The sequence below is a fragment of the Rathayibacter sp. VKM Ac-2801 genome (assembly GCF_009834245.1).
GTDB lineage: Bacteria > Actinomycetota > Actinomycetes > Actinomycetales > Microbacteriaceae > Rathayibacter.
Genome location: NZ_CP047183.1, coordinates 2,376,364 through 2,432,979 on the forward strand (window position 1 = coordinate 2,376,364; position 56,616 = coordinate 2,432,979).

Sequence of the window (56,616 nt, forward strand, 5' to 3'; positions counted from 1 at the left end):
CGAGGGCCGCTCCGGTCCGAGGTAGCGGACCATGCCGACTCCCGTCCGCACCGCCGCCTCGACGCCGAGCACCGCCGCTCCGGGGTACCGCTCCGACCCGGTCGCGATCCCCAGCACCCCGCGCGTGTACTTGTCGTCGTCCTCCCGCGGCACCCTGATGCTCCGCGCCGCCTCCGCCGTCCCGACCCGCTCACCCATCCCGCCACCCTACGTCGCCCTGCGACCCGGCCGCCCCGAGTCCGGCCCCGTGCCGACGCAGCCGCACTCCCCCTCCGCACCGTGCCGGCGCAGCCGCACCCCCCCTCCCGATGCGTGCCGGCGCAGCCGCACCCCTCTCCCGCACCGTGCCGGCGCAGCCGCACCCCCTCCCGATGCGTGCCGGCGCAGCCGCACCCCTCCCCCCCCTTGCTCCAGAGGGGGCGCGGGTGCTGGAGGGGGCAGTCGCAAGGCGGAGGAGGAAGCGATACCGGCGGTATCGCGCCCGACGACAACGCCGCGAATGCCCCCTCCAGCGCCCGCGCCTAGCGGCGGGTGGCGTCGTCGACTTCGCCGACGAGCTCCTCGATGATGTCCTCGAGGAACAGCACTCCCGTGGCGCGGCCCTGCTCGTCGAACGCCCGGGCGAGGTGGGCGCCGGTGCGCCGCATGATCGCGAGGGCGTCCTCGAGGTCGGTGGCCTCGAAGATCGAGGCGAGCTGGCGGATGCGCTTGGCCGGGACGGGGAGCCGGAACTTGGCGCCTTCCGTGTCGCCGTCGAGGTCGAGGACGTCCTTGAGGTGGATGTAGCCCTCGGGGGTGCCGTCCTCGCCGAGGATCACGTAGCGCGAGAAGCCGTGCTTGGCGACGGCGCGCTCGACGTCGGCGGGGGTCGCTCCGCTGGGGAGGCTGACGATGCCGTCGAGGGGCAGGGCGACGTCGTGGACCTTCTTCTCGGTGAACTCGAACGCGGCGAGGAGGGTCCCGGTCGAGTCGCGGAGCGTGCCCTCGCGGGTGGACTGGTCGACGATCGTCTGCACCTCCTCGAGCGTGAAGGTGCTGTTCGCCTCGTCCTTGGGCTCCACCTTGAAGAGGCGGAGCACTCCGTTCGAGACCGCGTTGAGCGCGACGATGATCGGTCGGAGGACCCGGGCGATGGCGACGAGCGGCGGCGCAAGGAGGAGCACGGCGCGGTCGGGCATCGAGAACGAGATGTTCTTGGGGACCATCTCGCCGAGCACCACGTGCAGGAACGACACGATCAGCAGCGTGATGACGAAGGCGACGGTGCCGGAGAGCTCGTCGGGGATGCCGACGGCGTGCAGCGGCACCTCGAGCAGGTGGTGGATCGCCGGCTCGCTCACGTTGAGGATCAGCAGCGAGCAGACGGTGATGCCCAGCTGCGTGGTGGCGAGCATCAGGGTGGCGTGCTCCATCGCGGCCAGCGCGGTGATCGCGCTGCGGCGTCCGCTCTCCGCGAGGGGCTCGATCTGGGAGCGGCGCGCGGAGATGACCGCGAATTCCGCTCCGACGAAGAAGGCGTTCGCGGCGAGGAGCACCACGAGCCAGGCGATTCCGGCCCAGTCACTCATCGTCGGCCTCCTTCCGGCCGCGGTGTCCGCGGGCGACGTCGGCGAGCGGGTCGGGGATCCCGTCGGGATCCGCGTCGGGGTCGGGGGTGAAGCGGAGGCGGTCGATGCGGCGGCCGTCCAGGCGCTCGACGCGCAGCGAGCCGCCCTCGACGTCGACCCGGTCGCCGACGGCGGGGAGGCGGCCGAGCTCGCTCATCACGAATCCGGCGACCGTCTCGTAGGGGCCCTCCTCGGGGATGTGCACGCCGGCGCGGTCGAGGACCTCGTCGGGGCGGAGCATGCCCGGGAAGGTGGTGGAGCCGGGGAGCTTCACGACGTCGGCGCGGGAGCGGTCGTGCTCGTCGGCGACCTCGCCGACCAGCTCCTCGACCAGGTCCTCGAGCGTGGCGACGCCCGCCGTCCCGCCGTACTCGTCGACGACGACCGCGAGCTGGAAGCCGCGTCCGCGCAGCTCCGTGAGCAGCACGTCGAGCTTCATGGTCTCGGGGACGCGGAGCGGCTCGGAGCGCAGCGCCGTGACGGGCACGTCGGACCTCTTGCCGCGGGGCACGGCGACGGCCTGCTTGACGTGCACGACACCGACGATGTCGTCGATGTCGTCGTCCGTGATCGGGAAGCGCGAGAACCCGGTGGTGCGGGCGAGATCGAGCACGTCCTGCGCGGTGCTCGCGCGCTCGACCGTCGACAAGCGCAGGCGCGGCGTCATCACGTCGCCGGCGGTCAGGGCGGAGAAGCGGAGGGTGCGCCCGAGCAGGTCGGCCGTGTCCTCCTCGAGCAGTCCGGCGCTGGCGGAGTGGCGCACGAGGCTCGAGAGCTCCTCGGCGCTGCGGGCGCCCGAGAGCTCCTCCTTCGGCTCGATGCCGACCAGGCGCAGCAGGGCGTTCGCGCTGCCGTTCAGCAGGGCGACGGCCGGGCGGAACACCGTCGTGAACGCGGTCTGCAGCGGCACGACGAGCTTCGCGGTCGCCCGCGGCAGGGCGAGGGCGAAGTTCTTGGGGACCAGCTCGCCGAGGATCATCGAGAGCAGGGTCGCGATGACGATGGCGACCACCGTCATCACCGGCGCGAGCGCCTCCTCCGGGATGCCGAGTCCGCTGAACGGCTCCTGGAGCAGCGTCGAGAGGGCGGGCTCCATCGTGTAGCCGGTGAGCAGCGTCGTGAGGGTGATGCCCAGCTGCGCGCTCGAGAGGTGCGTGGAGGTGACGCGCAGAGCCGCGATCGTCATGCCCAGGCGCGTCTCGCCGCGGTCGCGACGGGCCTCGAGGTCGGCCCGGTCGAGGTTGACCAGCGCGAACTCGCTGGCGACGAAGACGCCGGTTCCGAGGGTCAGCAGCAGGCCGACCCCGAGGAGGAGCCACTCAGTTCCCACGGTGGTCGCCCCCGGTCACGAGAGGGAGGTGCGAGGAGGGCCGGCCGGTGCGGGTCCGCTGAGCGGCGGCACCGGAGCGGGGAGCGGGAGTCCGAGGAGCACGGCGGCGAGCGGAACGGGCCGGATGCGCAGAGGGAGGGTCGTCCATTGTGGCGCCGAGTCTACCCGCCGCGGAGCACCGCCGGGCGTGCTCCGACGCGGCGGCTCAGAGCCACTTCTTCCGCTTGAACACCGCGTAGAGTGCGAAGCCGAACAGCACCATCAGGCCCAGCGCCCAGGGGTAGCCGAGCCGCCAGTGCAACTCCGGCATGTCGTCGAAGTTCATCCCGTAGATGCCCGCCACCAGCGTCGGGGCGAAGAGGATCGCCGCCCACGAGGAGATCTTGCGGACCACGTCGTTCTGGGCGAGCCCGGTCTCGGTCTGCCGGCGCGAGACGAGCGTCGAGTGCACCGTGAGCGCCTTGTCGAGGATCGCGCGCAGGGAGTCGACCGCCTCCGTCACGCGGATGGTGTGGTCGAGCACGTCGCGGAGGGAGCGGCGCAGCTCGATCCGCTCCGGTGAGGGCGAGGGCTCCCCCTCCACCGGCGTCGACTCCTGCAGCAGCTCGTGCAGCAGGGCGGTCAGCGGCTGCACCGAGCGCTGGAAGTGGATGACCTCGCGCGAGAGCCGGTAGATGCGCTCCGAGAGCCCGTCGTCCGAGTCGTCGCCGAAGAGCTGGTCCTCGATCTCGTCCACGTCGCCCTGGACGCCGAACACCACGGGCGCGTACTCGTCGACGACCTGGTCGAGGATCGCGTAGAGCACCGCTTCGGGCCCGCGGGCGAGGAGGGCCGGATCCTCCTCCAGGCGGCGGCGCACGCGGGCGAGGTCCGGGGAGTCGGCGTGCCGGATGGTGACCACGAAGTCGGGGCCGACGAAGACGTGCAGCTCGCCGAAGACGACGGTCTCGGCCGCGTCCGCGTAGCGCGCCGGCCGCAGCACCACGAAGAGCCCGTCGTCGTAGCGCTCGAGCTTGGCCCGCTGGTGCCCGCTCAGCGCGTCCTCGACCGCGAGCGGGTGCAGTCCGAACTCCTCGGCGACCGCCTCGACCTCCTCGCGCGTCGGCCGGTAGAGGCCGATCCAGGCCATGCCGTGCTCGTCGCGCATCAGCTCGAAGGTGTCCTCGAGCGAGTCGGGGTTCCGGATGCGGCGGCCGTCGACGTACACGGCGTTGTCCACGATGGTCATGGGCTCGGTTCTAGCACGCGGCGCCCGCTCACCAGCTGACCGGCAGCGCCTTGCCCTCCTCGTAGCCCGCCGCCGACTGCAGTCCCACGTGCGCCCGCTCGTGGAAGTCGGCCACGCTCCGGGCGCCGGCGTAGGTGAAGGACGAGCGGACCCCCGAGGTGATCATGTCGAGCAGGTCCTCGACCGAGGGCCGCAGCGGGTCGAGGTAGATGGTGGAGGAGGAGATGCCCTCGGCGAAGAGCCGCTTGCGGGCCAGCTCGTAGGCGTCGAGGCGGTCGAACCGCTCCTGCACCGCCTTGGCCGAGGCCATGCCCCAGCTCTCCTTGTAGACCCGGCCGGCCGCGTCGCTGCGCAGCTCCCCCGGCGCCTCGATCGTGCCGGCGAACCAGGAGCCGATCATCACGGAGGCGGCGCCCGCGGCCAGCGCGAGGGCGACGTCGCGCGGGTAGCGCACGCCTCCGTCCGCCCAGACGTGGGCGCCCAGCTCGTGCGCGCGCTCCGCCGTCTCGAGGACGGCCGAGAACTGCGGGCGGCCGACCGCGGTCATCATCCGGGTGGTGCACATCGCGCCGGGGCCGACGCCGACCTTGAGGATGTCCGCTCCCGCGTCGACGAGGTCGTGCACCGCGTCGGCCGTGACGACGTTGCCCGCCGCGATCGGCACTCCGAGATCGAGCGCGGAGACCGTCCGCAGCGCCCGGAGCATCCCCTCCTGGTGGCCGTGCGCGGTGTCGAGGACGAGGACGTCGACGCCCGCGGAGACGAGCGCTCGCGCCTTCGCCTCGACGTCGCCGTTGATGCCGACCGCCGCCGCGACGCGCAGCCGCCCGTCCGCGTCGAGGGCCGGGTCGTAGATCGTGGAGCGGAGGGCGCCGGTGCGCGACAGCGTGCCGACCAGGGCGCCGTGGTGCAGCACCGGGGCGAAGTCGAGGTCGGCGGCCACCATGAGGTCGAAGGCGGCCCGCGCGGTGGGCACGTCGTCGGCGTCGATCGAGGGGGTGGCGGAGTGCACCAGGTCGCCCAGCCGCGCGTCCGGCAGCGCGGTCGCCAGGCGCGAGGCCGGGACGCAGCCGAGGATCGCGCCGCCCTCCTCCTGCACCACGAAGCCGTGGCCGGCGACGGCGGGCAGGATGCGCAGCGCCTCCTCCACGGTCGTCGCCGGCGACGCGGTGAGGGCGCCGGAGAAGGCCACCGGCTGGCGCTTCACCCAGCGGATCGCGGCGTCCAGCGCCTGCAGGGGCATGTCCTGGGGGAGGACGCCGAGGCCGCCCCGGCGCGCGAGCGTCGCCGCGAGGCGCTGACCGGTGACCGAGTTCATGTTCGAGGAGACGATGGGGATCGTCGCCCCCGTGCCGTCGCCCGGGGCGAGCGAGACGTCGAGGCGGCTCGTCACCGACGAGCGGCCGGGGACGAGGAAGACGTCCGAGTAGGTGAGGTCGCCTGAGGGTGTTCCGCCGGAGAAACGCATGGGGGAAACGCTACTCCGGCGCGGCCCCGGGTCGGCCGTGCAGGGAACGGGGCTAGGCTTGGCGACCGGGACGGGACCAGGCGACGGCACCGGTTCCCGCTGGTGCGAGGACGACCTCCTCCGCCGCGGTGGCAGGCGCCGAGGGATGCGACGGGCCCGTCCGGATGATCGAGGACGAATCAACGGAGAGAGTGGGCGATCGGCTGTGTCGAGCCAGTTGACCGGAGCAGGAACAGAGCAGGGCGCGGAGGACTTCGGAGCCAACGAGTGGCTCGTGGAGGAGCTGTACGAGCAGTACAGCGCCGACCGCGCCTCGGTGGACGAGTCCTGGTGGCCCATCCTGGAGCGCTACGGCGCCCAGCTCGCGAACTCCGGCAAGGACGCTCCGGCTCCGGCTCCCGCCGCGGCCCCCGCGCCCGCCGCCTCGAAGCCCGCCGCTGCCGCCGAGCGCGTCTCCTCGAGCGGCGGAGGCGCCGTGACCCATCCCGCCGCGGTCTCCTCCTCCGAGTCGGCCCCCGCCTCCCGCACCACGTCGAAGCAGCCGAAGGCGCAGCCGATCCCGGCCGACGCCCCGGTGAGCAGGCCCTCCGCCGAGGACTCGACGCCGGACGAGGACGTCGTCACCCCGCTCCGCGGCATGGCGAAGAGCCTCGCGACCAACATGGACGCCAGCCTCAGCATCCCCACTGCGACGAGCGTGCGCACGATCCCGGCGAAGCTGATGATCGACAACCGCATCGTCATCAACAACCACCTGCGCCGCACCCGCGGCGGCAAGGTCTCGTTCACGCACCTGATCGGCTGGGCGCTCATCCGCGCGCTCAAGGACTTCCCGAGCCAGAACGTGTTCTACGACGAGGTCGACGGCAAGCCCGCGGTGGTCGCTCCGGCGCACGTCAACCTCGGCATCGCGATCGACATGCCCAAGCCCGACGGCACCCGCGCCCTGCTCGTGCCGAGCATCAAGCGCGCCGACACGCTGAGCTTCACCGCCTACCTCTCGGCCTACGAGGACCTGGTCAAGCGCGCTCGCGGCAACAAGCTCGTCGCCGGCGACTTCGCGGGCACCACGCTCTCGCTGACGAACCCCGGCGGCATCGGCACCGTCCACTCCGTCCCCCGCCTGATGAAGGGCCAGGGCTGCATCATCGGCGCCGGCGCCCTCGAGTACCCGGCGGAGTTCCAGGGCGCGTCCGAGAAGACGCTGGTCGAGCTGGGCATCGGCAAGACCATCACCCTGACCTCGACCTACGACCACCGCGTCATCCAGGGCGCCGGCTCGGGCGAGTTCCTCAAGATCGTGCACGAGCTCCTGCTCGGCGGCCGCGGCTTCTACGAGGACATCTTCGCCGCGCTGCGCATCCCCTACGACCCGATCCACTGGTCCACGGACATCGCCGTCGACCTCGCCGAGCGCGTCTCCAAGACCGCCCGGGTGCAGGAGCTCATCAACTCGTTCCGCGTCCGCGGGCACCTGATGGCCGACGTCGACCCGCTGGAGTACGTGCAGCGCTCGCACCCCGACCTCGCCATCGAGAGCCACGGCCTCACCTTCTGGGACCTCGACCGCGAGTTCGTCACGGACGGCTTCGGCGGCAAGCGCCAGCTCAAGCTCCGCGACATCCTCGGGATCCTCCGCGACTCGTACTGCCGCACCGTCGGCGTCGAGTACATGCACATCCAGGACCCGGAGCAGCGCGCCTGGATGCAGCAGAAGCTCGAGCGCGGCTACGAGAAGCCGGGCCACGACGAGCAGCTGCGCATCCTCGGCAAGCTCAACGAGGCCGAGGCCTTCGAGACCTTCCTGCAGACCAAGTACGTGGGCCAGAAGCGCTTCTCGCTCGAGGGCGGGGAGTCGCTCATCGCGCTGCTCGACGCCGTCCTGCAGGGCGCGGCCGACGAGCAGCTCGACGAGGTCGCGATCGGCATGGCCCACCGCGGCCGCCTGAACGTGCTGACCAACATCGCCGGCAAGACCTACGGCCAGATCTTCCGCGAGTTCGAGGGCACCCAGGACCCGCGCACGGTCCAGGGCTCCGGAGACGTGAAGTACCACCTCGGCACCGAGGGCACCTTCCGGGGCGCCGCGGGCGAGGAGATCCCCGTCTACCTGGCGGCGAACCCCTCGCACCTCGAGGCCGTGAACGGCGTGCTCGAGGGCATCGTCCGCGCCAAGCAGGACCGCAAGCCCATCGGCACCTTCACCACGCTGCCGATCCTCGTCCACGGCGACGCCGCGATGGCGGGCCAGGGCGTGGTGGTCGAGACCCTGCAGATGTCGCAGCTGCGCGCGTACCGCACCGGCGGCACGATCCACATCAACATCAACAACCAGGTCGGGTTCACGACTCCCCCTCACGAGGCCCGCACCTCGATCTACTCGACCGACGGCGCGAAGACGATCCAGGCGCCGATCTTCCACGTCAACGGCGACGACCCCGAGGCCGTCGTCCACGTCGGGCAGCTCGCGTTCGAGTACCGCCAGCGGTTCCACCGCGACGTGGTCATCGATCTGATCTGCTACCGCCGCCGCGGGCACAACGAGGGCGACGACCCCTCGATGACCCAGCCGCTGATGTACAGCCTGATCGAGGCCAAGCGCTCGGTCCGCAAGCTGTACACCGAGGCGCTCGTCGGCCGCGGGGACATCACCGAGGAGGAGTACGACCGCGCCCACCAGGACTTCCAGGACCGCCTGGAGCGCGCGTTCGCCGAGACCCACGCCGCGCAGACCGGCGCGATCCCCGTGATCACCGCCGACGGCGACTCCGTGGCCGACCTCGAGCTGCCCGACGCGCAGCAGGGCGAGGACTACCCGGGCGAGCCCGAGGTGACCGGCGTGAAGAACGAGGTCGTCACCCGCATCGGCGACGCGTTCACGACGCCGCCCGAGGGCTTCACCGTGCACCCCAAGCTCCAGCAGCTGCTGGCGAAGCGCCAGGAGATGAGCCGCTCCGGCTCCATCGACTGGGCCTTCGGCGAGCTGCTCGCGCTCGGCTCCCTCCTGCTCGAGGACACTCCGGTGCGCCTCGTCGGCCAGGACACGCGCCGCGGGACCTTCGTCCAGCGCCACGCGGTCCTCCACGACCGCGAGAACGGCCAGGAGTGGCTGCCGCTGATGAACCTGTCCGACCAGCAGGCCCGGCTCTGGATCTACGACTCGCTGCTCTCGGAGTACGCGGCGATGGCGTTCGAGTACGGCTACTCGGTGGAGCGGCCCGACTCGCTCGTGCTGTGGGAGGCGCAGTTCGGCGACTTCGCGAACGGCGCCCAGATCGTGATCGACGAGTTCATCTCCTCCGCCGAGCAGAAGTGGGGCCAGCGCTCGTCGCTCGTGCTCCTGCTCCCGCACGGCTACGAGGGTCAGGGCCCCGACCACTCGTCGGCGCGGATCGAGCGCTACCTGCAGATGTGCGCGGAGCGGAACATGACCGTCGCGCGCCCGTCGACGCCGGCGTCCTACTTCCACCTGCTGCGCCGCCAGGCGTACTCCCGGCCGCGCCGCCCGCTGATCGTCTTCACTCCGAAGGCGATGCTGCGCCTGCGCGGAGCCTCGAGCCCGGTCGAGGACTTCACCTCGGGCCGCTTCGAGCCGGTGATCGACGACGTACGGATCCAGGACGCCTCCGCCGTGAAGCGGGTTCTGCTCCACGCCGGCAAGGTCCACTACGACCTCAAGGCCGAGCTCGAGAAGAAGCCCGACGACGGCATCGCGCTGGTCCGAGTCGAGCAGTACTACCCGGCGCCGATCGAGGAGCTGCGCGGCATCGCCGAGCGCTACCCGGACGCGGAGCTCGTCTGGGTGCAGGACGAGCCCGAGAACCAGGGCGCCTGGCCGTTCATGGCCCTCGAGGTCGCTCCGAAGCTGGGCCGGTCCATGCGCGTGGTCTCGCGTCCGTCCGCGGCCTCCCCCGCGGCCGGCTCGGCGAAGCGGCACGCCTCCGAGCAGGCCGACCTGCTGTCGCGGGCGCTCACCCGCTGACCCGCGGTCCGCACGACGCGTCGGGCCCGCCGGAACCTCGTGTTCCGGCGGGCCCCACGCGTCTCCGGAAGGAAGGCGCCGAGCCGCACACGTGGAGTCACCGGCAGCAGCGCTCCCGTCGTGCCGGGCACCGGGGCGACCGGGAGGCCGCCGGACACGACGGAGCCCCGGCCCCTCGAAAGGTCCCACGGTGCTCGGGACGTCTCGTCGGGCCGGGGCTCCCCGGGTCGTGCTTCGCCTAGAGGCGGGCGGGCGTCTGGGAGTGCGCGGCGTGCTCGTCGCGGAGCATGCCGAGCACCTGGGCGCGGAGGTCCTCCGGCGCGGTCTCCTTGCACGCACGCTGCACGGCGACCGTCAGCACCACGCCGACCTTCGCCTCGTCGGCGCAGTCGATGCATCCCGCCATGTGCTCGCGGATGTCGGCGGCGTCCTCCTTGCACAGCTCGTTGTGGAGGTACTCCTCGAGCTCGGCCTTCGCCTTCGTGCAGCCGCTGTCGGTCATTTCGTGCTCCCGGAAGTGAATGCGGCGCGGAATCCGCGCTCGCGTGCGTAGTCGGTGAGTCGTTCGCGCAGCATGCGCCGGCCGCGGTGCAGCCGGCTCATGACGGTCCCGACGGGGGTCTTCATGATGTCCGCGATCTCCTGGTAGGAGAAGCCTTCGACATCGGCGAAGTAGACGGCGAGCCGGAAGTCCTCCGGGATCGCCTGGAGCGCCTCCTTCACCGCGGTGTCGGGGAGGTGGTCGATCGCCTCCGCCTCGGCCGAGCGGCTGGAGGTGGCCGTGGTCGACTCGGCGCCGCCCAGCTGCCAGTCCTCGAGCTCGTCGATCGCGCTCTGGTAGGGCTCGCGCTGCTTCTTGCGGTACGAGTTGATGAACGTGTTCGTGAGGATGCGGTAGAGCCAGGCCTTCAGGTTCGTGCCCTGCTCGAACTGGCGGAAGGCCCCGAAGGCCTTCGCGAACGTCTCCTGCACGAGGTCCTGCGCGTCGGAGGGATTCTTCGTCATACGCAGACCGGCCGCGTAGAGCTGGTCGATGAAGGGCAGCGCCTGCTGCTCGAAGAGGGAGCGGAGATCGACGGGAGCCTCGACCGGAGCGTCGTCCAGCGACTCCTCGACGGTCTCCACGATCGTCTGCTCCGCGTCGGCGGGCTCGGGAGCCTCGTCGGCGGAGGTGGTGCGGGGTTCGTCGTCGCGAGTCATCACGAGCGATTCTAGAGCGGCGGCGCGGCGGACGACCGGGGTTGCGGCCCGAGGGCGCCTCCGGGCGACGGGTCTGCTGCTCCGGAGGACCGGGGGTGCTGCCGTCATGCTCCGCCTCCGTCACGCTCCTGACGACGCCCTGCGCGCCGACTATCCTGACAACCGATGGTCTTCTCGCGTTATTCCGCCCCCGAGTTCGATCCGTACGGCGACGCCCGTGCGCTCCCCGGCGACGACGCCTGGCCCGCACCGCTCGCGGCCGGCGCTCTCGACGCCGAGGTCGGCCTGCCCGGCTCCAAGTCGCTGACCAACCGGGAGCTCGTGCTCGCGGCTCTGGCCGACGGGCCCTCCACGCTGCGCGCGCCGCTGCACTCCCGCGACAGCGCCCTGATGATCGAGGCGCTGCGCTCCCTCGGCACCACGATCCGGGAGTCCGGCTCGACCGGCGGCTTCGGCGCCGACCTGGTCGTGGAGCCCGCGGAGGAGCTGCTCGGCTCGACCACGATCGACTGCGGGCTCGCAGGCACCGTCATGCGCTTCGTCCCGCCCCTGGCCGGCCTCGCGCTCGGCCCCACCACCTTCGACGGCGACGCGTACGCGGCGAAGCGGCCGATGGGGGCGACGATCGCCTCCCTCCGCGCGCTCGGCGTCGACGTCGCCGACGACGGCCGCGGCGCGCTCCCCTTCACCGTGCACGGCTCCGGCTCCGTCCGGGGCGGCGACGTCGTCGTCGACGCCTCGCGGTCGAGCCAGTTCGTCTCGGCGCTCCTGCTGGCCGGCGCCCGCTTCGACGAGGGACTGCACCTGCGCCACGAGGGCAGCGCCGTTCCCTCCCGGCCCCACATCGACATGACCGTCGCCGCGCTGGCGGCCCGAGGAGTCGAGGTCGGCACGCCCGCCGACGGTGAGTGGACCGTCGCGCGGCAGCCCATCGCCGGCGCCGACGTCCTCATCGAGCCCGACCTCTCGAACGCCGCGCCGTTCCTCGCCGCGGCACTGGTGACGGGCGGCCGGGTCCGGCTGCGCCACTGGCCGGCCGTCACCACACAGGTCGGGGCGCACCTCGAGCGGATCCTGCCGCTGTTCGGCGCCCGCGTCGAGCGCGACGGCGAGGACCTCGTGGTGACCGGCGGCGACGAGATCCTCGGCGTGGACCTCGACCTGTCGGAGGGCGGCGAGCTCGCCCCCGCCCTCGCCGCCCTCGCCGCGTTGGCCTCCACTCCCAGCACCCTGACCGGGATCGGCCACATCCGCCACCACGAGACGGACCGCCTCGCCGCCCTCGCCGCGGAGATCACCGGCCTCGGCGGCCGGGTCACGGAGCTCGAGGACGGTCTGCGCATCGAGCCCGCCGAGCTCCACGGCGGCCGCTGGCGCACCTACTCGGACCACCGCATGGCCCACGCCGGTGCTCTGATCGGCCTCGTGGTCCCCGGCGTGGTGATCGAGGACGTCGCGACGACCGCGAAGACCCTCCCGCAGTTCCCGGAGCTGTGGACGACTCTCGCCGGATCGGTCTGACCCGTGTCGTGGTGGACGGACAGCGGCCTCGACGCCGACGGTGCTCTCGACGACTTCGACGGCTACGACGAGTCGGACGCGCGGGTGCGCCCGAACCCGAAGGGCACGAAGCCGCGGACGAAGAACCGGCCCGCCTACGAGGACGCCGAGATCGCGATGGTCCTCGGCGTCGACCGGGGGCGCTACACCGTGATGATCGGCGACGGGACGCCCGAGGAGCACGAGTTCACGGCCGCCCGCGCCCGCGAGCTGCGCCGCCAGGCGATCGTGGCCGGCGACCGCGTCGACGTGGTCGGCGACTCCAGCGGCGACGAGGGGACGCTCGCCCGCATCGTCCGCATCCGCGAGCGGTCGACCCTCCTGCGCCGCAGCGCCGACGACACCGACGCGATCGAGCGCGTGATCGTCGCGAACGCCGACCAGATGCTCTGCGTGGTGGCCGCCGCGGATCCCGAGCCCCGGACCCGGCTGGTCGACCGCTACCTCGTCGCCGCCTTCGACGCGGGGATCACGCCGATGCTCTGCATCACCAAGACCGACCTCGCCGACCCGGCCCCGTTCCTCCGCAACTTCGAGGGGCTCGACCTGCGCGTGTTCCTCTCGAGCCAGGACGAGCCGCCGGTCGACGAGATCGCCGACGCCCTCCTCGGACACGAGACCGTGGTCGTCGGGCACTCCGGAGTCGGCAAGTCCACCCTCGTGAACAAGCTCGTCCCGGACGCGCACCGGGCCATCGGGCGCGTGAACACCGTGACGGGCCGCGGCCGGCACACCTCCTCCTCCACCGTCTCGCTGCGCGTCGAGCGCGGCGACCGGCACGGCTGGGTGATCGACACCCCCGGCGTCCGCTCGTTCGGACTCGGCCACGTGAACACCGACAACATCCTGGGGGCGTTCACGACCCTCGCCGTGATCGCCCGGGACTGCCCGCGCGGCTGCACGCACCTGCCCGACTCCCCCGACTGCGCCATCATCGAGGCGGTCGAGGGCGGCCTTCTGGGCGCCAGCGGACCGGAGCGCCTCGACTCTCTCCAGCGCCTCCTGACCACCTTCGCCACGACCGATGGAAGCAGACGATGACCGACCTCTCCCCTCTCCCCGCCGAGGCGCGCCTCGCCGCCGGCGACACCGCTCCGGAGTTCACGCTGCCGAACCAGGACGGCGACCCCGTCTCGCTCGCCGACTACCGCGGACGGCGCGTCATCCTGTTCTTCTACCCCGAGGCCGACACCCCCGGCTGCACCACGGAGGCCTGCGACTTCCGCGACAACGCGGCGTCCCTCCGCGACTCCGGCTACGAGGTGCTCGGGATCTCGCGGGACGCTCCGGAGGCGCTGCGCCGCTGGGCCGATGCCCAGGGCATCGCCTACCCGCTGCTGAGCGACCCCGACATGGCCGTGCACCGCGCCTACGCGGTCTGGGGCGAGAAGAGCCTCTACGGCAAGACCGTCGTCGGCGTGCTGCGCTCGACGTTCGTCGTCGGAGCCGAGGGCGCGCTCGAGTTCGCGCAGTACGGCGTCCGGGCGACCGGGCACGTGCAGGCGCTCCGCAAGAAGCTGAAGCTCGTCTGACCCGGGGCGCGTGGTGCGGGTCATCGCGCGCCTCGGCCCTGCCCGATCCGACTGGGCCGCGGAGACCTCTTCCCGTCCGTCGCGAGCGGACGGAAGCGTGAGCAGTCGGTCGCGGGCCCCGTGCGTCGTGCCGTCCGTCGATCCGGGCCTCCGGCCTCGTCGTCGGGAGGCGCGGCGGAGCCGTCCCGGGATCAGCGGTGGCGCATCGGTCCGATCAGAACCCCTCGTTGGCGCGCGGTGCGTAGTCGGCGCCCAGCGCCTCGAGCTCGTCCGCGGTCAGCTCCACGTCCAGCGACGCGACGGCGTCGTCGAGGTGGTGGAGCTTCGTGGCTCCGACGATCGGGGCGGTGACCGCCTCCTGCTGCCGGACCCAGGCGAGCGCCACCTGCGCACGGGGGACGCCGCGCTGCTCGGCGATGCGCGCGACAGTCGCGACGGTCCGCCGGTCGGCCTCCTCCTGCTGGCGGTAGAGGGTGCCGCCGAAGACGTCGGTCTCGGTGCGCGCCGTGGTCTCGTCCCAGTCGCGGGTCAGCCGGCCCCGGGCGAGCGGCGACCACGGGATCACGCCGACCCCCTGGTCGAGGCAGAAGGGATGCAGCTCGCGCTCGTCCTCGCGCTGGATCAGGTTGTACTGGTCCTGCATCGAGACGAACCGCGTCCAGCCGCCCCGATCCGCGGTGTACTGCGCCTTCGCGAACTGCCACGCCCACATGCTCGAGGCTCCGATGTAGCGCGCCCTGCCCGAGCGGACGACGTCGTGGAGCGTCTCCATCGTCTCCTCGATCGGCGTCTCGGGGTCCCAGCGGTGGATCTGGTAGAGGTCGACGTAGTCCGTGCCCAGGCGCCGGAGGCTGTCGTCGATCGCGGTGAGGATGTGCCGCCGCGAGAGACCGCCGCCGTTGGGGCCGGGGCGCATCCGCCCGTGGATCTTCGTGGCGATCACGACCTCCTCGCGGACCGCGAAGTCCGCGAGCGCCCTGCCGACGAACTCCTCGCTCGTGCCATCGGAGTAGACGTCCGCCGTGTCGAACGTGGTGATGCCGAGCTCCAGCGCCCGCCGGAGGAAGGTCCGCGACTCCTCTTCGCCCATGCTCCAGCCGTGCGCGCCGCGGTCGGGCGCGCCGAAGCTCATGCAGCCGAGGACGATCGAGGAGATCTGCAGGCCGCTGGAGCCGAGTCGGGTGGAGTCCATGCGCGTCGCTTCCGTGTCGAGGTGGGTCCCCCAGCGTCGCACCCGCGGGCGGCGGCGCGCCAGCCGTTCGGCTACACGCCCGGATCGCGACGAGTGGCAGCGACCACGCTCGGGAGGAAGAGCGCGACGACGGCCACCACGGCCGGCGCCAGCAGCGCCCAGCCGATGTCGGGCACGGCGTACTGGCCCTGGAAGGCGCCGAGCGCCACGGCCATCATCACCAGCTGGATCGTCAGCGCCGAGGCGCGCATCCACCCGCGCCGTCGCACGGCGCCGAGCGTCGTCGCGGCGGCCCAGCACACGGCGATCAGCGCGAGGACGACGATGGCGATCCCGCCGCCGACCGTGTCGGCCCGGGTCGTCAGCAGCTCGAGCACGAGCCATGCCGCGACCCCGGCGACGGCGAGCGTCTCGAGGGCCAGGACCGCGATCAGCACGACCAGGCCGAGCGGGCGGGAGGCGGTCGGGCGGGTTCCGCGGGACCCGTTCGCGTCAGCGGTCACAGGCACATCCCATCCAGGACTCTTGATTCGGGCTCATCCCCGTGACAGGCTAGTCCAGTTCGTTTCACCGCTCACAGGGTCGTGGGTTTCCGCCGATGTGAACATCCGATCCCGCCGTGCCGTCAGGCGCGGGGGCGAGTCGGATGGCCAGCACTGGAGCCGGGTGGCCGACGCAGTGCTCGCGCATCGCGTCGAGTGCACCGGCAAGAACCGAGCATCCTCCCGTCCACCACCCCGATCCACCCCGCGCTCCAGCACGGGGCCTCGTGGCGTGCGCCGGTGAGGGTGCGGAGGTCGAGTACTGGTCGGGATCGTCGGCGTGGATCGATCATCCCACCCGAACACTGCGTGGTTCCTCCACGCACGCCTTCACACCAAGGAGCACCCGCATGGACTGGCGCGACAAGGCCGCTTGCCTCACCGCAGACCCCGAGCTTTTCTTCCCGGTCGGCAACACCGGCCCGGCCGTGGACCAGATCGAGAAGGCGAAGTCGGTGTGCGCACGCTGCACCGTCACCGAGGTCTGCCTCCAGTACGCCCTCGAGACCGGCCAGGACTCGGGCGTGTGGGGCGGCCTCAGCGAGGACGAGCGCCGCGCCCTGAAGCGCCGCGCCGCCCGCGCACGCCGCGCCTCCTAGACGCACGAGCCGCTCAGCGGCACGAACGACCACGACCCCCGTCGCCTCTCGGCTGCGGGGGTCGCGTCGTCTCGGGGCTCAGGAGCGGGCGCGCTCCAGCCACCGCAGCGGCACCTCGATGGTGACCTCGGTGCCGCGCCCGACCAGTGTGTGCCAGTCGATGGTGCCGCCGAGCTCGCCCTGGATGAGCGTGCGCACGATCTGCGTGCCCAGGCCCGATCCGACCTTGCCCTCCGGCAGCCCGACGCCCGTGTCGCGCACCTTCACCGTGAGCTCGTCGTCGCTGCGCGAGGCGACGATCTCCACGTCGCCCTCGCGTCCGGCCAGGCCGTGCTCGACGGCGTTGGTGACCAGCTCGGTCAGGGCGAGCGCGAGCGGAGTCGCGTACTCGCTGGGCAGGTTGCCGAAGCTCCCCGTCAGCTTCGGGTGCACCGTGGTGTTGTGGGTCGAGGCGACCTCGGCGATCAGCAGCAGCACGCGGTCGAAGACCGCGTCGAAGTCGACGTTCTGGTTCAGCCCCTCCGAGAGGGTGTCGTGCACGACTGCGATGGCGGCAACGCGGCGCATCGCCTGCGTGAGCGCCTCCCGGGCGAGGTCGGAGTGGGTGCGCCTGGCCTGGATCCGCAGCAGCGAGGCTACGGTCTGCAGGTTGTTCTTGACGCGGTGGTGGATCTCGCGGATCGTCGCGTCCTTGGTGATGAGCTCCCGCTCCTGGTGGCGCAGCTCCGTCACGTCGCGGCACAGGACGACCGCGCCGACCCGCTCGCCGCGGTCGCGGATCGGGATCGCACGCAGCGACACGGTCACTCCGCGGGCCTCGATGTCGGTGCGCCACGGCGCCCGGCCGGTCACGACCAGCGGGAGCGACTCGTCGATGACGACCTTCCCCGCGATCAGCTTCGTGGTGACCTCGGCGAGCGACTCCCCCTCGAGCTCGTCGGCGAAGCCGATGCGGTTGAACGCCGAGAGGGCGTTGGGGCTCGCGAAGGTGGTGACGCCGTCGACGTCCAGGCGGATCAGGCCGTCGGACGCGCGCGGCGCCCCCCGGCGAGGACCGGTCGGCGCGCCCAGATCGGGGAAGTCGCCCGAGGCGATCATCGAGAAGAGGTCGTTCGCGCAGTCGTTGAACGTCAGCTCCTGGCGGCTCGGAGTGCGCGTCTCGCTGAGGTTGGTGTGGCGCGTGACGACCGCGATGGGGCGGTCCGTCGTCCCGCCGTCAGAGGCGCCCAGGCGGCGCAGCACGGGCACCGCGCGCACGCGGGTGGGCGTCTCCTCGAACCAGTCCGGGGCGGAGGTGTCGACGATCCGTGCGGTCTCGAACGCTTCGACGACCTGGGCGCGCCACTCCGACTTGATCCTCTGCCCGACGAAGTCTCGGTAGAAGAGCGTCGCCGCGCTGGAGGGGCGCGCGTGGGCGACGGCGACGAAGCTGTCGTCGGCCGTGGGCACCCAGAGCACGATGTCGGCGAAGGCCAGGTCGGCGAGCAGCTGCAGGTCGCCGACCAGCAGGTGCAGCCATTCGACGTCCGCTTCGTCGGATCGGCCGTGGGAGAGGACGAGGTCACTGAGGGTCGACACCCGACAAGCCTAGGGCGCGTCCGGGCGGCGCAGGCCGTGCTCGGAGTCCACAGTCCGCCTCGGCCGATGGTTATCCACAATCTGCGCGTGTGCACTCCGTGAGCATCCCTCGACTGATTCGATGAGGTCGTCCTCGCGCGCAGACACAGCGCGCCCCGCCCGTCGAGCAGAGAGGTGACCCGGACCCGTGAACAGCTCGTCCTGCCCCAGGAGATCGCCGCATGAGCCATCCCCTCCACGCCTTCGACTACCGCACCCTCCCCCTCGACCCCGAGGCGGCCGCAGAGCCGCTCACCATCGCGGAGTTCTTCGCTCCGCAGCCGGCGACCCGCGCGGAACTGCCCGATCCGGAGCCCCTGCTCGCCCGGCTGACGCACCTCGTGATCGAGATCCTCGAGGGCTCGCGAGAGATCGACCAGATCGCGCGGTGGCTGAGCGACGAGGTCTACCACCACCTGCAGAAGCGGATCGTGCTCGCAGCCCGCGCCCGCAGCCTGCGGAAGCGGACGGCGCAGCGCGTCCCGTTCACGGTCGGACGGGTGATCGTCACGGAGCCGCGGGACGGCGTCGTCGAGGGAGTGGTCCTGGTGCACCACCGCGCACGGAGCCGGGCCGTCGCGATCCGGCTCGAGGGCGCGGACGCGCGCTGGCGGGCCACCGCGATCAATGTGCTGTGAGGAGCGGGTCAGCGCTCCCGGGTGGCCGCACCGGCCTGGAGCACGATCTCCACGCCCCTGTCGCGCAGGGCCTCCTCGAGCTCCGGCGGCGGCGGTGCGTCGGTGACGAGGTAGTCGGCGCGACCGAGCTCCGCTACCTCCTCGGCGACGGCTTCACCGCGGCGGACTACGACGGCGTCGCTGCCCTCCCTCCCCAGCCGGGCTCGGAGGCGGTCTGTGGAGCGGTGGAGTCGGCGCTCGAGGCCTGCTGCGTCCCCGGGCTCGTCCTCGAGACGGACCGGCCGACGACGATCGGCCTCGGCGACACCTTCGCCGGCGGCTTCGTCTCGGCCCTCGCGCGCGGCGAGCACTGACGGCAGGCCTGGCGGAGACGCCGGAGCCTCCGAGGAACGCCGACGGCCCCGGACCCCGCTGCTGCGGGACCGGGGCCGTCGGCGTCGTCCGGGAAGGACTCAGCGGCGCTTGGACTGCGCGCGGCGCTCCTCGCGGTTGGCGGGAGGGGCGTCCGAGCCGCCCGGCTTCTGGCCGAAGGCGCCGGTCGTCGGAGTCTCCTCCGCCTCGCCCTCGGGGAGCGCCTTGCGGGCCTCCTCGGCGCGGGCCTTCGCGGTGGCGGCCTGCTGCACCTGTCCGCGCTGGTTGCGGACCTCGACGCCGCCGGTGTCGCTCGGGGCCGAGTAGCTGAGCTTCTCGGCAGGAGCGACCGGCTGTGCGAGGCCCTTCGCCGCGACTCCGGCGACCTCGCCCTGCTTCTGGGTCACCTCGACCTCGAGATTGAAGAGGAAGCCGACGGTCTCCTCGCGGATCTGCCCCATCATCTGCTGGAACAGGGCGAAGCCCTCGCGCTGGTACTCGACCAGCGGGTCGCGCTGGGCCATCGCGCGCAGGCCGATGCCGTCCTTGAGGTAGTCCATCTCGTAGAGGTGGTCGCGCCAGCGGCGGTCGATCACCGAGAGCACGACGCGGCGCTCGAGCTCGCGCATGGCGGGAGACCCCAGCTGCTCCTCGCGGCGCTGGTAGGCGAGCTGCGCGTCCGAGAGGATCTCGCGGCGCATGAACTCCTTGTTGATGCGGCCGCGGCTGCCCGCCTCCTGCACCACCTCGTCGATGGTGAGGCTGATCGGGTACAGCGTCTTCAGCTCGGTCCAGAGGGCGTCGAAGTCCCAGTCGTCGCCGTTGCCGTCGCCGGTGTGCACCTCGAGGATCTCGTCGATCACCTCGACGAGGAACTTCTGCGTGCGCTCGTGCAGGTCGTCGCCCTCGAGGATGTGGCGGCGGTCGGAGTAGATCGCCTCGCGCTGGCGGTTGAGGACGTCGTCGTACTTGAGGACGTTCTTGCGGATCTCGGCGTTGCGCGCCTCGACCTGCGACTGGGCGCTGCGGATGGCGCGCGAGACCACCTTCGACTCGATGGCGATGTCGTCCGGGACGTTGCCCCGGCCCATGAGCGCCTCGGCGGCACCGGAGTTGAACAGGCGCATGAGGTCGTCGGTGAGCGAGAGGTAGAAGCGGCTCTCCCCCGGGTCGCCCTGACGGCCCGAGCGTCCGCGGAGCTGGTTGTCGATGCGGCGCGACTCGTGGCGCTCGGTGCCGAGCACGTAGAGGCCGCCGGCGGCCTGGACCTTCTCGGCCTCCTCGCCCACCTTCTCCTTGACGGCGGCGAAGACCTCGTCCCAGGCGGCCTCGTACTCCTCCGGGGTCTCGGAGGGGTTCAGGCCCTTGGCCGTCATCTCGGAGACCGCGAGGAACTCGGCGTTGCCGCCGAGCATGATGTCGGTGCCTCGACCGGCCATGTTGGTCGCGACGGTGACGGCGCCGAGGCGGCCGGCCTGGGCGACGATGGCCGCCTCCCGCGCGTGGTTCTTGGCGTTCAGGACCTCGTGGCGCACGCCCTTCTTGGCGAGCAGGCGCGAGAGGTACTCGCTCTTCTCGACGCTGGTCGTGCCGACGAGGACCGGCTGCCCGGCCGCGTGGCGCTCCGCGATGTCCTCGACGACCTGGGCGAACTTGACCTGCTCGTTCTTGTAGACGAGGTCGGCGTTGTCGATCCGCTGCATCTTGCGGTTCGTCGGGATCGGGACGACGCCGAGCTTGTAGGTCGACATGAACTCGGCGGCCTCGGTCTCGGCCGTTCCGGTCATGCCGGAGAGCTTCGCGTAGAGGCGGAAGTAGTTCTGGAGCGTGACGGTCGCCAGGGTCTGGTTCTCGGCCTTGACCTGCACGCCCTCCTTCGCCTCGATGGCCTGGTGGATGCCCTCGTTGTAGCGGCGTCCGGCCAGGATTCGACCGGTGTGCTCGTCGACGATCAGGACCTCGCCGTTCAGAACGACGTAGTCCTTGTCCTTCTTGAACAGCGCGCGCGCCTTGATGGCGTTGTTGAGGAAGGAGATCAGCGGGGTGTTCGCCGACTCGTAGAGGTTGTCGATGCCGAGGTAGTCCTCGACCTTCTCGATGCCGGGCTCGAGGACGCCGACAGTGCGCTTCTTCTCGTCGACCTCGAAGTCCTCGCCCTCGTCGAGGCGCTTGGCGAGGTTGGCGAACTCCGCGAACCAGCGGTTCGCCTCGCCCGAGGCCGGTCCGGAGATGATCAGCGGCGTGCGGGCCTCGTCGATGAGGATCGAGTCGACCTCGTCGACGATGGCGTAGAAGTGGCCGCGCTGGACCATGTCCTGCGCCTGCCACGCCATGTTGTCGCGGAGGTAGTCGAAGCCGAACTCGTTGTTCGTGCCGTAGGTGATGTCGGCCGCGTACTGCTCGCGGCGCTGCTCCGGGGTCTGGCCGGAGAGGATCACGCCGGTCGTCATGCCGAGGGCGCGGAACACGCGCCCCATCAGCTCCGACTGGTACGACGCGAGGAAGTCGTTCACCGTGACGATGTGCACGCCGCGGCTGGCGATCGCGTTGAGGTAGGCCGGGAGGGTCGCGACGAGCGTCTTGCCCTCTCCGGTCTTCATCTCGGCGATGTTGCCCAGGTGCAGGGCGGCGCCTCCCATGAGCTGCACGTCGAAGTGGCGGAGGCCGAGCGTCCGGCGCGAGGCCTCGCGGACGGCGGCGAACGCCTCCGGCAGCAGGTCGTCGAGGGACTCGCCGTTCGAGTAGCGCTCGCGCAGCTCGACGGTCTCGTTCTTCAGCTCCTCGTCGCTGAGGTGCGCGAAGTCCTCTTCGAGGGCGTTGACGGCCTTCGCGTAGTTCTCGAGGCGGCGGATGACCCGCCCCTCCCCGACGCGAAGGACCTTTTCGAGGACAGAGGCCACGGGGTACTCCAAAAAAGTAGAAGACAGGAGTCGCGCGCCGGAGCGCGGACCGCGACCAGCCTAGCCGGGGCGGGCGGCGAGCGGTCGGGGCGACGCGTCCGCCCTGGGCGGACTCCCTGCCTGGGCACGGGGAGGGCCCCGGAGCGGATGCTCCGGGGCCCGGGGTCGGATCTCAGCCGGCGGCCTGCTCGGCGAGCGCGGCGGCCTCGTCGCCGAGGCCGATGACGCCGTAGTCCCAGCCCTTGCGGCGGTAGACCACGCTCGGGCGGTCCGTGTCGGAGTCGATGAAGAGGTAGAAGTCGTGTCCGACCAGCTCCATGTAGTCGACCGCGTCGTCGACGGTCATCGAGACGGAGGGGAAGAGCTTCTTGCGGATGACGACGGGGCAGTACGGCTCCTCGACCTCGTCCTCCGCCGGCTCCGGCGCCTCCTGCACGGGGATCACGCCCGTGCTCAGCTGCTCCAGCACCGCCGCGTCGGCCGGCTGGATGGCGACGACGCTGAAGTCGTCGGCGGCCGCGTCGCGGAGCGAGGTCGGCCGATGCTGGCCCCGATGGACCTTCTTCCGGTCCTTCGCTCGTCTCACCCGTTCGAGCAGCCGGCCGATCGCGACGTCGAACGCCGCGTACTTGTCGGCTCCGCTGGCCTCGGCCCGGACCACGGGCCCCTTGCCGATCAGCGTCAGCTCCACGCGGTCTCCGCCGGCCGAGCCCTTGCCCTCGGCGTGCCTGCTCGCCTTGATCTCGAGTGCGAGAGCACGATCGGCGAGGTGCGCCACCTTGTCCGACTTCTCCGTCGCGTACGCGCGGAAGCGATCGGTGATGTCGATGTTGCGTCCTGTGATGTCGATGTCCATGACAACCTCCCAGTCGAGTACGGCGTGCCGCCTTTCTCCGGGGCGGACCGTTCACGCCGTGCCCCCACCGTAGACCCCGGCCACCGGATCGTCACCGGGAGTTCATCCGGATTCTGCTGATACGGTCCCTCCTCGCTCCGGAGTCCCGGCCAGCGCCGCCGCCGCCCGGACGGTCCCGCCCGCCGCGCGCACCGCGCGCCGCAGCTCGAGCAGGGTCGCGCCGGAGGTGACCACGTCGTCGACGAGGACCACCGGCGGCCACGACGAGAGCGGCCGACGGGCGCGGAACGCCCCGTCCAGGTTGCCGCGCCGCTCGACGCGGCCGAGCCCGACCTGGTCGCGGACCATCCGCGACCGCCGGAGAGGACGAGCCGCCCGCCCTCCCGCCGCGGCGACCAGCTGCGCGACGGGATCGGCGCCCCGCCGCACGCGGCCGAGCCAGGAGCCGGGCGGGACGACCAGGGCCGCAGGGCTGCCGGCGAGCGCCGCGCCGAGGGCCGGACGCAGCAGCGCGCCGAGCGGGGCGAGGCAGGCTGTCCGCCCCTCCTCCTTCAGCGCGACGACGAGGCGGCGCACCGTGCCCTCGTACGGGGCCCCGATGACGACGAGGAGCGGATCGTCCGGCGGCCCGACGACACGGGTCAGCAGGGACGCCGAGGCGGCCGCGTCGGCCGAGCAGTCCGGGCAGGGCGCCCGGGTCGTCGCCTCTCCGCAGGCGGGGCACTCCAGCGGGAGGAGGACGGCGAGGGCGTCGAGCAGGTGGTCGGAGAGCATGCCTCCACGCTCGCCGTCCGGGCCGTGGCGCGGGGAGCGGATCCGTCGGATCGCGACGATCCGGGCGGTGCCGGCGCCTGGGGAGGGGCATCCGGAGCTCGTCCCCGTCCGACGCGCTCGTGACCGGGGACAGGTCCCGTCAGGACCCCATCCCGGTCTGCGCCGCGAGCAGCCGGATGTCCGTCGCGATCGTCTGCCAGGCCGACCCGCGCTGCTGCCGCAGCTCGCCGCCCTCGGCGAGGATGCGGACCTGGGTCGAGGTGTTGCCCGCGGCGATCTGGACCGTGCCCGTCGTCGTGCCGAGCGCCGTGGCGCCTCCGCCGAGGAGGTTCATCGTGACCGCGTCCTCCCCCGTCGAGCCGCGGACGACCGAGACCACGTCGAGCTCGTCCGTCCAGGCCGCGGCGACCGCGGTCCCCAGGGTCGAGCGGAGGACGACCGGCTCGCCGACCGCCACCGGGTCGCCGTCGCGCGAGCGGGTGATGCCGGCCACCAGCACCGTCGCCTGCTGTCCGTCCTGGGCGAGCGCCAGCATCCGGGTGCCGTCGCGCGAGACGGCGATCGAGGCGAGCGATTCGACCTCGCTCCAGGCCGTCGCGACCTGCATCGAGCGCGAGCCGTCCGCGGAGTACGCCACCAGCTGCCCGGGCGAGGCCGACGGCACGGACCAGACGTACCCGAACGGATCGATGGTCGGCGCGACGAGGCCCGAGCGCGCGTCGAGCAGGACGTCGCCGCTGTCGGGCTCCACGAGGCTCACGCCCGCGGAGGTGAGCACGGCGGCGGAGGCGTCGGAGTCGGCTCCGCGCTGCTCGCCGAGGACCGCGGCCCGCGGCTGGAGCGCCTCGATCCGATCCGAGATCCCGAGCCCGGCCAGCCCGGAGGAGCCGAGGAAGCCGAAGGCGTCGTCGGTCAGCACCAGCGGCCGGGTGTCGACGCGGGGCGAGGTCGGCAGCCCGGTGACCTCGGAGGGGACGTCGATCGGGTTCTGCTCGACCGAGAGCGCGACTCCGGTGACGTTGGAGACGTTCGCGAGGCTCCGGTTCAGCTGCAGCGCCATCAGCCGCCACTGCGCCGGATCGGCCTCGAGTGCGGCCGGGTTCAGGTCGACCACGGCGCGCTGCGACTCGACCGGCACGGTCTCGGCCGCCAGCGTCGTCCCGGTCGGGAACGCCGAGACGACGGCGGCGGAGTCCCGCAGCCACGGCGTGGGGCCGCGCAGCAGCTCGGTCACGATCGTGGTGCTGGTGGAGCTGTCGGCGCGCGAGGCGAACCAGCGCAGGTCCGGCACGAGGTACTGGTATCCGGGGTCGAAGAAGTAGAGGGCGTGCGTCGAGAAGACCTGTTCGAAGGTGGTGCGGTCGATCACGACACCGCTCGGCGGCGCGCTGATGCGCCACTCCCCGTTCTCCTGGACGAAGCCGTAGTCGAGGGTCAGGCCGGCCGTGGTGGCGACGTCGGTGTAGACGCCGGTCGCGTCGACCTCGGCGACGGGCGTGATCGTCAGCGAGAGCGTGGACCCCGACTGCGGCGAGGCCGAGCGCTGGCCCTCGTCGACCGTCACGTGCTCGCCCGGGGTCCAGTCGGCTCCGGTGGAGAGGAACTCCCGGGCGATCTTGTAGTTGTTCTGCGGGCTCGACGCGGCGTCGATGAAGCCGGTGAGGATGTCGCGCTGCGACGCACCGACGGCGGGTCCCGACGGGAGGAAGTCGTACTGGAGGTCCTGAGGCGCGGTGTCGGGCCGTCCGACTCCGACGTCGCCGTCCCGCGGGATGCCGGCGCACCCGGCCAGCCCGAGCGCGAGCAGCGCGGCGGCCGCGGCGGCGCGGAGGACGCCGCGCCTCACGGGAGCACCCCCGCCGCTCCGACCGGAGGAGCCTGCAGCGGCGGGAGGACGATCGGGCCGCTGTAGGCCTGCTCGCCCGCGTCGACCGGGGGCAGCGGGAGCGGTGATGCCTCGATCCGCTCGCCGCGGTGCCGGGGCACGGTGAGGCGGAAGCAGGCGCCGCGGTCGGGCACCGACCAGACCTGCAGCCAGCCGTGGTGAAGGGCGGTGTCCTCCTGCGCGATGGAGAGGCCGAGGCCGGTGCCGCCGAGCGTGCGGCGGCGGGACGGATCGGCGCGCCAGAAGCGGTCGAAGACGCGCACCACCTCCTCGCTGCTCATGCCGTGGCCGTAGTCGCGGACCGCGAGGGCGACCGCGCCGGCGTTGCTGTCCACAGTGACGACGACCTCGCGGCCGTCGCCGTGCTCGATCGCATTGCCCAGCAGGTTGCGGACGATCCGGCGGATGCGGCGCGGATCGAGGTCGGCGTCGAAGTAGCCGCCCGGGGCGGAGAGCGTGAGCCGGGAGCCGTTCGCCTCCGCGATCCCGCGCATCGCCTCGATCTCGTCGCCGGCCAGCTTCACCAGGTTGACCGGCTCGAGCTCGAGCTCGGCCGACCCCGCGTCGTGGCGGGAGATCTCGAGCAGGTCGGCGAGGAGGCTCTCGAAGCGGTCGATCTGGCTGTGCAGCAGCTCGACCGTGCGCTCGGCGACCGGGGCGAAGTCCTCGCGCTGGTCGTAGAGCACGTCCCCGGCCAGCTTCATCGTCGTCAGAGGCGTGCGGAGCTCGTGCGACACGTCCGAGACGAAGCGCTGCTGCACCTGGCTGAGCGTCGCGAGCTCGCTGATCCGGTCCTGCAGGCTGTCGGCCATGCCGTTGAAGGACCGGGCGAGGGTGGCGATCACGTCCTGGCCCCGCTCCGGGATCCGCACGTCGAAGTCGCCGGCGGCGAGGCGCTGGCTCGTCTCGGCCGCGACCCGCACCGGGGCGACGACGATCCGCACGACGACCCAGCTGACCGCTCCGATCAGCAGGATGAGCAGGATCCCCGCCACGTTGAGCACCTGCTGCACGAACTGGAGCGTGCGCTCCGCGTCCGCGAGGGAGTAGCCGATGTACAGCTCGTAGCGCCCGGCCGAGCTCGGCAGCTCGAGGGTCGAGCCGACGAGGATGCCCGGCTGCTGCTGGCCGGAGGCGTCGAGCGTCACCGACTGCCAGTACTGCCCGTCCGAGCCCGCCTGCACCCGCTCGCGCAGCGCGTCGCTGATCACGCCGTTCTGCAGCTCGCGGTTGTAGATGTCCTGGGGCGCCAGCGAGGACGCCTCCTGGTCGGGCGAGCGCACGACGGCGATCAGCGCGGAGGAGGACGCGTCCCGGACAGCGGTGCGCACCGAGCTCATCACCTCCTCCATGTCCTGGCGGGTGGAGACGGTGGCGGCGTCGAGGTAGCCCTGGGCGGCCCGGGTCGCGCGCGACGTGTCGCCCGTGACCTGCGTCAGCCGCGACTGGAAGAGGTTGTCGCTGATGCTGTAGGAGAGGTAGACGCCGGTCGAGCCGATGGCGATGCCGCTGAGCAGGACCGTGATCGCGACCGCGCGGAACTGCAGCGACGTGCGCCACACCCCCAGCACGCGGCGGGGCCACCGACGCACGTCGGGAGGGGCGAGGCGGGGCACGGTCAGCTCGGGAGGACGGCGCCGGCGCGGTAGCCGACGCCGCGCACGGTCATCACGATGCGGGGGTCGTCCGGGTCCTTCTCGACTTTGGCGCGCAGGCGCTGGACGTGGACGTTCACCAGGCGGGTGTCGGCCTTGTAGTGGTAGCCCCAGACCTGCTCGAGCAGCATCTCGCGGGTGAAGACCTGCTGGGGCTTGGAGGCGAGGGCGAGGAGGAGGTCGAACTCGAGCGGAGTCAGGCCGATCCGCGTCTCGCCGCGGCGGACCTCGTGGCCGGCGACGTCGAGGCTCAGGTCCCCGACCTGCAGCACCGCGTTCGCGGCGGCGGTGGCGGGACGCAGGCGCGTCTTGATCCGCGCGACGAGCTCCTTGGGGTCGAACGGCTTGACCATGTAGTCGTCGGCGCCGGACTCGAGGCCCTGCACCACGTCGGAGGTGTCGGACTTGGCCGTGAGCATGATGACCGGGACGCCGGACTCTGCGCGGATCGCGCGGCACACCTCGATCCCGTCGATGCCGGGCAGCATCAGATCGAGCAGGACCAGGTCCGGCCGGGCCCGCCGGAAGGCCTCGAGGGCGCCGGAGCCGTCCGCGCAGAAGGAGACGTCGTACCCGTCGGCGCGCAGGACGATGCCGATCATCTCGGCCAGGGCGGCGTCGTCGTCGACCACCAGAATGCGCGCGCTCATCGGTCTGCTCTTCCTCGTCTCGGGTCGCGCCCGCCCACGGCGCGCACGGTGACCCGACCCAGGCTAACCGACGCACCTCCCGGCGGGCGGGGAGCGGGCTCTGCGAGCGGGGAGCGGACTCTGCGGGCGAAGGGGGTCCGCTCGGGGGAGGACCCCGGCCGCACGCCTGTGACAGCATGGAGAGGATGACCGACGCAGCTCAGTGGCCCCCGCCCGCAGGGCGTCCGGACGACGCGGCCGTCCCGGCGCAGGACGGCGACCGGCGCACGCCGCCGCCCGCTCCCGTCGCCGCGTCCTGGTCGCCCGCGCCGCCGAGCGCCGGGCCGGTGCCGCCCGGTCCCGCCGGAGGCTCCTGGTCCGCCGCGCCCGGCGCCGGCCCCTGGTCGTCCGGTCGCCCCGCGCCCGGCTGGACTCCCCCGCCCAAGCCCGGCCTCGTGCCGCTGCGCCCGCTCGGCTTCGGCACCCTGCTCGGCGCCCCGTTCCAGGTCCTCCGCCGCAGCCCCCGCACGACCCTGGGCGTCGCTCTGCTGGTGCAGGGCCTCGGGTCGGTGCTCGCCCTCGCGGTCTACGGGCTGATCGCCGTGCTCGCCGTCGGGCGCATCGCGCAGGCGGAGGCCGCCGACCGCGACGCCGTCGGCGCGGGGTCCCTCGCCGTCGTGGTCCTGGCCGCCCTCATCCCCCTCGCCGTCTCGCTCGCCAGCGGCGCCCTCGTGCAGGGCGTGGTCGTGCTCGAGGTCACCCGTGGCGTCCTCGGCGAGCGGGCGACCTTCCGACAGCTGCTCGCCCGGCTGCGGGGCCGCTTCTGGGCGCTGATCGGCTGGACGGTCCTGCAGGGCGTCGGCTACCTCCTCCTGGTGCTCCTCGCCGTGGCGCTGGCCGTGCCGCTGTTCGTCATCGGAGCGATGGACGGCACCTCGAGCGCGATCGTCGGCGGGATCCTGGTGCTCGTCGGCTCCGGCCTGGTCGCCCTCGCGCTGGGCGTCTGGCTGTCGACGAAGCTCGCCCTGGTGCCGAGCCTGATCGTCGTGGAGCGGCTGCCGCTGCGCCGCGCCGTGGCGCGCTCCTGGCGGCTGGTGGCGGGTGGTTTCTGGCGCACCTTCAGCGCCCTCGCGCTGATGACGGTGATAATCCAGGTCGCGGGCCAGATCGTGGCGACCCCGTTCAGCCTGCTCATCCCGATCGCCGGCGCCCTGATCGCCCCGACCGACCCGGACGCGCAGCTCGTCACCTCGCTCGTGGTCACGATCGCCTCCGTCGCCGTGGGCTTCGTGATCGGCGCCGTCGGCTCGGTGCTCCAGTCGGCCGTGACGGGCCTGGTCTACCTCGACCGCCGGATGCGCCGCGAGGGCTTCGACCTGGTGCTGATGCGCCACGTCGAGGAGCGCGCGGCGGGCCGCCCCTCCCCCGATCCCTTCCCCGTGCCGGAGCGCCCGTGATCCTCGGTGCGGCCCCTCTCGAGCCCGACGCGGAGCAGGCGCGCCGCCTCCTCCTCGAGGAGCTCGCCGACCCGCGCTACCGGGCGGCCGAGCCGACCCTCTTCGACCGCGTGGTGCAGGCGGTGCGCGACTGGTTCGCCTCCCTCACGCTGCAGGGCGACGGCCCGCCGGTGCCGATCGCAGCGGTGATCGGCGTGCTGGTGCTGGTGGCGCTCGTGGTCGCGGCGCTCGTCATCGCCGGACGGCCCCGCGCCGGGCGCCGCAGCACCGTCACGGGAGCGGTGCTCGCCGACGACGACACCCGCTCGGCCGCGACCCTCCGCTCGCTCGCCGAGGCCGCGGCCGCCCGCGGGGACTGGGACGAGGCCCTCGTCGAGCGCTTCCGCGCCCTGGTGCGCTCCCTCGACGAGCGGACCGTCCTGCGGGTCTCGCCCGGCACCACCGCGCTCGGCCTGGCGTCGCGCGCCTCCGCGGCCTTCCCCTCCTCCGCCGCCGCGCTGCGCCGCACGGCCGACGACTTCGACCGCGTGCGCTACCTCGGGCAGCCCTGCGGCCCGGCCGAGTACGAGCGCGTCGCGGCCCTGGACCGCGAGCTCTCCGCGGCCTCGCCGGTCCTGGACGCCCTGGCGGCGCCGCGGTGAGCGCCGACACGGTCTCCAGCCCGACCCTCGGCGCGCTGCTGCGCCGCGGACGGGTGTGGGCGCTCCTCCTGGTGATCGTCGCGGTCGGCACTCTGCTGCTCACCGTCGCGACCGGGGCCCGGGTGGCCGCTCCGGATCTCGACGTCGACAGCGCGACCCCGGACGGCGCCCGCGCGCTCGCCCAGGTGCTGCGCGATCAGGGCGTCGACGTCGTCCGCGCCGACGACCTCGACTCCGCTCTCGCCGCCTCCTCCCCCGACGCGACACTGCTCGTCGACGACCCGGACGTCGCCCTCGACGAGGCCCAGTACCGCCGGCTCGCCCGGGCCTCCGCCTCGCTCGTCCTGGTGACCCCGGGAGGGGCCGCGCTCGACGCCCTGCTGCCGGACGTCCGCTTCGCCGGCTCCCCGGCCGGCGACGGCCCCTTCCGCGCCGAGTGCCCGCTCCCCGCCGCCGAGCGCGCCGGTGCGCTCCCCGCCGGAGGGAGCACCTACCGGATCCTCGACGACGGCGACGCCGTCGGCTGCTTCCCCTCGGGCGACGACGGCTTCCTGCTCGTGAGCACCGCCTTCCCTCAGGGCGCCGACGTCACCGCGATCGGCGACGCGGACCTCCTCCGCAACGGCACCATCGGCCAGGACGGCCGCGCCGCCCTGGCGCTCGGACTGCTCGGCGGCGAGGACCGGCTGGTCTGGTACCGGGCCGGAGCCGCCGACTCGGCGAGCACCACCCCCGCACCCTCCGACCTCGCCCCCGGCTGGGTGACCCCGGCTCTCCTGCTGCTGGTGGCCGTCTTCGTCGCCTCCGCCGTCTGGCGCGGCCGCCGGCTCGGCCCGCTCGCGGTCGAGCCGCTGCCGGTCGTCGTCCATGCCAGCGAGACGGCCCGCGGCCGCGCGCGGCTCTACGCGCGCGGAGCCCTGCGGCCCCGAGCACTGGATGCGCTGCGCATCGGCACCCTCCGGCGCACCGCCGCCCTCCTGGGCCTGGCTCCGGCGACCGGAGTCGACGAGATCGTCGCCGTCGCCGCGGAGCGCCTCGGACGCGACCAGGCCGCGCTGCGCCGGCTGCTCGTCGACGACCTGCCGAGCGACGACGCCGCCCTCGTCGCCGCCTCCGACGAGCTCCTCCGCTTCGAGAGCGCGCTCCGCGCCGCCCTCTCCCCGAGTACCGCCCGACGACCGGAAGGCCCCTCCCGATGAGCGACACCACCCCCTCCGCCCGCGACGGAGCGCCGGTCTCCGACGACGACCTGCGCGGCGAGCTCGACCGGGTCCGCTCCGAGGTCGGGCGCGCCGTCGTCGGCCAGGACGGCGCCGTCTCCGGCCTCCTGATCGCCCTGCTCGCGGGCGGGCACGTCCTGCTCGAGGGCGTCCCCGGAGTCGCGAAGACGCTCCTCGTGCGCGCCCTGTCCGTCTCGCTCGGCCTCGACACCCGCCGGGTGCAGTTCACGCCGGACCTGATGCCCGGCGACATCACCGGCTCCCTCGTCTACGACGCCTCCACCTCCGGCTTCGCCTTCCGCGAGGGCCCGGTCTTCACGAACCTCCTGCTGGCGGACGAGATCAACCGCACGCCGCCGAAGACCCAGGCCGCGCTCCTCGAGGCGATGGAGGAGCGCCAGGTCAGCGTCGACGGGCGCACCCTGCCGCTGCCGGACCCGTTCCTCGTCGCCGCCACCCAGAACCCGGTGGAGTACGAGGGGACCTACGTGCTCCCGGAGGCCCAGCTGGACCGGTTCCTGCTCAAGCTCGTGCTCGACATCCCGCCGCGCGACGTCGAGGTGGAGGTGCTCTCGCGCCACGCCGCCGGCTTCGACCCGCGCGACCTCGACGCCGCGGGCGTGCGCCCAGTGCTCGACGCCGCCCGTCTGCGCGCCGCTCAGGCCTCGGCCCGGCGCGTCGGAGCCGGCCCCGATGTCCTCGGCTACATCGTCGACCTCGCCCGCGCCACCCGCGAGAGCCCGAGCGTCAAGCTCGGCACCAGCCCCCGCGGCTCGACGGCCCTCCTCGCAGCGTCCCGCGCCTGGGCCTGGCTCAACGGCTACGGCTCGATCACCCCCGACCACGTGCAGGCGATGGTCCTCCCCGTGCTGCGCCACCGCATCCAGCTGGAGCCGGAGGCGGAGCTCGAGGGCGTCCGCACCGAGGCCGTCCTGGGCGGGATCCTGCAGCAGGTCCGCGTCCCGGTCTGAGCCGTGCACCTCACCGGACGCAGCGTCCTCGTCCTCCTCGTCGGCCTGGTGCCGGTCGTCCTCCTGGGCGGCCGGCCCGAGGTCGCCTTCGCCGTGCTCGGGCTCTGGCTCCTGGCCTGGGCGGTCCTCGTCGGGATCGACGTCGCGGTCGCGGGCTCGCCCCGAGCCGTCGTCCTCGAGCGGCGGGTGCCGGACCGGGTGCGGCTCGGCGAGCGCGCCGAGGCGACGCTCCTGGTCACGAGCACCGGCCGCAGGAGGATCACGGGGGTCCTCCGCGACGCCTGGGAGCCCTCGGCCGGCGCCCTCGAGACCCGGTCGTCCTTGCGCCTCCCGCCGGGCGAGCGCCGGGCGGTGACCACCGTCCTGGAGCCGCTCCGCCGCGGCGAGCGCCGGGCACTGCACGTCACCATCCGCTCCCGCGGGCCGCTCGGGCTGGCCGGCCGCCAGGCGACGCGGGCCGCGCCGGCCGTCGTGCGGGTGCTGCCCGCCTTCCGCTCCCGCCGCCACCTGCCCTCGCGGCTGGCGCGGCTGCGCGAGCTGGAGGGGCGCACCAGCGTGATGATCCGCGGCCAGGGCACGGAGTTCGACAGCCTCCGCGAGTACGTCCGCGGCGACGACGTCCGCTCGCTCGACTGGCGCGCGACCGCACGGCGCCGGGAGCCGGTCGTCCGCACCTGGCGCCCGGAGCGCGACCGGCGGGTGATCGTCGTGCTCGACACGGGCCGAACCTCCGCCGCCCGGATCGAGGACGAGCCCCGCCTGGACACGGCGATCGAGGCCTCGCTCCTCCTGGCCGCCCTCGCCGCCTCGGCCGGCGACCGGGTCGACGTGCTCGCGTTCGACCGCACCCGGCGCGCCCGCGTGCACGGCGCCACCGGCTCGGAGGTGCTGACCCGCGTGGTCGACGCCCTCGCCCCCGTGCAGCCCCAGCTCATCGAGACCGACTGGGCGGCGGTCCCCGCGCAGGTGCGCACCCTGGCCTCGCAGCGCTCGCTGGTGGTGCTGCTCACCGCGCTCGACTCGGTCGGCTCGGCGGAGGGGCTCCTCGCGGTGCTCCCGCAGCTCACCCGCGTGCACACGGTCGTGGTCGCCTGCGCGCTCGACCCCGAGCTGCAGCGGATGGCGGAGGACCGGAGCGACCGGGCCGCGGTCTACTCGGCCGCCGCCGCGGAGCGCTCGCTCGCCGACGTCGACCGGCTCTCGGCCGCTGTCCGCCGCCTCGGCGGGGACGTGGTGCTCGGCAGCCCTTCCGGGCTCCCGCCGGCGCTCGCGGACCGCTACCTCGCGCTCAAGGCGGCCGGACGGCTCTGACCTCCGCGGGCGGTCGGCGCGTGGCCGTCGTCGGCCCCGGGAGCGCCACCCGACGGACCCGCTCCCGCGGCCGCGCTCGGGCGGCTCCGGTCAGCCGGCGGCGATGCTCCGCGACCCGGCCTCGAACCGGTCGAGGTCGCCCGTCTCCCCCGCCCGCACTGCGCGCCCGCCGACGACGATCATGTAGAAGAGGAACGCGCCGAGGGCGAGCGCCCCGATCCCGATCTTGAGCCACCAGGGCCAGGGCGCCGGAGTCACGAACCCCTCGATCACGCCCGAGACGAGCAGCACGAAGACCAGGCCGATCGCCACCGTGAACAGGCTCCGCGCGTCCTCGGCGAGCGCCTGTCCGCGGGTGCGCGCGCCGGGAGCGATCCAGGCCCAGAAGATCCGCAGGCCCGCGGCCGCGGCGACGAACACGGCCGTCAGCTCGAGCTGGCCGTGCGGTGCGATGTAGAGGAAGAACGTGTCGCCCTCCCCCACGTGGAACATCACCGCGATCGACGTGCCGAGGTTCTGCGCGTTCTGCAGCAGGATGTACGGCACGTAGACGCCGACGATCCCGAAGGCCACGCACTGCGCCGCGATCCAGGCGTTGTTGGTCCAGACCTGCCCGGCGAACGAGGCGGCCGGGTTCTCGGAGTAGTAGTCGATGAAGTCGCCCCGGGCGAAGCGCCGCAGCTCCTCGTCGTCGCCCAGCGCGGCGAGCAGGCGCGGGTCGCCGAGGATCCAGAGCGCGTAGAGCGTCGCCACCACCGCGGTCGCGACGGCGACGGCGAGCGTCAGCCAGCGCAGCCGGTGCAGAGCGGCCGGGAGGGAGAGGACGACGAAGCGGGAGACCGCGGCGAGCGGCTCGTCCCGCGTGCCGGTCAGGCGTCCCCGTGCCCGCGAGAGCGAGACGGCCAGCCGCGTGCCGACGGCCGTCGATCCGGCGGTGGAGGAGATCGCGGCGAGGTCCGCCGACGCCGCCTGGTAGCGCTCGATCAGCTCGTCCGCCTCGGCTCCGGTCAGGCGGCGCCTGCGCGAGAGCTCGTCGAGGCGGGTCCACTGCGCAGCGCGTGCGGCCGAGAGAGCGTCGATGTCCATCTCCTGACAGGATAGCCAGGCACGCCGCCGAGGCCGAGCATCCGGGAGGAGCACCGTGGAGGAGCAGCGCACCGGGTTCGACGACGCCGACCTGGTCACCGGCGAGGCGATCGCGCTCGAGGTGCCCGTCACCTCGTTCGTGCTCCGCGCGGTCGGCGCGATCATCGACCTGATCGCGGAGCTCCTGCTCGCGCTGGGCCTGTTCCTGCTGGTCTCCTCCCTCTCCGGGGACGGCGGCCTGGACCCCGCCGCCTCGGCTGCCGTGGCGATCGCGGCCCTCGTCATCGCCGTGGTGATCGTCCCCGTCACCGTCGAGACCGCCAGCCGCGGCCGCTCGCTCGGGAAGCTGACCGTCGGCGCTCGCGTCGTCCGCGACGACGGCGGCTCCATCGGCTTCCGGCACGCCGTCGTGCGCGGCCTCACCGGCGTCCTCGAGATCCTGATGACCTTCGGCGGGCTCGCCGCCGTCGTCGGCCTCCTCTCCCGCCGATCGCGCCGACTCGGCGACGTCCTCGCCGGCACGCACAGCCAGCTCGAGCGCGTTCCCCGCGCGGAGCCGCTGGTCGTCGAGATCCCGGAGCCGCTGCGGGGCTGGGCCGTCACGGCGGACACCGCGCGCCTCCCCGACGCCCTGGCGCGCCGACTGGCGCAGTTCCTCCGCCAGCGCCACGGCATGACGGAGCCCTCGCGCTCGCAGCTCGCCGCCGCGCTGGCCGACGAGACCGCTGTCCACGTCTCCCCGCTGCCCGCCGCCCCCGCGGAGGACTTCCTCCTCGCCGTGGCAGCCCTCCGCCGGGCACGGGAGGAGCGCGCCCTGCTCCTGTCCGACCAGCGGCTCGAGCGGCTGGCCCCCGTGCTCTCGAGCACGCCGCGCGGCTTCCCCGAGCGCCCGTGAGGCTCGCGGCAGCGGCCTAGGCGGGCCCCGCACCGTAGCGGACGGTCTCCCAGCCGCGCGGGACGAGGAGGCGCCGATCGTGCTCGGCGCACAGGTCGTAGCCGTGCGGATCGGGCGCAGGACTCAGCGGCCCGACCGCTACCAGCGAGTCGCGGTAGTCGTAGGTCAGCGTGACGACGGCCTGCGCGCGGCAGCCCGTCCGCGAGCAGTGCCGTCCGGTCATCGCCGCCCACAGTAGCAATAGGCTGGAGTCATGCCCCGTGCTCGTCGTTCCGCCGCTCGCCCGACGAGCGAGTCGCGCGGAGGCTCCCGCGACCGGCACGGCCGCGGCGCACGCGGGCCGATCACCGGACCGCACCTCCCGCTGCTGCAGACCCGCTCCGACTTCTTCGAGGCGACGATCGGCTCGGCCTTCGACTACCTCCGCGGCACCTGGCCGGAGGAGCTCGCCGGGATCCGCGTCGACGTCGCGGCGACTCCCGACGTCGACCCCGACCGGCTGCAGGGCACGGGCGTCGCCCGGTGGCGCGTCGACCACGCCGCGCGCCGCATCACGCTCTACCGGGTGCCGATCGAGCGCCTGGCGAAGCTGCACCGCCGCGACGAGTGGCACCAGCGCATGCTGATCGAGAGCTACGTGTTCCGCGCCGTCGCGGAGCTGCTCGGCCGCGACCCGTGGGACATCTCCCCGGACCGCTACCGCCACCCCTGAGGCGCCGCCGCCCCGCGTCTCAATGCGAGTAGACGGTGATCGGCGAGGAGAGCGGTCCCGGCGGCACGATCGTGTACGAGGCGATCCGCCCGTCGCGCGCGATCGAGACCGAGGCCTGCACCGGCTGGGTGCTGCTGACGACCGCGCCGTCGCTGTCCAGCGGAGTCGCGAGAGCCGCGAACGGGCCGAGCTCGAGCGTGCGCGTGCCGCCCGGCGCCGCGATCTCGACCGCGGCGGTCGAGTCGCTGCCGTTGACCAGGTGCAGCCGGGCGTCGCCCTCGCCCGTGCCGGCGACGCCGAAAGGCGTCGTGGTCGCGGTACCGGAGGCGAACCAGGCGAAGTCCGTGCCGGCCGAGCCGGTCGAGGTGGTCCGACCCGCCGCGACGATCGGCTGGTCGGCCCGCAGGACGATGCGGTAGGAGCCGTCGGCCAGGCCCGAGAGCGGGACCTCGCCGACGAGGCCGGCGGGGACGACGACCTGGGTGGAGGCGCCGGACCCGCTCGGGTCCTCGTTGGTCACCTCGACCGAGACCGTGCTGTCGGCGTCGCCGGGGGTGAGGATGCGCAGCACGGGGCTGCCCGCACCGCCGCTGCCGTCGTCGCTCGCGGTCTCGGCCGGGGGCGAGGTGACGGTGAAGCCGGCGATCACGGCGAGCGTGTCCGGGCCGGCGGAGGGTCCGGTGGTCTCGACGCCCTCCGGAGTGAGGCCGGAGATGGCGCTGCTCTGCATGCTCGCGGCGACCTCGCCTCCGCGGGCGGTCACGTGCACGACGGGCTGGACGACTCCGGGGGCGAGCCCCGCGAGCGGGAGCGCGCGGACCGCTCCGGCCGGAACGACGATGCCCGTGGCACCGGTGGCCTGGACGGTGCCGGTCTCGGAGAAGAGCGTGAGGTCGACGGTGGAGGCGACCTCGCTCGGGTTCGCCAGGATCAGCACGGAGGTGCGCCCGACGTCGGTCGACCCCGCCACGAGCCAGCTGTCGGCCGAGGGCTCGGCGCAGGCACGGGCCGACAATCCGGAGAGGGTGTCCGTCCCGATGGCCTGGACGGTGGCCCCGCCGGGAGCGGGGTCGGAGCCCGCGGGCACGCTCAGACCGGTGATGCCGGTGCCCGGTGCGGCGACGTCGTCCTCCTCGAGGACCGCGGGGTCGGAGGTGGAGCCCTCGGGCCGGACCGCGGTCGTCGCGCCATCGAGGGCGCGCAGCTGCTCCGGCTCTCCGGCGTCGATCAGATCGCCGCCGCAGACCAGCGAGCTGTCGGCCGCGACGGGCGTCACGACGACGCCCTCGGCGGCGCTCGAGACCAGGGGCGACGGGAGGAGCTGGGGCACGACCACGGCGGCCGCGGCGATCACGACTCCGGCCGCGCCCACGGCGCCGCGCAGGGCCGTCCGGCGCCGACGGGCGGCCGAGGGGGCGCGGTCGGGCGGCGAGGCGGCGGCGCGGGCGGCGCGGCGCTCCGCGCGGGAGCGGCGGGCGGAGGACTCGGGCATCTGCTTCTCCTGGTCGGCGGGGTCAGACATCGTCGTTCCCGTCGTCGAACTGGCCGGTGGCCTCGCCCGGCTCGTCGTCGATCCCGGCGACCGCGCCGCTGGAGCGGCCCCGCTCGAGGGAGAGCCCGGTGGGCACCGCCAGCAGGAGGGCGACGATGAAGACGAGGAGGAGGGCGATCGTGTAGGCGATCCCGAAGGGCCCGACCACGCCGGACGGAGCGGCCTCGGTGCGGGACCCCTCCGTGTCGACGGCCGTCCACAGGAGCCCGTAGCGGGTGTCGCCGACGGCCGAGAACGCCGCATTGCCGTCGAGGGAGACGGCCGCCCGCGCACGCACGGCGGCGGCTGCGTCGCCGACCTGAGTACCGGCCGGCTCGGTCAGCACGACGAAGCGGACGCCGAGGCTCTCCAGCGCGGAGGGGACGTCGTAGCCCGTCCGCGAGACGAGGTTGCCCGCCAGCTCGTCGATCGCGTCCGTGCTCTCCGCGCCGGTGCTCGCGAGGGTCGACTGCTGGTCGAGGGTCGCGCCCGCTCCGCGCTCCAGGCGGGCGAGGACGCCGCCGTCCGCCTGCGGGACGAGCACGATCGTGCCCACCCGCGGGTCGTTCTGCGCCTCGGCCGCGACGTAGGCGGGTAGCGAGCGGTCCGACGTGGTCGACACGGAGGTGCCGGCGCCGGTCGGGAAGGCCACCGCGAGCGGACCCACCAGTGCGGCAGCGGCGGCGGTGACGACGAGCGCCGGCACCACGCGGACCGAGCGCACGGCGGCGAGCGAGAGGGACGCGCCGATCACCAAGCCGAGCCAGTAGAGGCTGAGGCCGGTGCCGCTCCAGACGGCGACGGCCTCGGAGCCGGTGGTCGCGACCTGCACGCCCTGGGCGAGCGAGGCGGTCACCAGACCGGCCGCCGCGACGCCGACGCCGCCGAGGGCCGAGAGGTTGTTCGGGAGGAGGAGGGCGGCCAGCGCCGCGACGATCAGCGGCACGACGAGCACGGCCGTGACCAGCGGGGCGGCGGAGGCGCCGATCCCCAGGCCGCCGAGGAACGCGAGCCATCCGTCGGGCAGACCGGCCGGGAAGCCGGCGAGCAGCGCGACGAGGTCCGACTGCGCGGAGGGCAGCGGCACGCCCGGGTCGGCGAGGACGCCGAGCCAGTCGCCCCGCGGCGCGCGGGCGACCACCAGCGGGAAGAGCAGGACGGCCGCGGGGATCGGCAGGCCGAGGAAGCGGCCGATCCGCCGCCCCGAGGTGGCGACGACGACGAGCCAGATCACCAGGAGCGGCACGGCGAGCACCGGCGCGCACGCCACGACGGCGGCGGCCAGGATCGAGGCGGTCGCGGAGGCGGACCACGAGCGGTACGCGCCGAACCCGGCGAAGAAGAGCCAGGGCAGCAGCACGTGCACCAGCAGTGGGGCGGGGCGCCCGTCGGCCTGCGCGGCGAAGAACGCCGGGGCGAGGACGTAGACGATGGCTCCGGCGGCGCGGGCGCTCGCGCGCGGGGTGAGCCGCGCGATCATCAGCCAGGCGCCCGCGGCGGCCACGGGGAGCGCGACGAGGTAGAGCAGCACCATCGAGAAGCTGGGCGACCAGAAGGTCAGCGAGCCGAGCACCGCGATTACGGCGGCGAACGGGTCCGCCGCGCCGATGAACCCGGAGCCGAGATCGCGCCAGCCGTAGGCCGCGTTGCGCCACAGCTCGCCGACCGTCGGCGAGAGCGTCAGCAGACCGCCGCCGCTGAGCGCGGGAGCAGCGAGGAGCGGCGTGTAGATCACCAGGCCGGCGAGAGCGGCGACGAGGACGACCCACACTCCCCCGCCCTGGAAGAAGTGCAGGGGATGGCGGTCCCGCCCGGCCTGCACGCGCACCGCGTCGTGGCGCACCGAGCGCAGCTGCCGCACCACGTCCAGCGGGATGCGCAGCGGCGCGATCGCCTTCCAGCCCACGTTCTTCGACGAGCGCAGCACCGTGCGGGCCCGGAGGACCTTCGTCCCGCCGAAGGCGACGACGAGGGCCGCGAGCAGCTCTCCTCCGACCAGCCCCGGCTGCTTGCGCAGCAGGCGCACGACCGCACGGCCGATCGCCAGGGGGACGAGCGAGAGCCAGTGCAGGAGGAGGAGCGCGACGGGCGCGTAGGCGAGCCGGCGGTGCAGCTGCGCGGTGCGGTGCTGGCGCGCGCGGCGCCGCTCCCCGCTGTCGATGCGGCGGCCGTCGGGGCGCTGCAGCCCGATGCGGGCGGTGGTGACCCGGGCGTCCGGCACGCGGCTGACCCGGTGCCCGGCGAGCCGGGTGCGGATCGAGAAGTCGAGCGCGTCGTCGACGACCGGCAGGCCGGGGTCGAAGCCGCCGAGCTCCTCCCAGAGGGAGTGGCGCACGAGCATGCCGCCGGCGGCGACGGCCAGGACGTCGGGCGTGGAGTCGTGCTGGCCCTGGTCGAGCTCGTCCTCGACGAGGTGGACGGTCGTGCCGTGCTTGGTGATCGACTCGCCGTAGCTGCGGATGTAGCCGGAGCGCGTCCAGTCCATGATCTTGGGGCCGGCGACCGCGACGGAGGGGGCGACCTCGACGGCTCCCAGCAGCGCCGCGAGGGCGCCGGGCTCGGGAGCGGAGTCCTGTGCGAGCAGCCACAGCCACTCGTCCTCTCCCGCCGGCGGCTGCATCACGCGGACCGCGCGCGCCACGGCCTGGCCGAAGGGGAGGTGCTCGGCGACCTGCACGAGCTGCGTCGGACCCCAGGACGCGAGCAGCTCGTCGGTCGTGTCCTTCGAGCCGCCGTCGACGAACACCGTCGCATCGGGCTGCCGGGTCTGCGCCCGCAGGGCCGCGAGGGTTCGTTCCAGGTAGGCCGCGCCGTTACGCGCGACGAGGACGGCGGTGACTCGTGGATACATCGCGGACCACCCTAAGCGATGCCGCCGCGCCGCCCGCCTGCGGCTCGCCGCCCCGTCGATCGGGTCGCGGCGAGGAGGGGACTACGCCCGGCGGCGCAGCTTCCGGCGCTCGCGCTCGGACAGGCCACCCCAGATGCCGAAGCGCTCGTCGTTCTCGAGCGCGTACTCGAGGCATTGCGCCCGGACCTCGCACGAGGTGCAGATCTTCTTGGCGTCGCGGGTCGAGCCGCCCTTCTCGGGGAAGAAGGCCTCGGGGTCGGTCTGCGCGCACAGCGAGTCGACCTGCCAGGAGAGCGCGCCCCCCGGCGCCTCGGTCGCGGTGTCGATCCCGGGCCGGACCCCGGGCACGCCCAGACGGACGGGATCGACGAACCAGTCCTCGGGGACTCCGGAGTGCTGTTCCGGAAGCGTCATGCCGTCTCCTACCCCGCCTGCGAACCGATGATCGGCGGCCGCTCCTCCCGGAGCCGCTGCCTAGGTAATTACAGCGGTGTCATTCGCTCAGGTCAAGTCGCGGACCATAAACCCTCAACCCGCCGTGGAGGGTTCACGACACACCGGCGTGTCGCGAACGTGAAGTCCCGTCAGGCGGTCGCGGCGCTCCGTGCGCGCCAGGCGCTCTCCACCATCTCGGCCACGGTGTGCCGCATCTCCCAGCCCAGGTCGCGGGCCGCCGTCTCGCCCGAGGCGACGATGCGGGGCGGGTCGCCCGGCCGCCGCGGCGCGACCTCGGGCGTGAAGGCGATGCCGGTGCTGTCGGCGATCGCGCGCATGATCTCGCCGACGGAGGCCCCGGATCCGCTGCCCAGGTTGTAGACCGGATCGATCGGCTCGCCGGCGGCCAGGCGGCGCGCCGCGGCGACGTGCGCGAGCGCCAGGTCGGCGACGTGGATGTAGTCGCGGACGCAGGTGCCGTCCGGCGTCGGGTAGTCGTCGCCGTTGATCCGGGGCGTGCAGCCCTCCAGCAGCGCCTCGAAGACGAGGGGGAAGAGGTTGTGGGGGCTGGTGTCGTAGACGTCCGGGTAGCCGGAACCGACGACGTTGAAGTAGCGCAGGGAGGCGTGCCGGACGCCGTGCGCCCGGCCCGCGTCCGCGAGCAGCCACTCGCCGATCAGCTTCGACTCGCCGTAGGGCGACTCCGGGCTCTTGGGGGTGTCCTCGGTGACGATCTCGACGTCGACCGCGCCGTAGACGGCCGCGCTCGAGGAGAAGACGATCGAGGAGACCCCGGCCCGCTCCATCGCCGCCAGCACGCGCATCGTGCCGGTGACGTTCTGCTCGTAGGTGTGCAGGGGGCGCTGCACCGAGACGCCGGCGTACTTGAACCCGGCGACGTGGACGACGCCCTCGATGTCGTGCTCGGCGAGGACGCGGTCGAGCAGGGCCTCGTCGAGGATCGAGCCCTGGTGGAACGGGACGCCCTCGGGCACGAACGACGCGTGCCCCGAGGAGAGGTCGTCGAGGACGACGGGGTCGATGCCCTGCTCCGAGAACGCGCGCACCACGTGCGCCCCGATGTACCCGGCTCCCCCGGTGACCAGCCATGCCATGTGGATCCTCCTCGGTGCGGGCCCGCGACTGCGCGCGCCGGAAGACACCCTAGCGGCGGGGGTCGCCGGGACGGATCGGCTGGATGACGACAGTGCACGATATCCTGCCGCCGTGCTCCGCTCCGTCGCCCTCCTCGCCCTGCCCGGCCTCGCCCCGTTCGAGTTCGGGGTCGTCTGCGAGGTGTTCGGGATCGACCGCGGCGCCGACGGAGGACCCGCCTTCGACTTCCGGATCGCCACTCCTGATCCGGGCCCCGTCCGGACGAGCCTCGGGTTCGACCTGCTGATCGCCGACGGACTCGACACGGCCCGGGACGCGGACCTGATCGCCGTCCCCGCCCACGGCCGCGGGCCCGCCGACGAGCGGGTGCTCGACCTCCTCCGCGACGCGCACGAGCGGGGCGCGTGGATCCTCAGCGTCTGCAGCGGGGCCTTCACCCTGGCGCAGGCGGGCCTGCTCGACGGCCGGCGCGCCACCACCCACTGGATGCACGCCGCCGAGCTGGCCCGGCGCTTCCCGTCCGTCACGGTGGACCCCGAGGTCCTCTACGTGCAGGAGGGGCGCATCGTGACGAGCGCGGGCACCGCGGCCGGGATCGACGCGGCGCTGCACGTGGTGCGCGAGGAGCTGGGCGCGACGGCGGCGAGCGTCGTCGCCCGGCGGATGGTCGTGCCCCCGCAGCGCCACGGCGGGCAGGCGCAGTACCTGCGGACCCCCGTTCCCGAGGCGCGCGCGGACTCGCTGGCCGAGGTCACCGAGTGGATGCTGGAGCACCTCGACGAGGAGCTCTCGATCGAGGCGATGGCCCGTCGCGCCCTGATGGCACCCCGCACCTTCGCGCGCCGCTTCCGGGCCGACCTCGGCACGACTCCGCTCGCCTGGCTCACCCGCCAGCGCCTCCTCCGGGCCCAGGTGCTGCTGGAGGAGACGGAGCTGACCCTCGAGGCGGTCGCCGCGCGGGTCGGCTTCGGCACGGCGGCGGTGATGCGCCACCACTTCACGCGCGTCCTGCGGACCACGCCCGCGGCCTACCGCCGCATGTTCGCCGCCTGAGCCACCGGCACCGGGGTCTCGGGACGGCGTCAGACCGTCGCCACGAAGAGCGTGCCCCGTCCGGTGACGGCGAGAGCGCCCTCCGACGGGGTCACGAACACGCTGCCGCCGCGCTCGACGCGGACCGAGCCCTCGGCGCCCTCGAGGGAGAACGACCCCTCGGTCGCGATCGCGATGGCGGGCCCGTGCAGGGCGACGCGCGCCGGCTCCTCCGACTCGGGCTGCACGACGGCGAGCACGAAGTCGGGGACGTCCGGGCGGTAGACGCGCACGCCCGGCCCGGCCTGCTCGGCCGGGAGGTAGGGCACGGGCAGGGGCGAGAACTCGAGCACGCTCACCAGCTCGGGGACGTCGATGTGCTTGGGCGTGAGGCCCCCGCGCAGGACGTTGTCGGAGGCGGCCATCAGCTCCACCCCGGTGCCCGCGAGGTAGGCGTGGATGTTGCCGGCGGGCAGGTAGAGCACCTCGCCGCGGGCGAGGCGGACGCGGTTGAGCAGGAGCGAGAGAACGATTCCGGGGTCGCCCGGGTAGCTCTCGGCCAGGTCCCGGACCGTGCTCGTCTCGAGCCGGTCGTCGCCCGCGGAGGCCGCGACGACCGCGGACACCAGCGCTGCGACCTCGGCGCGGTCGCCGTCGGCGAGCAGCCAGGACACGGCGCCGCGGAGGACCTCCGCGGGCTCGCCCTCCAGCGTCCGGGCGAACCGCGCGATCGCGGCCGCCTCCTCCGCCGGGGCGCGTCCGGCCAGCTCGGCGAGCAGCGCCCGGGCGTCCGCCGGCTCGCGGAAGCCGCAGAGCGCGTCGAAGCTCTCGCTGAGCGCGTAGATCAGCTCGGGCTTGTGGAACGGGTCCTTGTAGTTGCGGTCGGCGGCGTCCCGCGGGATGCCGGCCTCCTCCTCCTCGACGAACCGGCGCCGGGCCCGCTCGGACGAGGGGTGGGCCTGGAGCGACAGCGGCCCGCCCGCCGCGAGGATCTTGAGCAGGAACGGCAGGCGGGGAGCGCCCGAGACCGGATCGACCGACCCCTCCACTCCGGCGAGCGCCGCCTCGGGGTGCTCGGCGATCCACTCGGCGAGCGTGCCGGCGCCGACGGAGGCGGGGTCGAGGATGCGCGCGGGCGAGCCCGGGTGCGCGCCGAGCCAGAGCTCGGCCTCGGGGGCGCCGGAGGGCGCGGTGCCGAGGGCCTCCGAGATGCCGGTGAGCGAGCCCCATGCGTAGTCGCGGGGGGTGTTGCCGATCGGGATGAACACGGGAGCGCTGGCCTTCCGTCCGAGGGGTGGGTCCGAGCCGCTCAGCCGGATGCGCCGGGGCCGCTCCGCTGCGACGCTAGCAGGATCCACAACGCGGGCCCGGGAGGAGGGCCCGCCTGTTGGTGCTCTCCGCCAGAGGACGCGGCGCTCGCAGGCGCGCTTCGTACGCTGGGAGTCGCAGCACTGTCGCCGTCGGAGCGGTCGCCGTGCCGCATCCGACGAGCGAGGGAGCACAGAGCATGGACAGCACGACCTTCGAGACCCTGGGGGCCGACTTCTACGGGTTCGAGGCGGCGCTCACGCCCGCCGAGAAGGAGCTGCTGGTCGGCGTCCGCGCGTTCCTCGAGGAGCAGGTGCGGCCGATCGCCGACGAGTACTGGGAGCGCGCGGAGTTCCCGCGGCAGCTGATCCCCGCGATCCACGCCACCGGCGTCATCGGCCTCTCCTGGCCCGAGACCCGCGCGATCGAGAACTCCGCCGTGTTCCGCGGCTGGGTGGCGCTCGAGATGGGCCGGGTGGACGCGGGAATCGCGACCTACGTCGGCGTGCAGAACGGCCTGGTGATGGGCACGGTCGGCGTCGCCGGCTCCGAGGAGCAGCGGGCCGAGTGGCTGCCGAAGCTCGCCTCGGGCGAGGTCGTCGGCGCCTTCGGCCTCACCGAGCCGCACTCCGGCTCCGACTCCGCCCAGGGCCTGCGCACCACCGCCCGCCGGGACGGCGACGACTGGATCCTCGACGGCGAGAAGCGCTGGATCGGCAACGCGACGTTCAGCGACGTGACCGTGATCTGGGCGAAGGACGTGGAGGACGGCCAGGTGAAGGGCTTCCTCGTCCCCACCTCGACGCCGGGCTACCGCGCCACCGCCATCGCGCGCAAGCAGAGCCTGCGCACGGTGCAGAACGCCGACATCGTGCTCGAGGGCGTCCGCGTCCCGGAGTCGCTGCGCCTCCAGGGCGCGAACTCGTTCCGCGACACCGCGAAGGTGCTCCGGCTCACCCGCGCCGAGGTCGCCTGGCAGGCCATCGGCGTCGCGATCGGCGCCTACGACGCGGCGCTGCGCTACGCGAAGGAGCGCGTGCAGTTCGGCAAGCCGCTCGTCGGGCACCAGCTCGTGCAGGACCTCCTGGTCAAGAGCATCGGCAACATCACGGCCAGCATCGCCCTGGCGACCCGCGTCTCCGAGATGCTCGACGCCGGCGAGCAGCGCGACGAGCACTCCGCCCTCGCGAAGGCCTACGCGACGGCCCGGATGCGCGAGACCGTCGCCTGGTGCCGCGAGGTGATGGGCGGCAACGGCATCGTCCTCGACTACGGCGTCGCCCGCTTCTTCGCCGACGCGGAGGCCCTCTACTCCTACGAGGGCACCCGCGAGATGAACACGCTGATCGTCGGCCGCTCGATCAGCGGCACGGCCGCGTTCGTCTGAGCCGCTCCGCCGGGCCGCCTCCTGCGAGGGGCGGGCCCGGCCGGGGAGCGAGCGGCGGCGCGCCCGGCACGCCGTCGTGCCTCCCCCGCTCCCTAGACTGGTCGCCATGATCCGACGCGCCGCCCCCGCCGCTCCCCGAGCGCTCGCGGTGGCGGTGCTGGCCGTGCTGCTGGCGGGCCAGTCGCTGCGGAACCTCGCCGGCTGGTGGGGCTGGGGCCTCGTCGTCGCGGTGCTCCTGGCCGCCTCGATCGCCGTCCTCGTCCGCGCCCGCCCCCGCCTGCGCTGGGCCCGCACGCCGAAGTCGCTGGTCCTCTTCCTCGGGCTCGCGGTGCTCTCGCTGCTGTGGTCCGCCTACCCGGGCGCGAGCGCGATCGGCGTCACGGCGCAGCTCGCGACGACGCTCGGCGGCGTCGTCCTCGCCGTCACGCTGACCAGCCGGGAGCTGCTCACCGCTCTCGGACGGGCCCTGCGCCTCTCCGTCGGCCTGTCGCTCCTCTTCGAGCTCGTGATCGCGGTCGTCGTGCGGCAGCCCGTCCTGCCGCTGGGCGTCGAGCCTCCCGCCGACGGACCGACGCCCGACGCCTTCTACTGGTCGCAGGCCGCCCTCTTCACCGGCGAGCCCGTCCAGGGGATCGTCGGCAACCGCAATCTCCTCGGCTTCCTCGCCCTGCTGGGCCTGATCGTGATCGCGATCGAGCTGGCCGCGCGCTCGATCCGGCGCCGCTGGGGAGCGGCGTGGGTCGCCCTGTTCGTCGTGACCCTCCTGCTCACCCGCTCGGCCACCGTCCTCCTCTGCCTCGTCGCCGTCGTCCTCGCCGCCGCGTTCGCGCTCTGGGCGCGCCGGAGGGGCGAGTCCCGCCGCCGTCCCGTCTACCTGACCGCCGCGGGCCTGGCAGTGGCCGCCGTCGCCGGAGGCGCCGCGGGCTGGGGCGCCCTCCTCGGCCTGCTCGGCAAGAGCGAGGACGCGACGGGCCGCCTCGACATCTGGGACTCGGTGATCGCGCTCACGCTGCAGCGTCCGGTCCTCGGCTGGGGCTGGGTCAGCTACTGGGCTCCCTGGGCGGCCCCGTTCGACACCCTCGCCGAGCGCAAGGGCGTGCTCTACCTGCAGGCCCACGACGCCTGGCTCGACGTCGCGCTCCAGCTCGGAGCGGTCGGCCTCGTCCTCTTCGCGGCGCTCGCCGTCTCGACGCTGTGGCGCTCCTGGTTCCGCGCCGTCGACCGCCCGCGGCGCGACGCGACCTCGACCCTCCCCTACACGGCCGTCAGCCTCGTTCCGCTGCTGATCGTCGTCGCCCTCCTCGCGCAGTCGCTCTTCGAGAGCCGGATCCTGATCGAGGGCGGCTGGCTGCTCCTCGTCCTCTTCGCGGTGCAGACCAAGCGGCCGGCGACCGAGACGCCCGAGGTCCTCGCCGCGACTCCGCTGCCCCTCGTCGACGCCTCCCCGAGGCGATGAGGCCCCGCCGCCCCTCGCTCCCCGCCTCCGTCGCCGACGCGACGGCGTCCCCGCAGTTCGCGGCGGCCCTCGCGCAGACCACTCTCGTCACCGTCCTCTGCGCCCCGGCGGTCCGGGGGCTCCTCGGCTGGCCCGGCTACATCGCCGCCGTCGCCACGCTCACCGCCCTCGCCGCGCTCATGCTCGTCCTGCGGCGCGGCCTGCTCGACTGGGAGGGCCTGCTTCCCACGAGCATCCTGGTGTTCCTCGGCTGGATCGCGCTCAGCGTGCTGTGGAGCGACTACACCTGGGCGACGGTCTCGAGCGTGGTCTACCAGTTCGCCCTGGCGTTCCTGGCGATCGCGATCGGCCTCACGCGCGACATCATCCAGATCATCCGCTCGGTCGGCGACGTGCTGCGGGTCGTGCTGATCGCCTCGCTGGCCGTGGAGGTGCTCTCGGGGGTGCTGATCGACCAGCCGCTGCGCTTCCTCGGCGTGGAGGGCCTGCTCGCGGTCGGCGGGCCGATCCAGGGGCTGGTCGGCACGCGCAACCAGCTCGGGCTGGTCTGCCTGCTGGCGATCGTCACGTTCTCGGTGGAGCTGATGACCCGCTCCGTCGCCCGCTGGCCGGCCGTCGCCTCGATCGCCCTCGCCGCGGTCACCCTCCTCTTCACGCGCTCCGCCGTGAGCGCGGGCGTGCTCGCCGTGGCCGTCGTCGTCGCCCTCGCCCTGCGCTGGGTGCGCCACGGCGACGCCACCCACCGCAGGCGGCGGCAGTTCGCGGTGCTCGGAGTCGCCGCAGCGGCCGCCCTCACCGTGTGGCTCCTGCGCTACCGGGTGATCGAGCTGCTGAACGCGGGCAGCGAGTTCGAGTTCCGGCTGCGGCTCTGGCAGCAGGTCTGGCGCTTCACCGACCTCGCGCCGATCGTCGGCTGGGGCTGGGTGGGCTACTGGCGGCCCGACCTCTACCCCTTCACCGCCATCGACTACCTCTCGGGCCGCCCGCACTCGTCGAGCCTCAACGCGCTCTTCGACGTGGCCCTGCAGGTCGGCGCCGTCGGAGTGGTCCTCTTCGTCGTGCTGATCGGACTCGCGCTGTGGCGCTCCTGGCTGATCGCCTCCGAGCGCAAGGCGGTCGTGCACGTCTGGCCGGTGCTGGTGCTGACCGTGCTGATGGTCACCGCGCTGGCCGAGAGCTCGATCCTGCTCGACGCCGGGTGGCTGCTCGTGGTGCTCTGCGCGATGCGCGCGGCGCAGGGCCTGAGCTGGCGCCGGCTCCTGCATCCGCGGGACTGACCGGATGCCTCAGCGCCCGCGCCGCCGCGCCACCTCTCGGAGCACCGCGAGGTGCTCCTCCCGGCAGCGCTCCCAGCTGAAGGTCCGGGCCCGCTCGACGCCGCGCGGGCCGAGCTCGCCGGTCCGCTCGATGGCCTCCAGGATCCCGTCCGCGATCGAGCGCGGCTCGAGCGGATCGACGTAGACCGCCGCGTCCCCGCAGATCTCCGGGAGCGAGCCCGCGTCGGAGGCGGCGACCGGGCAGCCCGACGCCATCGCCTCGATCGGCGGGAGGCCGAACCCCTCGTAGAGGCTCGGGAACGCCAGCACCGCGGCTCGGCGGTAGAGGTCGGCGAGCTCCTCCGGAGTGACGTGGCCGCGCCACTCGACGAAGTCCGGAAGCGCGCCGAGGCGGTCCAGATCCCCTCCGGTCAGCACGAGCCGGAGGGGGTGCCCCTCCTCGCGCAGCAGGCGCACCGCCTCGAACAGGCGGGCGTGGTTCTTGTGCGGCCAGGCGCGCGCCGGGTAGAAGACGAAGTCCTCCCGTGTCCCCAGGTTCGCGACGAAGCGCCGGGTGTCCACGCCGAGATGCGACACGTGGATCCGCTCCTCCGGGATGCCCAGCAGCTCGACGATCCTCCCCTTGGTGAAGGCGCTGATGGTGATGACCGCGTCGGCGCGGCGAGCGGTCGCCTCGTAGGCGAGTCGGCGGAAGACGCGCTCGACGCGGGGGAAGAGGTGAGGGAGGTCGCGGTGCTGCAGGTCGAACAGCATCTGCACGTGCCCCTGCCGCCGCGACGGCCACGGGAGCGGGACAGTGAAGGGGAAGTAGAGCACCGCGTCCCGGCCGAGGCGTCGGCGCAGCCGCGGCGTCCGCAGGAGCGCCTGGAGCATCCCCACGGCCCGGCGGCGGTGGCCAGCACCGCTGACGACCCCCTCGGCCACGATCTCGGGCACGCCCTCGCTGAAGCCGCGCGCGTTCTCGGGCACGAGCACCTGCACGGCGGGCCCCTCCTCCCCCGGCCGCGGCGCCAGGAGGCGCGTGAGCGCGCGCGCGTAGGTCTCGCCGCCGCCCATCCCGCCCGGGTCGACGGTGAGCACGGCGAGCGTGACGGGGCGGAGTTCCGGCATGGCGTCCAATCGGTCCGAAGCCCGGCCAGGATACCGGCGGGCCGCACCGTTCCCGGCGTCCGGCCGTGCCCGTGGGTAGTATGTGACCCGCTGTCATCGACCCCGACGAATTGGACCACCACGTGCCCCGCGCTTTGATCACCGGAATCACCGGCCAGGACGGCCTCTACCTCGCCGAGCTCCTCCTCTCGAAGGGCTACGAGGTCTTCGGACTCGTCCGCGGGCAGAACAACCCCAAGTACGAGCTGGTCCGCCGCACCGTGCCCGAGGTGACCCTGCTCACCGGCGACCTGACCGACGTGTCGAGCCTCGTGCGCGTGCTCGCCGCCGCCCAGCCCGACGAGGTCTACAACCTGGGTGCGATCTCGTTCGTGGCCTACTCGTGGGAGAACGCGTCGCTCACCACCGACGTGACCGGCAAGGGCGTGCTCAACATCCTCGAGGCGACCCGCCTCTACGCCGGCTCCGACATGTCGCGCGTGAAGTTCTACCAGGCCTCCTCCTCCGAGATGTTCGGCAAGGTCCAGCAGGTCCCGCAGAGCGAGGAGACGCTGCTCTGGCCGCGCTCGCCCTACGGCGTGGCCAAGGTCTTCGGCCACTACATGACCATCAACTACCGCGAGTCGTACGGCATGCACGCCTCCTCCGGCATCCTCTTCAACCACGAGTCGCCCCGCCGCGGCCCGGAGTTCGTCACCCGCAAGATCAGCCTCGCGGTCGCCCGCATCAAGCTCGGCCTCCAGGAGACGCTGGAGCTCGGCAACCTCGACGCGAAGCGCGACTGGGGCTTCGCCGGCGACTACGTCGACGCGATGTGGCGCATGCTTCAGCAGCCCGAAGGCGACGACTACGTGGTCGCGACCGGCGAGACCCACGAGATCCGCGAGTACCTCGACATCGCCTTCAACCACGTCGGCATCGAGGACTGGACCCCGTACGTCACCCAGAACCCCGCGTTCATGCGTCCCGCCGAGGTGGACCTCCTGATCGGCGACCCGGCGAAGGCGCGCGACGTCCTCGGCTGGGAGCCGAAGGTCTCGTTCCCCGAGCTCGTGGCGATGATGGTCGAGAACGACCTCGCCGAGCAGTCCGCGCTGATCAAGTAGTCATGCCTGCCGCTCTCGTCACCGGAGCGAGCGGTCAGGACGGGGGCTACCTCGTCGAGCGCCTGCTCGCCGACGGCTGGGAGGTCTCCGCGCTCGTGCGCGGGACCGACGACGCCTCTCTTCCCGCCGCCGTCCGCCCCTTCGAGGGCGACCTGCGCGACGCCTCCGGCCTCGGCCGCATCGTCGCGGAGGCGCAGCCGGACACGGTCTTCCACCTCGCCGGACTGTCGTCCGTCGCGCTCTCGTGGAAGGAGCCCGTGCTCACGGCCGAGGTGACCGGCACCGCGGTCGCCGCCCTCCTGGAGGCCTCACTGGCGCTCCAGGAGTCGGCGGGCCGCGAGGTCCGCTTCGTCCAGGCCTCCTCCTCCGAGATCTTCGGGGCCGCGACCGAGAACCCGCAGACCGAGCGGACCCCGATCCGCCCGGTCTCGCCCTACGGGGCCGCGAAGGCGTTCGCGCACCACCTCGTCGCGGTCTACCGCGGCCGGGGTCTGCACGCCTCGTCCGGCATCCTGTACAACCACGAGTCGCCGCGACGGCCGCTCGGCTTCGTCACCCGGAAGATCACCGCCGGGGTCGCCGCGATCGCGACGGGCGCCGAGTCGGAGCTCTCCCTCGGCAACCTCGACGCGCGCCGCGACTGGGGCTGGGCCCCCGACTACGTGGACGCCCTGGTCCGCGCCTCGCGCGCCGAGCAGGCGGGCGACTACGTCGTGGCGACGGGAGTCGCGCACTCGGTCCGCGACTTCGTCCGCGCCGCGTTCACGGCGGCCGGCATCGACGACTGGGAGCACCGGGTCTCGATCGACCCGCGCTTCGCCCGCCCCGTGGACGCCCCCGAGATGCGCGGAGACGCCTCCCGGGCCCGCGAGGTGCTCGGCTGGGCGCCCACCGTCGGCTTCGAGGAGATCGTCGCCCGCATGGTCGAGAACGACCTCGAGCTGGCGCGCCGCTCCGGCTGAGCCGCGCCCGCGCGTGCAGAAGGCCCCCGCTCCTGGAGCGGGGGCCTTCTGCACGCGATCGGTCGACGACGCCTAGGCGGTCGCGTCCGACTGCTCGGCCCGGGCCCGCTCGTCGACGCCCTCGCCCTCGACGAGGTACGACCAGACGCGCGCGGCGTACTCGTCCCAGGTGCCGCCGTCGATCGCGAGCGCCTCCGCCGAGAGCCGCGCGTGCAGCTCGTCGTCGGTCAGCAGCCGCTCGAGGGCCGCGGCGATGTCGTGGTCGTCGTGCGGATCGACGCACAGCGCGCCGCCCGACGCGGAGACCTCGTGCATGCTGCCGAAGCCGGAGGTCACGACCGGCGTGCCGACCGAGATCGACTCCACGATCGGGAGCCCGTAGCCCTCGTTGATGGAGGGGAACACCGTGCACCGGGCCAGGCGGTAGGCGCTCCAGAGCAGCGCGTCGGTGATCTTGGAGAGCGAGCGGACCGGACGGCCCTGGCCCTCGAGGACCTCGAGGCGGTACTCGAACTCGGCGCTGCTCCAGGCGTTGCCGCCGATGAACACCAGGCTGAAGCGCACGCCCCGGCGCCAGAGCAGCTCGGCCGCCTGGAGCACCGCCAGGTGGTTCTTGCGCGGCTCGTGGCTGCCGACGCAGACCACGAGCGGGAGGTCGCCGGTCACCAGCGAGCGCGCGGCGGTGGCCAGCTCCTCGTCCGAGACGCTCTCCGGCTGCGAGGGCAGCAGGATCGGGCGGATGTCCGGCCCCTGCATCCCGACGCTGCCGAGCATGTGGCGCCAGCCGGAGTACTCGGTCGCGGCCGCCTCGGAGATGGTCGCGATGCGGTCCATGTGCGAGACGGCGACGAGCGTGCGGGAGAAGGCGGCGCTGATGCCGGTGCTCGCCGTCTCGGCGGTGGTGACCGGCACGCAGTCGAAGCCGATGGTGCCCGTGCGGTTGCCGCTGAACTCGGCGAGGGCGGAGACGCGCGACGTCCGCTCGTCCTCGACGGCGAGCTCGGGCAGGAGGTAGGTGCCCTGCCACGGCACGATCACGCGGGAGCGGTCCTCGGCGGCGTCGGGCACGTCGCCCGAGACCGCGTTCCGGCTCTGCTCCGGGGTGAGCATGACGAGCGACTCGTGGGTCGAGTCCCAGCCGGCGAGCAGGATCTCGTGGTCGCGCGTCCAGCGGACGAGGCTCTGGCGCACCACGCGCTGGATGCCCGTGGCCAGTCCCGTGCGCGCGGTGTGGTGCACGTCGACAACGACCGCGCCGACGACCACCTCGACCTCGGGGTGGTGGAAGCGGGCGAACACCCGGTTGGAGGCGATGGTGGACGCAGCGTGGGTGAGCAGGCCGGCGGTGCCGTCCAGCCGGGCCCGGCGGCGGCCGTCGACGACGTCCTCCCGGCGAGGGAGCGTGCCGCGCAGGACGGCGAGCACCAGCCAGACCTCGCGGTCGGTGGGGGCGGGCAGCAGCACGCTCAGCTGACCGGTGAGGGCGTCGACGCTGCCCAGCGGCTCCACGGAAGGAGCCAGGGTGCGCACCAGGGTGGCGAGACGGTCGACCAGGTACTGCTTAGAGCGCACGGGGCGCCTCCTCGTGCTCGATGAGGGCCGAGGGGCCGATCAGGGCGGCCCACAGCTCCCGGGCGTAGTCGTCCCAGGTGCGCTCGGGCCGCTCGGCCGCCTCGAGGCGGAGCTCGTCGACGAGCTCCGGCGACGTCAGCAGGCGGCGCATGCCATCGGTGATCTCCTCGTCGGACTCGGGATCGATCAGGACGCACCCGCCGTGCTCGGCGATCTGCGCCGTGCTGCCGTAGCGCGAGGTGAGCACGGGGAGCCCGATCGACAGCGCCTCGGCGACCGGCAGGCCGTACCCCTCGTGCAGCGACGGGAACGCCAGGAACAGCGCCTCCCGGTAGCTCGCGATCAGGACGTCGTCGTCGGCTCCGCGGAGCACCTCGACCGGGCGCCCGGCGGCGACCAGCTCGCGCACGCGCGGATCGAAGACCTGGTGGGCCCAGGGGTTGGCCCCGCCGATGAAGCGGACGCGGAACCGCAGGCCCTCGCGCCAGAGCACCTCGGCGGCGTGCAGCACCGCGAGGTGGTTCTTGCGGGGCTCCTGGCTGCCGACGCAGAGCACGAGCGGCAGGCCGGAGGCGCCCCGGCCCTCGGAGCGCAGGCCGTCCGGGAGCTCGACGGGCAGCGGGACCGGGACGACGGTCGGGCCGGTGAGGCCCTGAGCGGGGAGCGCGAGCACGAAGCCCTCGAACTCCAGCGCGGCCGCGGCGCTCACCGTGGCGACGCGCTCGGCGTGCTTGACCACGGAGAGGAAGTTGACGAACCGCACGGTCTCCTCCGGCGGCACCGTGTCGGCGCTGACGACGGGGATGGCGTCGTGGCCGAGGACGACGACCTCGTTGCCGGAGTACTCGGCGAGGGCCGAGAGCGGCCCGCACTGGTTGTAGTCGGGCACCGAGGGGATGACGACGACGCTGCGGTAGGGCACGACGAACTCGATGCGCTCCGGATCGCCGTGCTCCCAGTCGCGCCGCCCGGCGGAGGACCAGTCGACGACGCGCTCGTGCTCGATCGCGCTCAGCCGGCGGAAGGACATCGATCCGTGCACCCAGGCGACCGGGACGATCTCGTGCTCGGCGTCCCAGCGGGACACGGTCTGGCGCACGACCCGCTGGACCCCGGTGTTGTGCCCGTGGCGGGCGGGGAAGTCGACGTCGATCAGGACGGCCCCGGTGACGACCTCGACGCGGGCGTCCAGATCGGCGAACCCGGTCGCGGTGCGGGAGCCCGCCTCGAGGAAGATGCGGAGCGCCGCCTCCTCGGGGGCGAGCTCGAGGGCGCGGCGGAACCAGTCGAACAGCTCGCTCGTCGGGTACGCGGCCGTGAACGAGACCAGCGCGACCCAGGTCAGCTCGTCGTCCTGGCGCGAGCGGATCTCGCGGGCCACCTCGTCGAGGTACGGGCCGGGCCCGCGGGTGCGCAGCGAGGCGCGGCGCTCCTCGTCGAAGAGGAGCGCCCCGATCTGCTCCAGGCGCTGCAGCATCGCCTCCGTGCGACGGGCGCGCGCGGCGGCCGCGCCGGCGGCGGAGACCTGCGACCGGTCGCTCATCGCGCCCGACCGGACAGGCGGCGCTTGACGAAGCGCGCGCTGTGGCCGACGGCGCCCGACAGCCCGAGCTGCTCGACGCGGATCTGGAAGGTGCGCACCAGGCGGAGGGGCTTCGTCACCCGCCAGGAGAGCGTGCGCTCGAAGCCGGAGGCGGTCACTCCGCCCACCTGGATCCGCTCGACCCACTCGTCGAACGGGTCGTTGAGGAGGGAGTCGACCTGCGCGCGCAGGCGGGCGAGCTCCTCGTCCGGGGACTCGGGCTCGGCGAGGCGGGGCTCGACGGGAGCACCGGACGTGCGCGCGGGCACCGCCGGGACGGCGGCGGGAGCGGCGTCGCCGACGGCCGACTCGAGGCTCGGGTCGGGAGCGGGAGGAGCGTCCTCGCCGGTGCCGCCGAGGACGGGGGCGGGGTCCCCAGCGCTCTGCGGCGCCGGGTCCAGGGGGACGTCGGATGGCTGCGTGGGCATGGCGAACACCTCGTTCGTGTCGTTCAGTCGGCGAGCGGGAGCAAGACTACCCGCCATGCGCCGCGCACCGGCACGCCAGCCAGGGGGCTCCAGGGTGGGCCGCACGTATAATGATGCGGTCCGTCGCCCGGCGGAGGCCGAGAGCTTGGAGTTCCATGCCCAGCAAAGCTGTGGATCGTGCGCGCGCGATCGCCGACGAGCCGTTCCAGATCGCCGGCACCACGTCGGCCGTCGGCGGCGGCTCGGGCGGCTTCGTCGCCTCCCTCGCCGAGATCCTGCGGCACCGCGAGCTGCTCCGGCTGCTCGTCGGGCGCGAGCTGAAGTCGCGCTACAAGGACAGCAGCCTCGGCTTCGTCTGGAGCCTCGTCCGGCCGCTGATCATGCTCCTCATCTACTACGTGGCGATCGGCCAGATCCTCGGGGCCTCGCGCGGCGTCCCGAACTTCGCGATCTTCGTCTTCTCGGGGCTCACCCTCTGGGGACTGTTCAGCGAGATCGTGACCGCGGGCACCACGTCGATCCTCGGCAACGGCGGGCTGATCAAGAAGGTGTACCTGCCGCGGGAGATCTTCCCGGTGGCCGCCATCGGCTCAGCGCTGTTCAACTTCGGGGTGCAGTTCGTCGTCCTGATCGCGGGAGCCGTCCTCACGGGCTCGCTGATCTTCGGCGTCCAGCTCCTCTACATCGTCCCCGCGCTGGCGATCGTGCTCGTGTACGGCCTCGCGCTGGCCCTGGCGCTCTCGGCCCTCAACGTGTACCTCCGCGACGTCCAGTTCCTGGTCGAGGTCGGGCTGCAGATCTTCTTCTGGCTCTCCCCCATCGTCTACGCGTGGAACTTCGTCGTCGCCGCCTCCACCGGCGCCGGCCACGGCTGGGCCGAGCAGCTCTACCTGATCAACCCGATCTCGAACGCGATCCTCGCCTTCCAGCGTGCGATCTGGGGCGACGGCTCGCGCGTCAGCATCATCGACGGCAACGAGATCGCCCCCCAGGTGTGGCCGCCGGACATGGAGCTGCGCCTTCTCATCGTCCTCGTCGTCGGGCTGGTGTTCGTGTGGATCGGCCACCGGATCTTCCGCCGCCTCGAGGGCAACTTCGCCCAGGAGATCTGATCGTGACCCTCACCAGCAAGCAGGAGTCCGTGCCCGCCTCCTCCGGCACCCCGACCGTCGTCCGGGTGCGCAACGCCTCCAAGCGCTTCGTCATCCGCAAGGACAAGTCGTTCAAGGAGCGGATCGTCAACTTCGGCCGCGGGCGCAAGCACCGCGACGAGTTCTGGGCGCTCCGCGACGTCGACCTCGAGATCCCGCTGGGCTCGACCGTCGGCCTCATCGGCGCGAACGGCTCGGGCAAGAGCACGCTCCTCAAGCTCATCGGCGGCATCGTGCAGCCGACGACCGGCACTGTGGAGCGCCGCGGACGCCTTGCCGCGCTCCTCGAGCTCGGAGCGGGGTTCCATCCCGACCTCACCGGGCGCGAGAACGTCTACCTCAACGGCGCGATCCTCGGCCTCTCGCGCAGCGAGCTGGACAGCAAGTTCGACTCGATCGTCGACTTCTCCGAGATCGCCGAGTTCATCGACACCCAGGTCAAGTTCTACTCGTCGGGCATGTACGTGCGGCTCG

General features: G+C 73.3%; 49 protein-coding genes (2 of these 49 cut by a window edge). 22 read left to right on the top strand and 27 right to left on the bottom strand.

Annotated features, from left to right (window positions below; genetic code table 11):
* The 5 genes from GSU45_RS10945 to GSU45_RS10965 form a co-directional block, all read right to left on the bottom strand.
* Positions 1-198, bottom strand: the 5' portion of a protein-coding gene (locus tag GSU45_RS10945) for an ADP/ATP-dependent (S)-NAD(P)H-hydrate dehydratase (protein ID WP_159914933.1). It extends 642 nt beyond the left edge of the window; only the first 198 of its 840 coding nucleotides appear in the window; it begins with the start codon at positions 196-198; its stop codon lies off the left edge, out of view.
* 323 nt (positions 199-521) lie between these two features.
* Complete coding sequence (locus GSU45_RS10950; RefSeq protein ID WP_104224111.1) at positions 522-1,568, bottom strand: hemolysin family protein; 1,047 nt, start codon at positions 1,566-1,568, stop codon at positions 522-524.
* On the bottom strand, positions 1,561-2,937 hold the full coding sequence (locus GSU45_RS10955; protein WP_159914935.1) for a hemolysin family protein: 1,377 nt from the start codon (positions 2,935-2,937) through the stop codon (positions 1,561-1,563). The genes GSU45_RS10950 and GSU45_RS10955 overlap by 8 nt, the downstream gene beginning before the upstream one ends.
* A gap of 205 nt (positions 2,938-3,142) precedes the next feature.
* On the bottom strand, positions 3,143-4,165 hold the full coding sequence (gene corA / locus GSU45_RS10960) for a magnesium/cobalt transporter CorA (RefSeq protein ID WP_104224113.1): 1,023 nt from the start codon (positions 4,163-4,165) through the stop codon (positions 3,143-3,145).
* Between the two features lie 28 nt (positions 4,166-4,193).
* Positions 4,194-5,633: a GuaB1 family IMP dehydrogenase-related protein gene (locus GSU45_RS10965; RefSeq protein WP_159914937.1), complete on the bottom strand. Its 1,440-nt coding sequence runs from the start codon at positions 5,631-5,633 to the stop codon at positions 4,194-4,196.
* 205 nt (positions 5,634-5,838) lie between these two features.
* Between GSU45_RS10965 and GSU45_RS10970 the strand changes: the two genes are divergently transcribed.
* Entirely contained in the window at positions 5,839-9,615 is a 3,777-nt protein-coding gene (locus GSU45_RS10970; RefSeq protein WP_208543428.1) for a multifunctional oxoglutarate decarboxylase/oxoglutarate dehydrogenase thiamine pyrophosphate-binding subunit/dihydrolipoyllysine-residue succinyltransferase subunit, read from the top strand.
* Between the two features lie 238 nt (positions 9,616-9,853).
* On the opposite strand, the gene GSU45_RS10975 is transcribed toward GSU45_RS10970, so the two are convergent.
* Positions 9,854-10,117, bottom strand: a complete 264-nt coding sequence (locus GSU45_RS10975; RefSeq protein ID WP_159914941.1) for an alpha-ketoglutarate decarboxylase — start codon at positions 10,115-10,117, stop codon at positions 9,854-9,856.
* Positions 10,114-10,815 (bottom strand): sigma-70 family RNA polymerase sigma factor, encoded by a 702-nt coding sequence (locus GSU45_RS10980; protein ID WP_159914943.1) that lies wholly within the window; start codon positions 10,813-10,815, stop codon positions 10,114-10,116. The genes GSU45_RS10975 and GSU45_RS10980 overlap by 4 nt, the downstream gene beginning before the upstream one ends.
* A gap of 165 nt (positions 10,816-10,980) precedes the next feature.
* Between GSU45_RS10980 and aroA the strand changes: the two genes are divergently transcribed.
* Genes aroA through bcp form a run of 3 tightly spaced genes read left to right on the top strand, consistent with a single transcriptional unit; the run spans position 10,981 to position 13,907 of the window.
* Positions 10,981-12,336, top strand: coding sequence for a 3-phosphoshikimate 1-carboxyvinyltransferase (aroA, locus tag GSU45_RS10985; protein ID WP_159914945.1), 1,356 nt, complete (start codon positions 10,981-10,983; stop codon positions 12,334-12,336).
* Positions 12,337-12,339: 3 nt separating this feature from the next.
* Positions 12,340-13,416 (top strand): ribosome small subunit-dependent GTPase A, encoded by a 1,077-nt coding sequence (gene rsgA, locus GSU45_RS10990; protein WP_104224119.1) that lies wholly within the window; start codon positions 12,340-12,342, stop codon positions 13,414-13,416.
* Positions 13,413-13,907: a thioredoxin-dependent thiol peroxidase gene (gene bcp, locus GSU45_RS10995; RefSeq protein ID WP_159914947.1), complete on the top strand. Its 495-nt coding sequence runs from the start codon at positions 13,413-13,415 to the stop codon at positions 13,905-13,907. Before rsgA ends, bcp begins: the two co-directional genes overlap by 4 nt.
* A 214-nt stretch (positions 13,908-14,121) precedes the next feature.
* Here bcp and GSU45_RS11000 read toward each other — a convergent pair whose 3' ends face one another.
* Both GSU45_RS11000 and GSU45_RS11005 read right to left on the bottom strand, forming a co-directional pair.
* A complete protein-coding gene (locus tag GSU45_RS11000; RefSeq protein ID WP_159914949.1) occupies positions 14,122-15,099 on the bottom strand; it encodes an aldo/keto reductase in 978 nt (325 codons plus the stop codon).
* 71 nt (positions 15,100-15,170) lie between these two features.
* Entirely contained in the window at positions 15,171-15,602 is a 432-nt protein-coding gene (locus tag GSU45_RS11005) for a hypothetical protein (RefSeq protein ID WP_159914951.1), read from the bottom strand.
* A 389-nt stretch (positions 15,603-15,991) separates the two neighbouring features.
* On the opposite strand from GSU45_RS11005, the gene GSU45_RS11010 reads away from it, so the two are divergent.
* Entirely contained in the window at positions 15,992-16,240 is a 249-nt protein-coding gene (locus tag GSU45_RS11010; RefSeq protein WP_055788231.1) for a WhiB family transcriptional regulator, read from the top strand.
* Between the two features lie 78 nt (positions 16,241-16,318).
* Here GSU45_RS11010 and GSU45_RS11015 read toward each other — a convergent pair whose 3' ends face one another.
* Positions 16,319-17,818 (bottom strand): PAS domain-containing sensor histidine kinase, encoded by a 1,500-nt coding sequence (locus GSU45_RS11015; RefSeq protein WP_104224128.1) that lies wholly within the window; start codon positions 17,816-17,818, stop codon positions 16,319-16,321.
* A gap of 221 nt (positions 17,819-18,039) precedes the next feature.
* Here GSU45_RS11015 and GSU45_RS11020 point away from each other — a divergent pair, with 221 nt between their 5' ends.
* The gene (locus GSU45_RS11020; RefSeq protein ID WP_244248099.1) at positions 18,040-18,495 is read left to right on the top strand and encodes an Rv3235 family protein; all 456 of its coding nucleotides are present in this window, start codon (positions 18,040-18,042) and stop codon (positions 18,493-18,495) included.
* A complete protein-coding gene (locus tag GSU45_RS11025; RefSeq protein ID WP_159914953.1) occupies positions 18,492-18,848 on the top strand; it encodes a hypothetical protein in 357 nt (118 codons plus the stop codon). Before GSU45_RS11020 ends, GSU45_RS11025 begins: the two co-directional genes overlap by 4 nt.
* A 99-nt stretch (positions 18,849-18,947) precedes the next feature.
* Here GSU45_RS11025 and secA read toward each other — a convergent pair whose 3' ends face one another.
* From secA to mtrA, 6 genes are all read right to left on the bottom strand, one after another.
* Positions 18,948-21,746, bottom strand: coding sequence for a preprotein translocase subunit SecA (gene secA, locus GSU45_RS11030; protein WP_159914955.1), 2,799 nt, complete (start codon positions 21,744-21,746; stop codon positions 18,948-18,950).
* A 172-nt stretch (positions 21,747-21,918) separates the two neighbouring features.
* A complete protein-coding gene (gene raiA, locus GSU45_RS11035) occupies positions 21,919-22,602 on the bottom strand; it encodes a ribosome-associated translation inhibitor RaiA (protein ID WP_159914957.1) in 684 nt (227 codons plus the stop codon).
* Between the two features lie 102 nt (positions 22,603-22,704).
* A complete protein-coding gene (locus tag GSU45_RS11040; RefSeq protein WP_159914959.1) occupies positions 22,705-23,376 on the bottom strand; it encodes a ComF family protein in 672 nt (223 codons plus the stop codon).
* Between the two features lie 139 nt (positions 23,377-23,515).
* Positions 23,516-25,222 carry an LpqB family beta-propeller domain-containing protein gene (locus tag GSU45_RS11045; RefSeq protein WP_159914961.1) on the bottom strand — a complete coding sequence of 569 codons (1,707 nt, stop codon included), beginning with the start codon at positions 25,220-25,222 and terminating at the stop codon, positions 23,516-23,518.
* Positions 25,219-26,853: an MtrAB system histidine kinase MtrB gene (gene mtrB, locus GSU45_RS11050; RefSeq protein WP_244248100.1), complete on the bottom strand. Its 1,635-nt coding sequence runs from the start codon at positions 26,851-26,853 to the stop codon at positions 25,219-25,221. The genes GSU45_RS11045 and mtrB overlap by 4 nt, the downstream gene beginning before the upstream one ends.
* Positions 26,854-26,879: 26 nt before the next feature.
* The gene (mtrA, locus tag GSU45_RS11055; protein ID WP_159914963.1) at positions 26,880-27,566 is read right to left on the bottom strand and encodes an MtrAB system response regulator MtrA; all 687 of its coding nucleotides are present in this window, start codon (positions 27,564-27,566) and stop codon (positions 26,880-26,882) included.
* Between the two features lie 185 nt (positions 27,567-27,751).
* On the opposite strand from mtrA, the gene GSU45_RS11060 reads away from it, so the two are divergent.
* From GSU45_RS11060 to GSU45_RS11080, 5 genes are read left to right on the top strand one after another with little or no spacing between them, the layout of a single operon-like run.
* Entirely contained in the window at positions 27,752-29,002 is a 1,251-nt protein-coding gene (locus GSU45_RS11060) for a hypothetical protein (protein WP_159914965.1), read from the top strand.
* Entirely contained in the window at positions 28,999-29,643 is a 645-nt protein-coding gene (locus GSU45_RS11065; RefSeq protein ID WP_159914967.1) for a DUF4129 domain-containing protein, read from the top strand. The genes GSU45_RS11060 and GSU45_RS11065 overlap by 4 nt, the downstream gene beginning before the upstream one ends.
* Positions 29,640-30,842 (top strand): DUF4350 domain-containing protein, encoded by a 1,203-nt coding sequence (locus GSU45_RS11070; protein WP_159914969.1) that lies wholly within the window; start codon positions 29,640-29,642, stop codon positions 30,840-30,842. Before GSU45_RS11065 ends, GSU45_RS11070 begins: the two co-directional genes overlap by 4 nt.
* Entirely contained in the window at positions 30,839-31,834 is a 996-nt protein-coding gene (locus tag GSU45_RS11075; RefSeq protein WP_159914971.1) for a MoxR family ATPase, read from the top strand. The genes GSU45_RS11070 and GSU45_RS11075 overlap by 4 nt, the downstream gene beginning before the upstream one ends.
* Positions 31,835-31,837: 3 nt before the next feature.
* A complete protein-coding gene (locus GSU45_RS11080; RefSeq protein WP_159914973.1) occupies positions 31,838-33,145 on the top strand; it encodes a DUF58 domain-containing protein in 1,308 nt (435 codons plus the stop codon).
* A 90-nt stretch (positions 33,146-33,235) separates the two neighbouring features.
* On the opposite strand, the gene GSU45_RS11085 is transcribed toward GSU45_RS11080, so the two are convergent.
* Entirely contained in the window at positions 33,236-34,231 is a 996-nt protein-coding gene (locus tag GSU45_RS11085; RefSeq protein ID WP_159914975.1) for a stage II sporulation protein M, read from the bottom strand.
* A 55-nt stretch (positions 34,232-34,286) separates the two neighbouring features.
* On the opposite strand from GSU45_RS11085, the gene GSU45_RS11090 reads away from it, so the two are divergent.
* Entirely contained in the window at positions 34,287-35,126 is an 840-nt protein-coding gene (locus tag GSU45_RS11090; RefSeq protein ID WP_159914977.1) for an RDD family protein, read from the top strand.
* 16 nt (positions 35,127-35,142) lie between these two features.
* On the opposite strand, the gene GSU45_RS11095 is transcribed toward GSU45_RS11090, so the two are convergent.
* Positions 35,143-35,349, bottom strand: coding sequence for a DUF3499 family protein (locus GSU45_RS11095; protein ID WP_104224141.1), 207 nt, complete (start codon positions 35,347-35,349; stop codon positions 35,143-35,145).
* A gap of 30 nt (positions 35,350-35,379) precedes the next feature.
* Here GSU45_RS11095 and GSU45_RS11100 point away from each other — a divergent pair, with 30 nt between their 5' ends.
* On the top strand, positions 35,380-35,838 hold the full coding sequence (locus GSU45_RS11100; protein WP_159914979.1) for a metallopeptidase family protein: 459 nt from the start codon (positions 35,380-35,382) through the stop codon (positions 35,836-35,838).
* A gap of 19 nt (positions 35,839-35,857) precedes the next feature.
* Here GSU45_RS11100 and GSU45_RS11105 read toward each other — a convergent pair whose 3' ends face one another.
* The 4 genes from GSU45_RS11105 to galE all read right to left on the bottom strand — a co-directional run bounded on the left by GSU45_RS11105 (position 35,858) and on the right by galE (position 41,770).
* Positions 35,858-37,360 (bottom strand): DUF5719 family protein, encoded by a 1,503-nt coding sequence (locus tag GSU45_RS11105; protein ID WP_159914981.1) that lies wholly within the window; start codon positions 37,358-37,360, stop codon positions 35,858-35,860.
* The gene (locus GSU45_RS11110) at positions 37,353-40,220 is read right to left on the bottom strand and encodes a glycosyltransferase family 2 protein (protein ID WP_159914983.1); all 2,868 of its coding nucleotides are present in this window, start codon (positions 40,218-40,220) and stop codon (positions 37,353-37,355) included. Before GSU45_RS11110 ends, GSU45_RS11105 begins: the two co-directional genes overlap by 8 nt.
* An 81-nt stretch (positions 40,221-40,301) precedes the next feature.
* A complete protein-coding gene (locus GSU45_RS11115) occupies positions 40,302-40,634 on the bottom strand; it encodes a WhiB family transcriptional regulator (RefSeq protein WP_104224145.1) in 333 nt (110 codons plus the stop codon).
* Positions 40,635-40,804: 170 nt separating this feature from the next.
* A complete protein-coding gene (gene galE / locus GSU45_RS11120; RefSeq protein ID WP_159914985.1) occupies positions 40,805-41,770 on the bottom strand; it encodes a UDP-glucose 4-epimerase GalE in 966 nt (321 codons plus the stop codon).
* A gap of 112 nt (positions 41,771-41,882) precedes the next feature.
* Here galE and GSU45_RS11125 point away from each other — a divergent pair, with 112 nt between their 5' ends.
* Positions 41,883-42,824 (top strand): helix-turn-helix domain-containing protein, encoded by a 942-nt coding sequence (locus GSU45_RS11125; RefSeq protein ID WP_159914987.1) that lies wholly within the window; start codon positions 41,883-41,885, stop codon positions 42,822-42,824.
* A 29-nt stretch (positions 42,825-42,853) separates the two neighbouring features.
* Here GSU45_RS11125 and manA read toward each other — a convergent pair whose 3' ends face one another.
* Entirely contained in the window at positions 42,854-44,071 is a 1,218-nt protein-coding gene (gene manA / locus GSU45_RS11130) for a mannose-6-phosphate isomerase, class I (RefSeq protein ID WP_159914989.1), read from the bottom strand.
* 239 nt (positions 44,072-44,310) lie between these two features.
* Here manA and GSU45_RS11135 point away from each other — a divergent pair, with 239 nt between their 5' ends.
* From GSU45_RS11135 to GSU45_RS11145, 3 genes are all read left to right on the top strand, one after another.
* Positions 44,311-45,498, top strand: a complete 1,188-nt coding sequence (locus GSU45_RS11135) for an acyl-CoA dehydrogenase family protein (protein WP_159914991.1) — start codon at positions 44,311-44,313, stop codon at positions 45,496-45,498.
* Positions 45,499-45,604: 106 nt separating this feature from the next.
* Complete coding sequence (locus GSU45_RS11140) at positions 45,605-46,954, top strand: O-antigen ligase family protein (protein ID WP_159914993.1); 1,350 nt, start codon at positions 45,605-45,607, stop codon at positions 46,952-46,954.
* Positions 46,951-48,231, top strand: coding sequence for an O-antigen ligase family protein (locus GSU45_RS11145; RefSeq protein ID WP_159914995.1), 1,281 nt, complete (start codon positions 46,951-46,953; stop codon positions 48,229-48,231). The genes GSU45_RS11140 and GSU45_RS11145 overlap by 4 nt, the downstream gene beginning before the upstream one ends.
* A gap of 9 nt (positions 48,232-48,240) precedes the next feature.
* Here the strand turns inward: GSU45_RS11145 and GSU45_RS11150 are convergent, their stop codons facing one another.
* Positions 48,241-49,341: a glycosyltransferase family 1 protein gene (locus GSU45_RS11150; protein ID WP_159914997.1), complete on the bottom strand. Its 1,101-nt coding sequence runs from the start codon at positions 49,339-49,341 to the stop codon at positions 48,241-48,243.
* A gap of 122 nt (positions 49,342-49,463) precedes the next feature.
* Between GSU45_RS11150 and GSU45_RS11155 the strand changes: the two genes are divergently transcribed.
* Together GSU45_RS11155 and GSU45_RS11160 are read left to right on the top strand one after the other, a co-directional pair.
* Positions 49,464-50,447, top strand: a complete 984-nt coding sequence (locus tag GSU45_RS11155) for a GDP-mannose 4,6-dehydratase (protein ID WP_104275317.1) — start codon at positions 49,464-49,466, stop codon at positions 50,445-50,447.
* Between the two features lie 2 nt (positions 50,448-50,449).
* Positions 50,450-51,409, top strand: a complete 960-nt coding sequence (locus GSU45_RS11160) for a GDP-mannose 4,6-dehydratase (RefSeq protein ID WP_159914999.1) — start codon at positions 50,450-50,452, stop codon at positions 51,407-51,409.
* A 72-nt stretch (positions 51,410-51,481) separates the two neighbouring features.
* Here the strand turns inward: GSU45_RS11160 and GSU45_RS11165 are convergent, their stop codons facing one another.
* Genes GSU45_RS11165 through GSU45_RS11175 form a run of 3 tightly spaced genes read right to left on the bottom strand, consistent with a single transcriptional unit; the run spans position 51,482 to position 54,991 of the window.
* On the bottom strand, positions 51,482-52,981 hold the full coding sequence (locus tag GSU45_RS11165) for a glycosyltransferase family 1 protein (protein WP_159915001.1): 1,500 nt from the start codon (positions 52,979-52,981) through the stop codon (positions 51,482-51,484).
* The gene (locus GSU45_RS11170) at positions 52,971-54,524 is read right to left on the bottom strand and encodes a glycosyltransferase (protein ID WP_159915003.1); all 1,554 of its coding nucleotides are present in this window, start codon (positions 54,522-54,524) and stop codon (positions 52,971-52,973) included. Before GSU45_RS11170 ends, GSU45_RS11165 begins: the two co-directional genes overlap by 11 nt.
* On the bottom strand, positions 54,521-54,991 hold the full coding sequence (locus tag GSU45_RS11175; RefSeq protein ID WP_159915005.1) for a hypothetical protein: 471 nt from the start codon (positions 54,989-54,991) through the stop codon (positions 54,521-54,523). Before GSU45_RS11175 ends, GSU45_RS11170 begins: the two co-directional genes overlap by 4 nt.
* 155 nt (positions 54,992-55,146) lie before the next feature.
* Here GSU45_RS11175 and GSU45_RS11180 point away from each other — a divergent pair, with 155 nt between their 5' ends.
* Both GSU45_RS11180 and GSU45_RS11185 read left to right on the top strand, forming a co-directional pair.
* A complete protein-coding gene (locus GSU45_RS11180; RefSeq protein WP_104223153.1) occupies positions 55,147-56,103 on the top strand; it encodes an ABC transporter permease in 957 nt (318 codons plus the stop codon).
* A gap of 2 nt (positions 56,104-56,105) precedes the next feature.
* A protein-coding gene (locus GSU45_RS11185; protein WP_244229465.1) for an ABC transporter ATP-binding protein crosses the window boundary here: on the top strand, positions 56,106-56,616 show its 5' portion. It continues 743 nt past the right edge of the window; 511 of the gene's 1,254 nt are visible here — the first part of the coding sequence; it begins with the start codon at positions 56,106-56,108; its stop codon lies beyond the right edge, outside the window.

Coding starts and splice junctions, on each gene's coding strand:
- GSU45_RS10950 (WP_104224111.1), bottom strand. CDS start 1,568: ATGAGTGACTGGGCCGGAATCGCCTGGCTCGTGGTGCTCCTCGCCGCG.
- corA (WP_104224113.1), bottom strand. CDS start 4,165: ATGACCATCGTGGACAACGCCGTGTACGTCGACGGCCGCCGCATCCGG.
- GSU45_RS10965 (WP_159914937.1), bottom strand. CDS start 5,633: ATGCGTTTCTCCGGCGGAACACCCTCAGGCGACCTCACCTACTCGGAC.
- GSU45_RS10975 (WP_159914941.1), bottom strand. CDS start 10,117: ATGACCGACAGCGGCTGCACGAAGGCGAAGGCCGAGCTCGAGGAGTAC.
- GSU45_RS10980 (WP_159914943.1), bottom strand. CDS start 10,815: ATGACTCGCGACGACGAACCCCGCACCACCTCCGCCGACGAGGCTCCC.
- aroA (WP_159914945.1), top strand. CDS start 10,981: ATGGTCTTCTCGCGTTATTCCGCCCCCGAGTTCGATCCGTACGGCGAC.
- bcp (WP_159914947.1), top strand. CDS start 13,413: ATGACCGACCTCTCCCCTCTCCCCGCCGAGGCGCGCCTCGCCGCCGGC.
- GSU45_RS11000 (WP_159914949.1), bottom strand. CDS start 15,099: ATGGACTCCACCCGACTCGGCTCCAGCGGCCTGCAGATCTCCTCGATC.
- GSU45_RS11010 (WP_055788231.1), top strand. CDS start 15,992: ATGGACTGGCGCGACAAGGCCGCTTGCCTCACCGCAGACCCCGAGCTT.
- GSU45_RS11020 (WP_244248099.1), top strand. CDS start 18,040: ATGAGCCATCCCCTCCACGCCTTCGACTACCGCACCCTCCCCCTCGAC.
- raiA (WP_159914957.1), bottom strand. CDS start 22,602: ATGGACATCGACATCACAGGACGCAACATCGACATCACCGATCGCTTC.
- GSU45_RS11040 (WP_159914959.1), bottom strand. CDS start 23,376: ATGCTCTCCGACCACCTGCTCGACGCCCTCGCCGTCCTCCTCCCGCTG.
- mtrA (WP_159914963.1), bottom strand. CDS start 27,566: ATGAGCGCGCGCATTCTGGTGGTCGACGACGACGCCGCCCTGGCCGAG.
- GSU45_RS11060 (WP_159914965.1), top strand. CDS start 27,752: ATGACCGACGCAGCTCAGTGGCCCCCGCCCGCAGGGCGTCCGGACGAC.
- GSU45_RS11075 (WP_159914971.1), top strand. CDS start 30,839: ATGAGCGACACCACCCCCTCCGCCCGCGACGGAGCGCCGGTCTCCGAC.
- GSU45_RS11085 (WP_159914975.1), bottom strand. CDS start 34,231: ATGGACATCGACGCTCTCTCGGCCGCACGCGCTGCGCAGTGGACCCGC.
- GSU45_RS11095 (WP_104224141.1), bottom strand. CDS start 35,349: ATGACCGGACGGCACTGCTCGCGGACGGGCTGCCGCGCGCAGGCCGTC.
- GSU45_RS11100 (WP_159914979.1), top strand. CDS start 35,380: ATGCCCCGTGCTCGTCGTTCCGCCGCTCGCCCGACGAGCGAGTCGCGC.
- GSU45_RS11105 (WP_159914981.1), bottom strand. CDS start 37,360: ATGTCTGACCCCGCCGACCAGGAGAAGCAGATGCCCGAGTCCTCCGCC.
- GSU45_RS11110 (WP_159914983.1), bottom strand. CDS start 40,220: ATGTATCCACGAGTCACCGCCGTCCTCGTCGCGCGTAACGGCGCGGCC.
- GSU45_RS11115 (WP_104224145.1), bottom strand. CDS start 40,634: ATGACGCTTCCGGAACAGCACTCCGGAGTCCCCGAGGACTGGTTCGTC.
- galE (WP_159914985.1), bottom strand. CDS start 41,770: ATGGCATGGCTGGTCACCGGGGGAGCCGGGTACATCGGGGCGCACGTG.
- GSU45_RS11135 (WP_159914991.1), top strand. CDS start 44,311: ATGGACAGCACGACCTTCGAGACCCTGGGGGCCGACTTCTACGGGTTC.
- GSU45_RS11140 (WP_159914993.1), top strand. CDS start 45,605: ATGATCCGACGCGCCGCCCCCGCCGCTCCCCGAGCGCTCGCGGTGGCG.
- GSU45_RS11145 (WP_159914995.1), top strand. CDS start 46,951: ATGAGGCCCCGCCGCCCCTCGCTCCCCGCCTCCGTCGCCGACGCGACG.
- GSU45_RS11150 (WP_159914997.1), bottom strand. CDS start 49,341: ATGCCGGAACTCCGCCCCGTCACGCTCGCCGTGCTCACCGTCGACCCG.
- GSU45_RS11160 (WP_159914999.1), top strand. CDS start 50,450: ATGCCTGCCGCTCTCGTCACCGGAGCGAGCGGTCAGGACGGGGGCTAC.
- GSU45_RS11170 (WP_159915003.1), bottom strand. CDS start 54,524: ATGAGCGACCGGTCGCAGGTCTCCGCCGCCGGCGCGGCCGCCGCGCGC.
- GSU45_RS11175 (WP_159915005.1), bottom strand. CDS start 54,991: ATGCCCACGCAGCCATCCGACGTCCCCCTGGACCCGGCGCCGCAGAGC.
- GSU45_RS11180 (WP_104223153.1), top strand. CDS start 55,147: ATGCCCAGCAAAGCTGTGGATCGTGCGCGCGCGATCGCCGACGAGCCG.